We start from the raw sequence: 56,945 nt of genomic DNA, 5'->3' as shown, positions 1-56,945 counted from the left end.
GCGACGCTTCGTGCCGGGGACCTATGCGCAGGACTGCGTCTCGGTCGGCGCCTGCAACGGCACGGACGGTCTGGAGGCAACGGTCGACGAGGCCTATGCGGCAGGCGCCCAGGCGGCAAGGGACGCCGGCGGCAAGGATTCCAGCGGCAAGATGGGCAAGGGCGCCAAGCCGAAGGTCGATGCCAGTGAAAGCTGGTCACGCGGCATGCTTGGCGCTGCGCCCGGCGCCGGGCCGGGCACCACGGTCAAGGCCTTCGTCGATTTTCAGAACGATGTCACCGCCAAGGACATTCGCCAGGCGGTGCATGAAGGCATGCACTCGATCGAGCACGTCAAGCGCTTCACCACCAACGGCATGGCGACCGACCAGGGTAAGACGTCGAACATGCACGGCCTGGCGATCGCCGCCGAGACGCTTGGCAAGCCAATACCACAGGTCGGTCTCACCACGTTCCGCGCGCCCTATACGCCGGTCACCTTCGGCTCGATCGTCGGCCATGCGCGTGGCGCGCTGTTCGACCCGACGCGCCGCACGGCGACGCATGGCTGGGCGGCCGCCCAAGGTGCCGTGTTCGAGGATGTCGGCCAGTGGAAGCGCGCCTGGTATTTCCCCAAGGCCGGCGAGGACATGCACGCCGCTGTCAACCGCGAATGCGTGACGGTGCGCAAAGCGGCCGGCCTGTTCGACGCCTCGACGCTCGGCAAGATCGAGGTGGTCGGGCCGGATGCGGCGAAGTTCATGGAACTGCTCTACACCAACCCGTGGGAGAAGCTGGAGCCCGGCCGCTGCCGCTACGGCATCATGCTGCGCGAGGACGGCTTCATCTATGATGACGGCGTCGTCGGCAGGCTGGCGCCGGACCGCTTCCATGTGACGACGACCACCGGCGGCGCGCCGCGTGTCATGCATCACATGGAGGATTATCTCCAGACCGAGTTCCCGCATCTCAATGTCTGGCTGACCTCTATCACCGAGCAATGGGCGGTGATCGCCGTGCAGGGGCCGAGCGCGCGGAAAATCATCGAACCTTTGGTCGAAGGCATCGACATGTCGGACGAGGCACTGCCGCATATGTCGGTGCGCGAAGGCAAGATCTGCGGCGTGCCGACGCGGCTGTTCCGCATGTCTTTCACCGGCGAGCGCGGCTTCGAGGTCAACGTGCCGGCCGACTATGGCGAAGCGGTGTGGGAAGCGCTGTGGGCCGAAGGCCAGAAGCATGGCGCGACCGCTTACGGCACCGAAACAATGCACGTGCTGCGCGCCGAAAAGGGCTACATCATCGTTGGCCAGGATACGGACGGCACGGTGACGCCGAACGATGCCGGTCTCGACTGGGCGGTCGGCAAGAAGAAGACCGATTTCGTCGGCATCCGCGGCATGATGCGCGCGGATCTCGTCGCCAAGGGCCGCAAGCAACTGGTCGGCCTGAAGACCAAGGATCCGAAGGTCGTATTGGAAGAAGGCGCGCAGATCGTCGAGGATCCGAAACAGGCGATCCCGATGAAGATGATCGGCCACGTCACCTCCAGCTACTGGTCGGAGAACTGCGGGCGCTCGATCGCGCTGGCGCTGGTCGCCGGCGGCCGTGATCGCATGGGCCAGACGCTCTATGTGCCGATGCCGAACGGCACGATCGAGGTGGAGGTCACCGGCATGGTGTTCGTCGACGAAAAGGGGGAGCGCCTCAATGGCTAAGGCTGCCGCCAAGACAAAAGCCGCCGACGCTTCAGCTGCCGTCGAACGGCGTCCGGCACTTGCCGGCCGCGCGGTGTCGGCGCCGGGCGTCAAGGTCGAGATCCTACCGCCGGCCGAACGCATCTCGCTGCGCGCGCCCGAAGCTTCCGTCGCCGCGCTCTCCAAGGCGCTCGGCGTGACGCTGCCGTCGAAGCCGAAGACCTCGGCGGCGAAAGGCGGGCGCACCGCCTTATGGCTCGGACCGGACGAATGGCTGGTGATCGACGATGCCGGCAACGATCCGCTGGCCGACTGCGCCAAGGTTTCGGCGCTGCACTCCGCGGTCGGCATCTCGCATCGCAATGTGGCGATCTCGGTTGCAGGGCCGGCGGCCGCGGTGACGGTCAATTCCGGTTGCCCACAGGACCTGTCGCTCGAGGCCTTCCCGGTCGGGGCAGCATCGCGCACCATTCTCGGCAAGTCCGAGATCGTGCTGCTGCGTACCGCTGAAGACACGTTCCGGGTGGAATGCTGGCGTTCCTTCTCGGACTATGTATTTACTTTGCTGTCGGAAGCGGCGAGCGACGCGGCGAACTGATCCTGCCCCAACCGGTCCGAACGGGCCGGCCTCGGGGAACCTTCACCGGTCCGGGCCGTTTCTGCGGCTTGCGAGGAGAGTGCCGATGCCGTCCAAATCCGCGCCGAAGACGCCCAAGAAGACAGAGGCGGTCCGTTCGCTGGAGCGGGATCGCGAGATCGAGGAAGAAGAGCTCGAGGAAGGCCTCGAGGACACCTTCCCGGCCAGCGATCCGGTGTCGATTACCAGCACCACCATCCCCGGCGGGCCGGCAAAGCCTGGCAGGGCCAAGACCTTGCCTGGAATGAAGTCGCGCAAGAAGTAGAGCCGCCGCCGCAGTCAAATTGGGCTTCAGGCGAAACGAACAACGGGCGGCCAAGCGCCGCCGGTTTTCGTTCGCGATTTGGCCTGATTAGAGGCCGGGTACGAACCAAGGGTTCACGTCGATACCGAGCCGCGGGCCCTTGGTCGTCTGGATGTTGGCGGCATCGGGCTTTTCCACCGAGCCGGTCGCGGCGCAGTCGAGCGCCTGATTGGTGTGAGTCTGGGTGCAGGCCGCAGGGGCGTGCTTGGCCGGCTGGCTCCCGCCAGCGAAAGCGGCGCCCGAGAAAGCCAGCAAGGCAGCGAGCGCGAGGATTGTCTTTTTCATCTTTCCGTCTCCAATCGTACATGTACGACACAACGTACAGATACGGTTAATGGAAGCTGAATTCAAGAGGGAATTTGTACGCGTACGACAAATTAGCTTGAACCGAGTAACTGGCGTCGCAAATCAAGCGACCGGCGTTGTGTCAAGCCGGCGAAGCCGGTCAGCAGTTGACCGGTGTTTCGGTGAGCGGGGGTATGTCCTGCGCCGACAACGAGGCCAGCATGAAGTCGCACATCCGCTTCACATAGGCCTGGGGGTCGCCGAACGGATAGAAGGGAAAGGTGATCAGCAGCGAGATCGTGCCGTGGCCAACGGTCCACAGCATGGTGGCTATGGCGCGCGGGTCGCCTTTGAGCTCGCCGGCTGCGACGCAGGCCTCGACCCTTTTGATCAGCACCTTCATCGCTGGGTTGCTCTCTTCCATGTCCTCGTAGCTGCGGCCCTCCGGAAGCCGGGTCTTCTCTGTCATGAAGACGGTGCGGTATTCATTGGGATTGCCGAGCCCGAAGGCGGCATACTCGGTCATAACAGCCCTCAGCGCCTCAACGGGATCGTCAGCCGGATGTCCCTCGATGCGGCGGGCAAGCGTTTCGAACGCGTCCTCGGCGAGCGCGAACAGGATATCCTGCTTGTCGGCAAAATAGGAATAGACCGACATCGGCGCGTAGCCGACCCGCTTGGCAAGCTTGCGGATGGTAAGCCCTTCGTAACCCTCTTCCTGGACGAGCTTGTGAGCTGCGTCGACCAGTTCGGAACGAAGCTCGGCTTTCTGTTTCTCGCGGCGTTTCTGAACGCTCAGCGGCAATTTCCGCCTGCCTTTATGGTTGGTTGCCTGACAAAATTATATACGCTGTACGGAAACGGACAAGGGAGCGGCCTGGTTCCCCAAGATACGCCCTAACGCTTTGTTCCTACTTAATTCCGAACAGGAAAGCCGCTACCCACTTTTTCCCGAACTGGATCGCGCTAATGCCGCCGTCCAGCGCCAGCGCATGGCCGCTCGCTCTCAGTGGCGAAGGCTTTGGCCGCGCCGCTACCGAGGCCGCCTGCCGCACCGGTGATCAGCACCGCCGCTCCATCGAAACGGCCCGTGGCTTGGCTCCCTCAACTTTTCTTGTCAATCAGTTCCACCGCCAGCGCGGCGAGCAGCTTCACCGCCTCGCCATAGGTCCTGGCCTTTTCCGGGTTGGAGGCATTGCCGTCCAGCGCGCGGCGGTAGACACCCTGGCAGATCGCCGCCAGGCGGAAGAAGGAGAAGGCGAGGAAGAAGGTCCAGTTGCCGATGCCGTCGATGCCGCGCCGGCGGCAATAGGCGGCGACATAGGCCTCCTCGGACGGCAGGCCGATCGAGGCGCGGTCGATGCCGTCTAGGCCGCGAAAGCCCGACCCATGCGGCAGCCGCCATTGCATGCATTGATAGGCGAGGTCGGCAAAGGGATGGCCAAGCGTCGACAGTTCCGGCATATGCGTCTCTAGCCAGGTCATCAGCCGATCCATAGCGGCTATGCTTTCGGTTTCGGAGGCGCGGTACTGACTTGTCCAGCGCGCGAACTGGCGCTGGAAATAGCTGCCGGGCTTGCCGAAATCGCCTAAGCCCACAGCCTCGACATCGACTTGGTGCAGGGCGGCGAGGGTCGCATTCATGGCGTCGTAGATCGCGGCACGCTCGTCATTGCCGGATGTATCCGGCAGCGACGGATCCCAGAAGATGCGCCCGTCGAGGAACTCCATGACGTAGAACATGCGGCCGATCGGCGTCATCTCACCTGAAAGATGGAGCATGCGCGGCACCGGCACGGAGGTCGTGCTCAGCGCCTGCATGATCCGGAATTCGCGGTCGACCTGATGTGCCGATTTCAGCAACTGCCCCGGCGGCTTGGCGCGCAGCACGTAGCGGCCGCTGGCGGCGGTCAGCAGATAGGTCGGGTTCGACTGTCCGGACTTGAATTTTTCGGCCGCGCAAAGCTTGGAAAAACCAGGCACATGCGCTTCGAGATAAGGCGCAAGCGCTGCTTGGTCGAGCGCGTTGGCGTCGCCGCTCATGCGGTCTCGGGCTGGCGCTCGATCAGCGTCAGGGTCAGCCAGCGCGCGGTGAGCGCCGGCTTCTTCGATCCTTCGATCTCGATGGTGACGTCGTGCGCCGTCTGTACCCATCCCGAAGGCCGCACCTTGACGTCGGCCAGCACGAAATGGGTGCGGATGCGCGAGCCGGTCTTCACCGGCGCCAGGAAGCGCAGCGTGTCGAAGCCGTGATTGACGCCCATCTTGGTGTTTTCGATCGGCGGCATGGTCTCGAAGGTCATGGCCGACAGCAGCGACAGCGACAGGAAGCCGTGCGCGATGGTGCCGCCGAACGGCGTCTCGCGCGCGGCCCGTTCCGGATCGCAATGGATGAACTGGTGATCGTCGGTGGCGTCGGCGAACTGATCGATCATGCGCTGCGTCACCGTGCGCCAGGGCGACACGCCGACTTCCTTGCCGACGCTGGCCAGAAGCGTATCGAGACTGATCGGTTCCACGCTGATGTCCTCCGCACCCCGCCCGGATCGCGATTGCTTGAACCGGGCGTCCTACTCCTTGAACAATGTCATCCCGTGCTGCACCGACTGGCCGCCGTCGATCGGCAGGATGGCGCCGGTGACATAGCTTCCGGCACGGCTGCACAAATAGAGCGTTGCGCCGGCAATGTCATCCGCCACGCCGATGCGGCCGAGCGGAACATGGCTGCCGACACGTTTCGCCTGCTCCTCCGTGGCGGTGGCAAAGGCCGTCATCCGGCTCTGGAAGGGACCGGGCGCAAAGGCGTTGACGGTGATGCGGCGGGCGGCGAATTCGATCGCCAGCGTGCGCGTCAGGTGATGCACCGCAGCCTTGGAGGCGGTGTAGGAATAGGCATCGTCGGCCAGCGGCTGCGTGCCCATCACCGAGCCCAGATTGATCACGCGGGCCGGGTCATCGTCGCTTGCTGCGGCATCGAGCAGCGGCAAAAGCTCGCGCGTCAGATGGAAGACGGCGGTGACGTTGACGCCGAACACCTTGGTCCAGGCGTGGTAGGGAAACTCTGCGAGCGGCGCGCCCCAGGAAATGCCGGCATTGTTGACCAGGATGTGCAGCCGGTCCGTTCGGACCTTCACCTCGGCAACCAGCGCGGCGATGCCCGCTTCGCTGGACACGTCGCCGGCAAACCCCTCGGCCCGACCGGAGCTGCCCTGCGCGTTGATCTCGTCGGCGACCCGCACACAGTCCTCGCCCTTGCGCGAGGCGATCATCACAGTGGCGCCGGCCTGCACCAGTCCGGTCGCCACCATGCGGCCGATGCCTGTTGCGGCACCGGTCACAAGCGCGGTCTTGCCGGCGACCGAGAACAGCTTGTCGAGATAGCTCATCCAAATTCCTCCCGCGCGCCTCGTCCCGGCCGGAACCGAAGGACTCGCGTTGACAAGGCTAGCCGAAGTACGGTCATCCTTGCCACGGATAAAGGAGCGAAAGGGTCGGAACCGATGGCGGACATGAACCTCGGCATGACCGAGCGGCTGAAGCCGATCCATCAGCGCGTGGCCGCGATGGTGCGCGACGAGATCGCGCCGCTCGGCGAGGAGTTTCTCGCCGAGGTCGGCAGAAACGGTGACCGCTGGACTTACACGGCCAGGCAGACCGAAATCCTCGAAGGGCTGAAGAAGACGGCGCGGGAGCGCGGGCTGTGGAACTTCTGGCTGACCGATTCCAAGCGCGGCTACGGCCTGTCGACGGTCGAATATGCCTATCTGGCGGAGGAGATGGGCAAGGCGCATCTCGGCGCCGAGGCCTTCAACTGCTCGGCGCCCGATACCGGCAATATGGAAGTGCTGGAGCGCTACGGCTCAAAAGAGCACAAGCGGCAGTGGCTGGAGCCGCTGCTCGAAGGGAAGATCCGCTCGGCCTATCTGATGACCGAGCCGGACGTCGCCTCATCCGATGCCACCAATATTTCGATGCGCTGCGAGCGGCAGGGCGACGACTATGTGCTTAACGGCGAGAAATGGTGGGCGTCCGGGGCCGGCGACCCGCGCTGCGCCATCTATATCGTCATGGTGAGGACCGGCTCGGACGAGGAGCCGCAGCATCGCCGGCATTCGATGATCCTGGTGCCGGCGGAGAGCGAGTGGATCACCAAGCTCCGTCCAATGCAGGTCTATGGCGACGACGACGCGCCGCATGGCCATATGCATCTAAGGTTCGAGGATGTGCGGGTGCCGGCGGCGAACCTGATCCTCGGCGAGGGCAGGGGCTTCGAGATCGCGCAAGGACGGCTTGGGCCAGGCCGCATCCATCATTGCATGCGCGCGATCGGCCAGGCCGAGATGGCGCTGGAGATGCTGTGCCAGCGTTCGGTGCGGCGCGAGGCGTTCGGCCAATCGCTGGCAAAGCTCGGCGCCAATTTCGACATCGTCGCCGAATGCCGCATGGAGATCGAGATGGCGAGGCTCTTGTGCCTGAAGGCGGCTTGGATGATCGACCAGGGCGATGCACGCGCTGCGGCCCCTTGGATCAGCCAGATCAAGGTGGTAGCGCCGCGCGTCGCGCTCAAGGTCACCGACGAGGCGGTGCAGATGTTCGGCGCGCAAGGCATCAGCCAAGATACGCCGCTCGCCCGCTCGTGGACGCATCTGAGAACTCTGCGGTTGGCCGACGGGCCCGACGCCGTGCACCGGCGGCAGGTGGCGCGCGCCGAGCTCAGGAAATACACGCAGGAGAAGATCTGACCGCCATGACGCTTCCATCGGAAATGCGAGGCTTGCTGCTTGTCGGCGACGGCTACAGCAAAACGCCTTCGGCCAGCGTGCTGGAGGCGATGGAGCCTTATTTGAAGCCCGGCAGCATCGCCGTGCCGGCGCCTGGTCCGACACAAGCGCTGATCAAGGTCAGTCTCGCCTCAATCAACCCGTCCGATATCGCCTTCATCACAGGGCAATACGGCCAGCCCCGTGTGCAGGGCCGGCCGGCCGGATTTGAGGGCGTCGGAATCGTGGCCTCGACTGGCGACGATCCATACGCAAAAAGCCTTGCGGGCAAGCGCGTCGCCTTCGCCACCGGGGTGTCGAACTGGGGTGCTTGGGCAGAATACGCGGTCGCCGAGGCGGCTTCCTGCATTCCACTGCTCGACACGGTGCGCGACGAGGACGCCGCGGCGATGATCGTCAATCCGCTGACCGCCTTAGCCATGTTCGACATCGTCAGAGAGGAGGGTGAGAAGGCCTTCATCATGACTGCCGGCGCCAGCCAGCTCTGCAAGCTGATCATCGGGCTGGCGAAAGAAGAGGGTTTTCGGCCGATCGTCACCGTGCGCCGCGACGAGCAGATCCCGCTGCTGAAAGAGCTGGGCGCCGCCCATGCGCTCAACGAGAAGGCGGCGGATTTCGAGGCCGCGCTGCGCGAGGTGATGAAGGCGGAGCAGCCCCGCATCTTCCTGGACGCAGTGACCGGACCGCTCGCCTCGGCCATTTTCAACGTCATGCCGAAGCGCTCGCGCTGGATCGTCTATGGAAGGCTCGACGCCGAGGCGACAGTCATCCGCGAGCCCGGCCAACTGATCTTCCAGCACAAGCGCATCGAAGGCTTCTGGCTGGCCGAATGGATGCGGCAGTTCCGCGACCGGCTCGGCCCGGCGGTGCTGGAGGCGCAGAAGAGGTTTTCCGACGGGCGCTGGTCGACGGATGTGACGGCGGTGGTCCCGCTGGACGAGGCCATTGCCAGGCTGCCGGACGAGCTGGCCAAGCCGAACGGCAAGGTGTTTGTTAAGCCCTGATCAAAATAACTCGAGGTCGCGTCTATGAGGCTACGGTGGTTTGTCGGATTCGTCCTGGTGTCAATGGCAGGTACATTTAGTGCCGAGGCCGCCGACAAGTTCCCGCCCATTTGGCGCAAGTCGATGACCAATGATCCGGGTACGAACTATTTTCTCAATAAATATTCGGCCTCTTTGAATGATCCAGCATCGACCGCAATTAGAAATATCATGCTGGCGCGCGTCGTCGGCTCTGAATGCCAGTCATCGCGGCTCAGCAAGGCCAAGGTCAGGGCCTATCGCGATAGCATGCTCGGCTCGCTTTCGTCGGATGCATTGAAAGCGGCTGCATTCGCAGCCGGCAGCGAATTGCGCAACTTCGACTATGAAACGCTCGCGCATCTTTGTGCCGGCATCGATTATCAGTTTGGGCCGAAAGGAGTGCTCATAGCGGGTGCCGTTTCGTCAGGCAAAGGCGAGCCAAGATATTCCTACGATCAGCGCAATCCATACATTCGGCTGCCCGAATTCACCGGCAAGTAGCTGAGCTGCCTGGCTCGTGCTCGTCCACTATTCCGCCGGCTCGACATTGGCATAGGCGGCTTGCTCGAGTTCGCGCTTCACACGGGCTTCCTCATGCGCCTTGGGCGTGACGAAGCGGCCAAGCAAGAGATAGGCGACAGGGGTCAGGAAAAGCGTGGAGACGGTCGCCAGGCCAAGGCCGCCGACGATCACCCAACCGAGCGCCACGCGCGCCTCGGCGCCTGCGCCTGAAGCCAGCACCAGCGGCACGCCGCCGAGCACGGTGCAGATCATCGTCATCATCACCGGGCGAAGGCGAATGGTGGCGGCCTCTTCGATCGCCTCGCGCACGCCAAGCCCGCGGTCGCGCAGCTGGTTGGCGAACTCGACGATCAGGATGCCGTTCTTGGCCATGACCCCGACCAGGAGGACCAGGCCGATCTGGCTGTAAGCATTGAGGCTGGTGCCCGACAAGAGCAGCGCGAAGATGGCGCAGGCGAGCCCGAGCGGCACTGTCGCCATGATGATGACGGCGCTGACGAAGCTCTCGAACTGGGCTGCCAGCACCAGAAGGATGATGACCAGCGCGAAACCGAAAATGGTCGCCATGGCGCTGTTGCTCTCGCCAAGCGTCGCCGCTTCGGCCAGCGGCACGATCCGCGCGTCCGACGGCAGCAGCGGTGTTGCGATCTCCTCGGCGCGGGTCAGCACATCGCCGAGCGCGAAGCTGCCGCCGAGATTGGCGGTGATCGCCACCGACGGCTGCTGCTGCTCGCGAGTGAGGGACGGCGGCACGGCGCGCTCGGTCAGCGTGGCGATGGTCGACATCGGCACGAAGCGGCCGTCCGACGTTTTGAGGAAGATATTTTCCAGATCCGTCGGATCGTTGATCGGATTGGTGGTCGAGACCAGCTTCACGCCATAGCTGCGGTCGGCGATGTAGACGTCGACGACATCGTTGCCATCGAGCATTGCCTGCAGCGTGTCCGCAAGCCCGGTGATGTCGATGCCGAGGTCGGAGGCGCGCTCGCGGTCGATGGCAACAGCAAGCTGCGGCTGCGTAAGGTCGACGGAAAGTCGCGGTGCTTGGAAGCGCGGATCCTGCCGCATCTCCTCGACGATCTGCACCGCCGCCGCGCTTAGCGCCTTGCGGTCGTTGCCGACCAGGGCGAATTGCAGGCCGCTGCCGGCGCCACGGATGCGAAGGCTGTTGGGCTGAACCGGGAAAACGCGGACGCTTGGCACCTGCTTCGTTAGGCGGCTGATCTCGGCCATGATCTCCTGCTGGCTGCGCGTCCGCTCGGCCCACGGCGCCAGCGTCATCACCATGAAGCCGCTATTGTAGGCGCCGTTGTTGCCGGCATTCGCGAAGGTGCTGCGGATCTCGCCGGAATCGCGCAAAGGCTGGATCAGCCGCTCGATCTTGCGCATCTGCTCGGTCGTGTAGTCGAGGCTGACTCCTTGCGGCGCGTTGATGCGCAGCAAAACGACGGCGCGGTCTTCGGTCGGCGTCACCTCCTGACGTATCGTGCCGAACAAAGTGAAGGCGGTGCCAGCGAAGAGCATAGCGACGAGCACTACGATCCAGGGGGCGCCGAGGCAGGCATGCAGGCAGCGCTTGTAGAGCCGATGCAATGCGCCGCCGATGCGAGCGCCCACGCCGCTGCCACCTTCGTGGTGAGGAGAGGCGCTGGTCAGCATGCGCGAGGCGAGCATCGGGCAGAGCGTCAGCGCCACGACGCAGGAGAGCAGTACCGACATCGCCAGCACGAAGCCGAACTCGCGAAAGAGCCCGCCGGTCTGTCCCGGCAGGAAGGAGATCGGCACGAAGACGGCGACCAGGGTCAGCGTCGTGGCAACGACGGCGAAAAAGACTTCCTGGGTGCCGAGCACGGCGGCCGCGCGCGGCCCCATGCCCTCGTTGCGGCGGCGCACGATATTTTCGAGCACCACGATGGCGTCGTCGACGACGAGGCCCGTCGCCAGAACCAGCGCCAGCAGCGTCAGGATGTTGATGGAAAAGCCGGCGAGGTAGATCGCGGCGATGGTGCCGATCATGGCGACCGGCATCGACAGGCCCGGGATCAGCGTCGCGCGCCAGTCGAGCAGGAAGGCGTAGATGACGATCAGCACGATCGAGACGGAAAGCGCGAGCGCGATCTCAACCTCATGCACCGCGCCGTTGACGAAGACGGCATCGTCGCTGGTGACCTTGATCGACATGCCTTGCGGAAGATTTGCCTGGAGTTTCTCGACGGCGGCCCTGACGCCGGTCGATATATCGAGCGTGTTCGACTCCGCCTGGCGGATGATGCCGAGGCCGATGCCGGTTTTGCCGTCGGAGCGCAATGAGGTCTGGCCGATGTCGGGGCCGAGCGTCACGGTGGCGACGTCGCGGATGCGCGTCGCGCCGCCGATGACGATGCTCTCGAATTCCTCCGGCGTGGTCACGTCGGCCGTCGTGCGCACGACGAGGTCCTGGTTTGTGGTGGTGATCGAGCCGGCCGGGGAATCGAAGGCGACGGAGGCGAGCGCCTTGCGCAAATCCGCCACGGTGAAGCCATGGCTTGCCAGCTTGTTCTGGTCGACGTCGATGCGGAAGATCTTGTCGCGGTCGCCGGATACCTGAACGTCGGCGACCCCTGGAACGGCGGCGAGCTCGTCCTCGATGCGGTCCTGGACCAGCACCGTCATGTCCTGCACCGACATGGTGTCGGACGTGACCGCCAGCCGCATCACCGGGTCGGAATTGGCGTCGGCCTTGACGATGCGCGGCGCATCGGCGGTCTCGGGCAGTTGGTTGGTGATGCGGCTGACGGAATCGCGGACATCGGAGGCGGCGACATTGAGATCGACGCCGTCGTTGAACTCGATGGTGACGCGGCTCTGGCCGAAAGATGAAGTCGACGAGATCGACTTGACACCCGAGACGCGCGCGACGGCGCCCTCGATCGGGTCGGTCAACTCGCGGTCGACGGTTTCGGCGGCCGCGCCCTCGAAGGTGGTGTTGACGGTGATGACCGGGCGGTCGACATCCGGCAGTTCGCGGATTTCGACGCCCCAGAAGGCTGCGAGGCCGGCGACCGCGATCAGCGTATTGAGCACGAAGGCCATGACCGGCCTGCGGATGAAGAGCGCGGTCAGGCCCGATCCCGCGGTCTGGTCGCCGGCGGCGCTCATGAGCCTTCGGCCGCGGTGGCGCGGTCCTCGCCGGCGATCCGGACGTCGCCGCCTTCGCTGACAGTCTCCGTGCCTTCGGTCACCACCATATCGCCGCTCTCGACGGGAGCATCGATCAGCACCGTCTCGGTGTTGCGCTGGATGATGCGCACCGGCACGCGCTTTGCCTTGCCGTTTTCGACGGTCCAGATATAGGCGCCGTCGGTGCCCCACTGGATGGCCAGTGGGCTGACGGCCGGATAGGTGTCGCCGGGGAATTTCATGGCAATCTGGAACGACATGCCGGCGCGCAGCGAATCCGCCGGGTTGGCGATCGTCGCCTTGACGAGCAGCGTGCGGCTGTTCTCGTCGATATGGTTGTCGATGGCCGAAACCGTGCCGGAATAGACCTGGTTGGGGTTGGCCAGCGGCGTGGCCGACAATCGCTGTCCGACCTTTACGGCGGCGGCAAAACGCTCCGGCACCCAGAAATCGACCAATATGCTCGAGCGGTCGTCAAGCGTGGCGATCGCCGACTGGCTGGTGACATAGTTGCCGGCGGCGATCGGCAGGATACCGACAGTGCCTTCGATAGGCGCGACGACCGAGCGGCGCTCGAGCGCGAGCTCGGCATCGCGCAGCGCCAGCTTGGCATTGGCGAGCGCCACCTCGGCATCCGCGACGGCAACTTGCGTGGCGGCATTGGAGGCTCGCAGCGACTTGACCCGATCGAGCTTCGCCTGGGCGTCGTCGAGCGCGACCTTGGCACGGTCGCGCGCAATCACTTCCGTCTCCGAATCGAGCCTGGCGATGACGTCGCCTTTTTCGATATGGGTGCCGGACTGCACCGGCAGTTCGGTGAGGCGGCCGGAAGAGTATGGATTGACGGTGACTGTCGCATTGGCGCGGCCGGTCCCGATCGCCTGAAGCCTGTCGTTGATGGTGGCGGTGCCGGCAGGGGAGGCGACAATGGTCACGATCTGGCCGCCGCGGTTGCGACCGGACCGGGCCGAACCGGTCTCGATGCTTCCCGTGGCGGGGGGCGTCGCCGCAATCGCCCAGTCCATACCCCAGCGTGCCAGTACCTCAGGCGCGCCGGGATAGAAGCGCGCCCAGGCGGCCGCAGCGGCAACCACGATCACCAGCGCAAGAACAATCTGTTTCCAGCTCGACATTGACACTCCAGCGGCAGAATCGTCCGCCGGTTCCAAGTGGAAGCAGGCTGAGCGACGATACGGCGTGAGAGCGATACCGGCCACGCCACATCATAATATCAGCGTTTTATGGCAATTATCACGCAAACGTGCACATTAAATCTCGGTAACGTGAAGCGGGATCATCGCTTCGGTCGCATCTTTTGCCGCAATTTGGGGGGCGCCGGCCGCCATTCGGTTAAAGCAAAACCGAACGGAAGCCGTTGCACGCTACCTGGAACTGCCTAGCGCAGGCTCTCCAGGTCGCGGATGCGCTTGGCGCCGGCGGCTTCGAGTTGCCTTGTGACCGCGCCGATCAGCGTTTCGGCGACGACAAAGAGGGCGGCGGACGAATCCCAGGCCGAAGGCACGGCGGTACGCCCGGCGATCACATGGCGGGCGAAGCGGGCGATCGGCGAGAGCCACTGATCGGTGAAGAGCACGATTTGGACGCCGCGCTGGTGCGCCTTCTCGGCAAAGCGGAGCAGACTTTCCTGGTAGCGCCTGATGTCGAAGATAACCAGCACGTCGCGCTTGCCCATGTCGATCAACCGGTCGCGCCAGATGCTCTCCTGGCCCGCGAGGTGGTAGACGTCTGGCTGGATGATGGCGAGATGGGCTGCCATGTAGCGCGCCAGCGGATCGGTGAAGCGGCCGCCGATCAGAAAGGTCTTGCCGCGGCGCTCGGCAAGCCGTGCGGCAATGTCGGCCAACTGCTTGTCGGTAAGGTGCCGGAACGTCTCGCGCATGTTGTCGAGCGTCGCCTCCAGCATCGGCGAAACGGCGCCGCCATTGGCGGGCGACGCCGAGTTGAGCGTGCGAGAGGCCGGCGACTGCAATTGCGCGGCCAGTTCATCCTGCAGCGCCGATTGGAATTCGGGATAGTTCTGGAAGCCTAACCTGGCGACGAAACGCAGAATCGTCGGTGAGGAGACTCCCGCCGCGGTCGAGAACTCGGCCACCGTCTTCAGCCCGGTCAGCGGATAGTTGGCAATCAGCGTCTGCGCGGCGCGGCGCTCGCCTGCCGGCATGGTGCCGATGCGGTCCGAAATCAGTTCGGCAATACTGGAGATCATCGTTTTCCCCACCCTTTGACCCGGTCGCCGCCGTTTTCGGAATTCCGCGTTTGACAAAGCCGCGTAAACTGTATGAAATCATTCACAGGGGCGCAATGAGGCAAATTACGTAACATAAGATACAGCGCTCCCGAGGGGACGGCAGTATGGAGAAAGCACGGCGCGCCAGCCTTGCACCGTCGGAGACCGTGAGGGTGACCAACCCCGGCGGCTCGAGCCCCTTCGTCCTCACCTGCGATCACGCCTCGAACTTCCTGCCCGCCGAATTCGGAACGCTCGGGCTGCCCGCCGAGGATCTCTCCCGGCATATCGCCTGGGATCCGGGCGCGCTGCCGGTCGCCAGCCGGATGGCCGACGCGCTCGACGCCACGCTGGTCGAAACCCGCATCTCGCGCCTGGTGATCGACTGCAACCGCCCGCTCGACGCGCCGGACCTCGTGCCGCCGGTCAGCGAGGCGACGGCCATTCCGGGCAATTCCAATCTCTCCGGCAAGCAGCGCGCGGAGCGGATCGATCTCGCGTGGCGTCCGTTCCACGACACGATCGCTGAGATCATCGAGCAGCGGCTGGCGCTCGGGCAGGAAACGCGCCTGGTGTCGGTGCACTCCTTCACGCCGGTGTATAAGGGCAGGAGCCGTCCCTGGCATATCGGCATCATCCATGACGACGACCGCCGGCTGGCGGCGCCGCTGATATCGGCGCTCAAGCGGCTCTCCGGCGTCACCGTTGGCGTCAATGAACCCTATTCGCCGGCCGACCGCGTCTATTTCACGCTGGAACGGCACGCGCGCTCGCGCGGCCTTGCCTGCGCGATGATCGAAATCCGCAACGACGAGATCTCCGGCGAGACCGGGCAGCGGAAATGGGCGGATCTGCTCACAGGCATATTCTCGAATCTGGAGCCCGAGGAGGCCAGGGGCTCCCGACAACGCGCAATGGGAAAGTCAGTACAGTCGGCCAGCTAAGAAACCACAGGGGACTTCCAACATGGCAGCAAATGACTACACCGAAGTCGACAAGGCTGAGGACATACAAGTCCTCCACAGCATGGGCTATGCCCAGGAACTGGAGCGGCGCCTCAGCCGCTTCTCGAATTTCGCGGTTTCCTTCTCCATTATCTGCATCCTGTCCGGCGGCATCAACTCGCTGGCGCAGGCGACCTCCGGCGCCGGCGGCATCGGCATCGGCATCGGCTGGCTGGTGGGCTGCTTCGTGTCGCTCACCTTCGCGGTCGCCATGTCGCAGATCAGCTCGGCCTATCCGACGGCCGGCGGCCTCTATCACTGGGGCTCGATCCTCGGCAATCGCGGCACCGGCTGGGTTACCGCCTGGCTCAACCTGCTTGGCCTGATCACCGTGCTCGGCGCCATCAATGTCGGCACCTGGACTTTCTTCGTCGGCGCTTTCGGGCCGGCGCTGGGCATTGAAAACAACCTGACCACCCAGACGATCTTCCTGGTCATCATCACCGGCGCGCAGGCGCTAATCAACCATCTGGGCATCAAGCTGACGGCAAAGCTCACCGACTTTTCGGGCTATCTGATCTTCTTCGGCTCGATCCTGATCGCGGTGGTCTGCCTGCTCTCGGCCGAGACCTGGGACTTCAGCCGCCTCTTCACCTTCCACAACTACTCAGGCGATGCCGGAGGCGGCGTGTGGCCGCAGGTTTCGAACGCCTGGGTCTTCGCGCTTGGCCTCCTGCTGCCGATCTATACGATCACCGGCTATGACGCCTCGGCGCACACGTCGGAGGAAACCATCAAGGCGGCTTCTTCCGTGCCGCGCGCGATGGTCATGTCGGTCATCTGGTCGGCGCTGTTCGGCTACCTGTTCCTGGCTGCCTTCGTGCTGATGATCCCGAACATGGACGAGGCCGCCAAGCAGGGCTGGAACGTGTTCTTCTGGGCCTTCGACCAGCGCGTCGGAACCGGACTGAAGGAGTTCGTCTATCTCGTCGTGTTCCTGGCACAGCTGCTGTGCGGCCTTGCCACCGTCACTTCGGCCTCGCGCATGATCTTCGCCTTCTCGCGAGACGGCGGCCTGCCGGGCTCGGCAGCGCTTTCCAAGGTCAGCCCGACCTATCGCACGCCCGTGGCGGCGATCTGGACAGCCTCGATCCTGTCGGTGCTGTTCGTGTGGGGCTCGTCGGTGGTCTCGGTCGCCGGCACCTCGGCCTACACGATTGTGGTGTCCTGCACCGTCATCTTCTTGTTCCTCTCCTTCACCGTGCCGATCGTGCTCGGCATGATGGCCTGGGGGACGCCGAAGTGGGACAAGATGGGGCCGTGGAACATGGGCCGCGGCATCTTCATGCTGTTCGGTCTGCTCTCGATCGTGTCGATGATCCTGATCTTCGTCATCGGCATCCAGCCGCCGAACGACTGGGCGCTCTACATCACCGTCGGCTTCTTCATCCTGACGGCGGTCGTCTGGTTCGCCTTCGAGCGCAACCGCTTCCAGGGGCCGCCGCTCGGCGACATTATCGCGGCGCGCCAGGCGGCGATCAAGGCGGCAGAGCAGGCGGTCGGCGAGACCGGCCACTGATATCGAACATCATCACCCTGGCCGGCGTCACGCCGGCCAGGGCTTCGTTTCTCCCTTTCAATCGACAAGTGTTGGAGTGCCAAAGGAATGGCCGGGAATTTCTCGTTCGATCAGTTGAAGAAAGCGGTCTCGAACGGCGAGGTCGACACGGTGCTGGCCTGCATCGTCGACATGCAGGGCCGGCTCGCGGGGAAGCGCTTCCTGGCCCAGTATTTCGTCGATTCCGCGCATGGCGAGACGCATGGCTGCAACTATCTGCTGGCCTGCGACATCGATATGGAGCCGGTGCCAGGCTACAAGGCGGCGAGCTGGTCGAAGGGTTATGGCGACTTTGTCATGAAACCCGACCTGTCGACGTTGCGGCGCGTCCCATGGCTGGAGAAGACGGCGCTGGTCATCTGCGACGTGCTCGATCATCACGACCATGGGGACCTCGCGCATTCGCCGCGCGCGATCCTGAAGAAGCAGGTCAAGCGCCTGAGCGAGCGCGGCTATATCGGCTACTTCGCCTCCGAGCTCGAATTCTACCTGTTCAGCGAAACCTATGAATCGGCGCGCAGGAAGCACTGGCAAGGGCTCGACAGCGCTTCGCCCTATATCGGCGACTACCAGATCGGCATCACCACCAAGGAAGAAGGCGTCATGCGCCGGCTCCGCAACGAGATGGAGGCAGCCGGTATCCCGATCGAAAATTCCAAGGGCGAGTGGGGTCCGGGCCAGGAAGAGATCAATGTGCGCTATGCCGAAGCACTCGAGATGGCGGATCGCCACGTCATCCTGAAGAACGGCGCCAAGGAGATCGCCGATTCCGAAGGCAAGGCCATCTCCTTCATGGCCAAGTACAACTACGGGCTCGCCGGCAATTCCAGCCACATCCATAATTCGCTGTGGAGCGCCGACGGCGGGACGCCGCTGTTCTTCGACAAAAACGCCGAATGGACGCTGTCGAGCCTCGGCCAGCAATGGGCGGCCGGCCAGCTCAAATACGCCAAGGAGTTCACCTGGTTCCTGGCGCCGTACATCAACTCCTACAAGCGCTTCCAGGCCGGCACCTTCGCGCCGACCAAGATCATGTGGAGCGAGGACAACCGCACGGCGGGATTCCGGCTGTGCGGCGAGGGTACCAAAGGCATCCGCATGGAATGCCGCATCGGCGGCGCCGATCTCAACCCCTATCTCGCCTTCGCCGCGCTGATCGCGGCCGGTCTCGCCGGCATCGACGAGAAGCTGGAGCTGCAGAAGCCGTTTGTCGGCGACGCCTATCAGGCGTCGCAACTGCCGGAAATCCCGAAGACGCTGCGCGATGCCGCCGAGACGCTGGAAGGCTCCACGATGCTGAAGCAGGCCTTCGGCGAGGAGGTAATCGAGCACTATGTCCACACCGCCCGCTGGGAGCAGTTCGAATACGACCGCCGGATCACGGATTGGGAACTGCACCGGGGGTTTGAACGCTACTAAAGCTGTAGTCGAACGTTGACTGAACCTAACTAAAGCTGTAGTGTTGGCTGGTTGAGTTCGGGAGCGTGAGAATGGGAAAGTATTCGCCTTTGCGTTCGTATCTTATGGCTCAAACCGGCGAGCGGGTTCCGATGTCGTTCAGCGACATCGAGAAGCTGCTTGGCGAAAAGCTACCGGCGTCCAAGCAGTATCCGGCTTGGTGGAGCAATAACCCCAGCAACAATCCAATGACAAAGGAGTGGCTGGCCGCGGGGTTCCAGACTGAGTCCGTCAATATAGCGGGCGAAAAACTGGTCTTTCGGCGCGTTCAGCCAGGTTCCGGCACTTCAAAGGGGTTCGGCGAATCGGCTCAGGCCGAGATCGGCGGGACACCGACACGGCACCCGATCTTCGGCTGCATGAAGGGAACGCTTACTATCCTCCCAGAGGTCGATCTGACGGAGCCTGTCGAGCAGGATTGGGGCAAGGTCTATGAAGACTGAGAACCTTCTGTTGGACACTTGCGCGGTCATCTGGATCTCGCAGGACGAACCGATAGCCGATGCGGCGACAACGGCTATCAGCAAGGCTCCTCAGTCCGGCACGCTGAACGTATCGGTCATGTCGGCATGGGAGATGGGCATGCTGGTGTCGAAGGGCAGGTTGCCGTCCACGAAGACGCCCGACCGTTGGTTCGACGAGTTCGTTGAGGCGGCGGCCGTCACAGTGGAAGGGGTGACGCCACGTATTCTCATCGCGGCCTCCTACCTCCCAGGTGTCGTTCACAACGATCCAATGGATCGAATTCTGATAGCGACCGCGCGCGAGCGCGATTTGACTATCGTAACCCGTGACAGGGCCATTTTGGCCTATGCCGCGCAGGGTCATGTCAGAGCCATCGCCTGCTGAAAGAGTCAATTTGGAGACGTCTTCTTGGATACCGTAAAACTTAAATCACCCATCGACGGCTCGATCTACGCCGAGCGGCCGGTCGCGACGGATCAGGCGATCAATGCGGCGGTAGAGAGAGCCAGGGCGGCGCAGGAGAAATGGGCCGAGACACCGGTCGCCGAGCGCGGCAAGTACATGCTGGCGATGCTGGAAGCGCTGGTAGGCATCAGCGACGAGATCGTGCCCGAGATCGCCTGGCAGATGGGGCGGCCGGTGCGCTATGGCGGCGAGTTCGGCGGCGTCAAGGAACGCACCAGCTACATGGTCGAGATCGCGGAAGCCGCGCTGAAGCCGATCATGGCCTCCAATCCGAAGGACGGCTTTCGCCGCTATGTCAAGAAGGTGCCGCTCGGCGTCGTGCTGGTGATCGCGCCGTGGAACTATCCTTATCTCACCGCGGTCAACACGATCGTACCGGCGCTGATGGCCGGAAGCGCGGTCATCCTCAAGCATGCGGCGCAGACGCTGCTGGTCGGCGAGCGCTTCCAGCAGGCGTTCGACAAGGTGGGCCTGCCGAAAGGCCTGTTCCAGAACCTGGTCATGAACCACGACCAGACCGAAAGGCTGCTCGGCTCGGGCAAGATCGATCATGTCAACTTCACCGGCTCGGTCGCCGGGGGCCGCGCCATCGAGAAGGCCGCGGCCGGCACCTTCATGACGCTCGGCCTCGAGCTCGGCGGCAAGGATCCGGCATACGTTTTGCCCGACGCCAAAATGGACCATGCGGTCGCCAATCTGGTCGACGGCGCCTTCTACAATTCCGGCCAATGCTGCTGCGGCATCGAGCGCGTCTATGTGCACGAAAAGGTCTACGACGAGTTCGTCGAAGGTTTTGTCGCCGAGACCAGGAACTGTGTCGTCGGCAATCCTCTGGAGCAGGCGACGACCATGGGTCCGATGGCGCAGGCACGCTTCGCCGACCTGATCCGCGAGCAAAAGGCAGAGGCGCTGCGCAAGGGCGCCAAGGCGCATATCGACATGAAGGTGGAGAACGACAGGCCGGGCTCGCCCTATCTGGCGCCGGAAGTGCTGACCGGTGTCGACCACCAGATGAGCGTCATGCGCGAGGAAAGCTTCGGGCCGATCGTCGGCATCATGAAGGTGCGCGACGACGAGGAAGCCATCGCGCTGATGAACGACAGCCCCTATGGGCTGACGGCCTCGATCTGGACGCGCGACACCGAGCGCGCCGTGGCGATCGGCGACCGTGTCCAGACAGGCACCGTGTTCATGAACCGCTGCGACTATCTCGATCCGGCGCTGGTCTGGACCGGCGTCAAGGACACCGGCAAGGGCGCGGCGCTGTCCGCCATCGGCTACGACAACCTGACCCGGCCGAAATCCTATCACCTGCGCGAAGCGATCTGAATTCGAAAGACAATCCATGTCCAAGCTCACCTCCAAATGGAACTACCCCACCACCGTCCGCTTCGGCGCGGGGCGCATCAAGGAACTGCCGGACGCGCTGGCCGCGGCAGGCATCAAGCGCCCGCTTTTCGTCACCGACCCGGGCCTGGCGAAGCTGCCCGTCGTCGCTTCGACACTGAAGATCCTCGACGATGCCAATGTGCCTTATGGCGTCTTTTCCGAGGTGAAGCCGAACCCGGTCGAGTCCAACCTGACCGCCGGCATCGCCGTGTTCAAGAAAGGCAAGCATGACGGGGTCATCGCTTTCGGCGGCGGCTCGGCGCTCGACCTCGGCAAGCTGATCGCCTTCCAGGCCGGGCAAACGCGTCCGGTATGGGATTTCGAGGACATCGGCGACTGGTGGACGCGCGCCAACTCGGATGCGATCGCGCCGATCATCGCGGTGCCGACCACGGCGGGCACCGGTTCCGAGGTCGGCCGCGCCGGCGTCATCACCAATGAAGAGACCCACACCAAGAAAGTCATTTTCCACCCCAAGCTTCTGCCGGCGATCGTGATTGCGGATCCGGAGCTGTCGGTCGGCATGCCGCCCTTCATCACGGCCGGCACCGGCATGGACGCGCTCGCCCACTGCCTCGAAGCCTATTGCGCGCCGGGCTATCATCCGATGGCCGACGGCATCGCCGTGGAAGGCATCCGGCTGGTGTTCGAAAACCTGCCCGAGGCCTTCGCCAACGGCAAGGATCTGGTCGCCCGCGCGAATATGATGAGCGCGGCCGCGATGGGCGCGGCCGCCTTCCAGAAAGGGCTGGGCGCCATCCACTCTCTGTCGCATCCGATCGGCGCGCTCTACGACACCCATCACGGCATGACCAATGCGGTGTTCATGCCCTATGTTCTCGCCTTCAACCGCGATGCGATCGAGGATCGCATCGCGCGGCTCGCCGCCTATTGCGGCATCAAGGGCGGCTTCGATGGCTTCGCAAAAGCCGTCATCAAATTGCGCAAGGAGCTCAAGGTGCCGCATGCGCTGCCCGGCCTGATCAAGGGCCTCGACATGGACAAGAACCGCAAGACACTGATCGCCGACATGGCGGTGGTCGATCCGACCGCCGGCGGCAATCCGGTCAAGCTCACCAAGAAAGGGGCGCTTGCTCTGCTCGAAAATGCCATCGCAGGGTCTGTGTAAACCAATTTGCAGCGGAAAGTTGATCTGGAAACGAGGGGAAAGGAAAGGGCAACGGGCGGAATGCAAGGAGGAGAATAATTAGCCGGAAAAAGAATCGCGAAGCGATTGCTACAGCCGGTTAAAGAGAGTTTACTTTTTCGTGTTGCGGGGTGCCGCTTTCACAAAGCTTTCATCTGGCTGTCACACGAAAACGATACCGCATCGCAGGCGTCCAATGGCGTCAGTTCAACGGAGAGAACACATGTTCAAATTCACGGGGAAAGTGCTTTCCCTTTCGGCCGCGGCGCTGTTTGCGTCGACGGTGATTTCGTCCGCCGACGCGATGGACGATCTCGTCAAGGCGGCGAAAGCCGAGGGCCAGCTCACCACCATCGCGCTGCCGCACGACTGGTGCGGCTACGGCGACGTCATCGCCGGCTTCAAGGCGAAGTATCCGGAGATCACCGTCAACGAGCTCAACCCGGATGCAGGCTCCGGCGATGAGATCGAGGCGATCAAAGCGAACAAGGACAACAAGGGCCCGCAGGCACCTGACGTCATCGACGTTGGCCTGTCCTTCGGTCCGTCCGCCAAGAAGGACGGCCTGATCCAGCCTTATAAAGTCTCGACCTGGGATTCCATTCCGGACAGCGCCAAGGACGCTGACGGCTACTGGACAGGCGACTATTATGGCGTGCTCTCGTTCCAGGTGAACAAGGATCTGGTCAAGGAATCGCCGACCGACTGGGCCGACCTGCTGAAGCCTGAATTCGCCAACTCGGTTGCCCTTGCCGGCGATCCGCGCGCTTCGAACCAGGCTATCCAGGCCGTCTACGCCGCCGGCCTTGCCAGCGGCGCTGCCGCTGGCGAAGCCGCAGGCACTGCCGGGCTCGAATTTTTCAAGAAGCTCAATGCCGCCGGCAACTTCGTGCCGGTCATCGGCAAAACCGCGACGCTCGCCCAGGGCCAGACGCCGATCCTCGTGACCTGGGACTACAACGCGCTCTCCGGTCGCGACACGCTGAAGGGCAATCCCCCCGTTGACGTCATTGTGCCGAAGACCGGCGTCGTCGCCGGCGTTTACGTGCAGGCGATCAGCGCTTACGCGCCGCATCCGAATGCGGCCAAGCTTTGGCTAGAATATCTCTACTCCGACGAAGGCCAGATCGGCTGGCTGAAGGGCTATTGCCACCCGATCCGTTTCAACGATCTCGCCAAGAACGGCAAGGTTCCGGCGGATATGCTGGCGAAGATGCCTCCGGCCGAGTCCTATGCAGCCGCGGTGTTTCCGACGCTCGATGAACAGGGCATGGCAAAAGAAGCCATCACCAAGAACTGGGACGCCGTCGTCGGCGCCAATGTGAAGTAAGCATCAATATGGTCCGGGCGGCCCGATGGCCGCCCGGACTCCCTTCCCAAAACGGTAGCCGGCGCATGACCGATCTCTCGGTTTCCAATCAGGCAATTGCGGGCAAGGCCGCGCCCCCCGGCGAAGCGCGCGCAATGCGGCTGCCGACGCATTGGCTTGGCATAACGCCGTTCTTCGTCTTCGCCGTCATGTTCCTGATCCTGCCCACGCTCTACTTGATGCTGGGCGCCTTCCAGAACGAGGCGGGCGAGTTCACGTTCGCCAACATCGTCGCGCTTTTTTCGGCCAACATCGTTGCCGCCTACTGGATTTCGATAAAGGTCAGCCTGGCGTCATCGCTGATCGGCGCCTTCGCCGGTCTTGCCATCGCCATCGCCATCGTGCGCGGGGGCCTGCCCAACTGGATACGGTCGGGGACGCTGACGTTTTCCGGTGTCGCGTCCAATTTCGCCGGAGTGCCACTGGCTTTCGCCTTCATCGCGACGCTAGGCCGGCTGGGCCTAGTCACCGTGCTGCTCAACACGCTGGTCGGGTTCAACATCTATGCGCATGGCTTCAACCTGCTGTCGTTCTGGGGTCTGACGATCACCTATGTCTATTTCCAGATTCCGCTGATGGTGGTCATCATCGTGCCGGCGATCGACGGGCTAAAAAGGGAATGGGGCGAAGCCGCCGCCACGCTCGGCGCCACCCAGGCGCAATACTGGCGCTTGGTCGTCATCCCGGTGCTGTGGCCGAGCTTCCTCGGCACCGTCATCCTGCTCTTCGCCAATGCCTTCGGGGCGATCGCCACCGCCTATGCGCTGACCGGCTCGTCGCTCAACATCGTGCCGATCCTGCTCTACGCCCAGATCCGCGGCGACGTGCTGCACAATGCCCATCTCGGTTACGCGATCGCCTTCGGCATGATCGTCATCACCGGGCTTGCCAACATCTTCTACATCTGGTTCCGGACGCGCTCGGAGAGGTGGCTGAAATGAAATCCGGCAGGTTCTGGGCCTGGGTCGTCTTTGTCCTCGGCGCGGCGTATTTCTTCATCCCGCTGATCGCGACGATCGAGTTCTCGCTGCGCATGCGCCGCGGCGTCTATTCCCTGGACGCCTACAAGGTCGTGCTCGGCGACAGCCAGTTCCAGGCGACCTTCATGTTTTCGGTGGTCGTCGCCATCTTCACCATTCTCCTCGGCGTGCTGATCGTCGTGCCTACGGCCTACTGGATCCGCCTTCGCATGCCGCAGATCAGGCCGATCGTCGAGTTCATCACGCTGCTGCCGCTGGTGATCCCGGCCATCGTCATCGTCTTCGGCTATATCAGGATGTATGGGTCGAATTCGCCGCTGCCGTTCCTGGCAACCAATCCAGGCGCGAATGCTCTGCTGGTCATCGGCTATGCAACGCTTGCACTGCCATACATGTACCGCGCCGTCGACACCGGGCTTCGCACCATCGACGTGCGCACGTTGACGGAAGCGGCGCAGATCCTGGGCGCCGGCTGGGGCACGATCATCAGCCGCGTGATCCTGCCCAATGTGCTGATCGCGGTGCTTTCGGGCGCATTCCTGACCTTCGCCATCGTGATCGGCGAATTCACCATGGCCAGCCTGCTCAACCGGCCGGCATTCGGCCCGTATTTGCAGAATCTTGTGGCCAACCGCGCCTATGAGCCGGCGGCGCTGTCGATCATCGCGTTCGTCATAACGTGGGGCTGCATGTCGCTGATCCAGATATTGTCCCGTTTCGCGCCGAAATCGGCGAACCGCCCCAATTGAGCGAAGTACCGACCGAAAGAAAAAGCCATGGCCGAGCCGTTCCTCTCCATCCAGCATGTGCGAAAGTCCTTCGGCGCCACAACCGTGGTCGAGGATTTCAACCTCGATGTCGCGCCGGGCGAATTCGTCTCCTTCCTCGGTCCGTCCGGCTGCGGCAAGACGACGGTGTTGCGCATGGTGGCCGGCTTCGAGGAGCCCTCGGCCGGCAAGATCGTGGTTAGCGGCAAGGACATCACCAGGCTGAAGCCCAACCAGCGCAATATCGGCATGGTGTTCCAGGCCTATGCGCTGTTTCCCAACCTCACTGTGGCGCAGAATATCGGGTTCGGACTGAAGGTGGCGGGCATGCCCAGGGCGGCCATCGATTCCCGTGTCGCGGAGATGCTCGACATCATCAGGCTGCCGCAGATGGCCGACCGCTATCCCTACCAGCTCTCCGGCGGCCAGCAGCAGCGCATCGCGCTGGCGCGCGCCATTGCGCCGAAGCCGAAGCTTTTGCTGCTCGACGAGCCGCTGTCGGCGCTGGACGCCAAAGTGCGCATTTCGCTGCGAGAGGAAATCCGCTCGATCCAGAAGAAGCTCGGCATAACCACCATCTTCGTGACGCACGACCAGGAAGAGGCGCTGTCGATCTCCGACCGCATCGCGGTCATGTATGGCGGCAAGGCCGAGCAGGTCGGCACGCCGTTCGAGATCTACAACCGGCCGGCGACCAAATTCGTTGCCAATTTCGTCGGCACGCTCAACGTCCTGGAAGGCAAGGTCACCGATGCCGCGTCCGGCAAGGTGCAGGTCAACACGCAGGAAGTCTCGCTGAAGGGCAAGCTCAACGGGTCGAAGTCCGGCGACACGCTGTCGCTGGCGCTGCGGCCCGAAGCGATTTCGCTCGGACGCCAGCCCGGCCACGACACCAGCCTTTCGGGCGAGATCGCCGAAGTGCATTTCCTCGGCTCGGTCATCCGGGTGCGCGTCGGCATCGGCGGCAACACGGTATCGCTCGACACCTTCAACAACTCGGCGACGCCGCCGCCTGTCGTCGGCGAGAAGGCGGACATCTCTTTCTCGTCGGGCGACATGCTGGTGCTGCACTAGGGTGAACAGTGAATAGTGAATAAGTGAATGGTAGTCGGCGAAGAGAGCACGTTACGTGCTCGAATTCTCTCTGATGATGCCCGTTCACCATTCACCATTCACCATTCGTTTTTTGCAGTGCCAAAGGCCTGGTTCCATCGCTACGATGAGTCATGGCGCTTTTCGAGCTCACCCTCATTCTGCTTCTGATCGCCGTCGGGCTGACAGCGTTGTCGCGATGGCTGGGGATACCTTATCCCTCCCTGCTGGCCTTGGCCGGAGTGGGGATCGCCTTTCTGCCAGGTGCGCCGACCATCGAGATCGACCCGGAACTGGCGCTTGCCCTGTTCATCGCGCCGGTGCTTCTCGATGCCGCCTATGATACGTCGCTGCGCGACCTGAAGCGCTACCGGCTGTCGCTGGTGCTGCTGGCGTTGGGCGCGGTTGTCTTCACCACCGTGGTCGTCGCCTTCGTCGGCTGGAAGATGGCCGGTCTGCCGATCGCGGCGGCGATCGCGCTCGGCGCCATCGTCGCGCCGCCGGACGCCGTGGCGGCGAGCGCCGTGCTCGGCCAGTTCAAGGTGCCGCACCGCCTCAACGCCATCCTGCAAGGGGAGAGCCTGCTCAACGACGCCACGGCGCTTCTGATCTATCGCATCGCCGTTTCGGCCGCGGTCGGCTCGGTCATGCTGAGCGATGCGGTGCCGGTGATCCTTCTGTCGACGGTCGGCAGCGTCGCCGCCGGCTATCTGTTCGGCCGCCTCTCGCTGCTGACGCTGACGCGCATCGAGGATGCGGCAAGCAGCACCGTGGTGCAGTTTGCCGGAACCTTTGCCGTCTGGATCATTGCCGACAGGATCGGCCTTTCCGCCATCATCACCATCGTCGTCTATGCCATCACCATCGCGCGCACCGCGCCGCGCCAGATGTCGGCCAGACGCCGCGTCAGCACCTACTCGGTCTGGGAGTCGGCAGTGTTCGTGCTCAACGTGCTGGCTTTCGTGCTGATGGGCCTGCAGGCCAGGTCGATCGTCGGCAGGCTCTCCGGCGATGGGCAGGGCGATGAATTTGTCTTCGCCGCAACGGTGCTGGCCGTTGTCATCGTGGCACGCCTCGTCTGGGTGTTTGGCTACGTCGCAATCATACGGCGGTTCGCCCGCTTCGACAGCAAAGAGCAAAGGCGGGATGCGCCGACATTCGGGGGCGCCTTGCTTGTCGGCTGGTGCGGCATGCGTGGGCTGGTGAGCCTGGTGGTGGCCATTGCACTGCCGGCCAATTTCCCTGGCCGGGACCCGATCGTGCTTGCCGCCTTCGCGGTCGTGCTCGGCACGCTGGTGCTGCAAGGCATGAGCTTGAAGCCGCTGCTGCGCTGGCTCAATTTCGAAGAGGATACGACGATAGATCGCGAAGTGGCGCAGGCACGCGTTGCCATCATGGAAGCCGCGCTCGACGTCCTGAGCCGCAAGACGTCTGCCGCTGCGGACGTCGTGCGCGAGCAGTACGAGGCCCAACGAAAGATCGCCGAGAATCCTGAGGATGCGCAGGCGGCCACCGAATACGACCGACTGCGCCTCTATGCCATCAAGCGGCAGCGCGATAGGCTCGAAGAATTGCGCCGCGACGGTACGATCGGCGACGAAGCCTATCACCGTCTGGAAGAAGAAATCGACTGGTCCGAGCTGGCAGCATCGCCGGCGGGGCGGTTCCAGTCGCTCACGACCTAGACGATGCCAGGGTCGGCGGTCATGACTGGACCATTCCGCACGTCGATGGCGTCCATTGCAACGCCGTGGCCGAGGCGCTAGTGCCGTGGCCGGATATTCAGCCGGTTAATCGATGAAGCTGGTCAGCTACAACATCCAGTACGGCTATGGCAGCGACGGCCGCTACGATCTGGCGCGTGCCGCGCGCCTGGTCGAAGGCGCCGACATTGTCGCCCTGCAGGAAGTGGAGCGGCACTGGCAGCGCAGCAACGGCGACGACCAGCCGGAAATCCTATCCAAGCTGCTGCCCGACTATCACTGGGTGTACGGTCCGGCCTTCGACATGGACGCCAGCGAAAAGCGTGATGGGCGCATCGTCAACCGCCGCAGGCAGTTCGGCACGATGCTTCTGTCGAAGCTGCCGATCGTCTGGTCGCGGCTGCATGCGCTGCCGCTGCGCCGCACGCTCAAGCCCCTCAACACGCGCACCGCCGCGCTGGAGTGCATGATCCGGACGCCGGCGGGATCCGTGCGGGTCTTCTCGCTGCATCTTGCCCATATCGCGGCCGAAGAGCGGCTGGAGCAGATCGACTATCTGCTCGCCGAACAGCGCCGCGCGCCGTCCGATGGCGGTCCCTGGAGCGGCGCCGATGACGAGCCGCAGCGCAACTGGGCGAATGGCGAGCCGGAGCCGGAAAACCCGCTGGCGGCGATCTGGCTCGGCGATTTCAACATGGAGCCGGGAAGTGCGGAATACCGGCGCATCGTCGGCAGCACGCCCTATCATCGCGGCGCCGTCTATATCGACGGGTTCGTCGATGCCGCAGCCGTCGCCGCCAAGCCGGTGACGGACTTCCACACGCATGAAAAGAACATCGAGGGCAAGCTGGCGAAACGCCGGCTCGATCATTGCTTCGTTGGCGGCATGCTGGCCGGGCGGGTGCGTTCCGTGAGCGCCGATATCGGCGAAGTGGCCTCCGACCATTTCCCGCTCAGGGTCGATATCGATCTGGAAACGCCAGGCATCGCCGCTGGGCTTGCAGGCGGGTGAGGCGGGCATGACGCTTTTCGTCTTCCTCGCGGTGCTGTCGGCGGCCGCCATGCACGCGATCTGGAACGCGCTGGTCAAGGTGCACCTCGACCGCTTCCTGTCGATCACCTTGATGACGCTCGGCATGGGGGCTGCGGCGCTGCTGGCGCTGCCTTTCGTTGAAGTGCCGAAAGCCGAGGTCTGGCCATTCATCCTCGCCTCGGTCTTCTTCCATATGGGCTACCGGACGTTTCTGATCGGCGCTTACAAGGCCGGCGATTTCGCTCAGACCTATCCGCTGGCGCGCGGTACCGCGCCGCTGCTCTCCGCGCTCGGCGGCATCGTTCTGCTCGGAGAGATACCGGCGCCACTCTCCATCTTCGGCATCGTGCTTCTGTCGGCAGGCACGCTGGTCATGTCGTTTCGCGGCGGCGTGCATCTTGAACGGTTCAATCTGCGCGCCGTCAGCTTCGCGCTCGGCACATCGATCTTCATTGCCAGCTACACGCTGTCGGACGGCAGCGGCGCGCGGCTGGCGGCAACCGCGCAAAGCTATGCGGCCTGGCTGTTCGTCTGCGATGCGCTCTGGGCGCTGGTGCTGTGCATCGCCTTTCGCGGGCCACAGTCGCTGCCCCTGCTGGCGCGGGACTGGAAGGCAGGCCTCTTCACCGGCGTGCTGAGCGGCGCCGCCTACTGGATCGTGATGTGGGCGATGACCAAGGCGCCGATCGCCTCGGTGGCGTCGCTGCGCGAGACCTCGATCCTGTTCGCCATGCTGATCTCGGTGCTGGCGCTGGGCGAGAAGATGACGGCATGGCGCGCCGCCGCGGCGCTGGGCATCGTCGCGGGCGTGGTGGCGCTCAGACTGGGCTGACTTCCCGGTCGATCACGGTCATGACCTCGCCACGCTTCTCGGGGCTGAAGCGGATCACGACGATGATGCAGACGGCGACCACGCCGGCAAACAATGCCAGCGCATAGCCATAGCTGCCTCCCGGCGCTTCGGCGATGCCGGCCTGATACGGGCCGCCATAGGAGGCCGCCAGATTGCCGGCCTGGTAGATGAAGCCAGGCAAGGTCGCCCGCACGGAGCCCGGCGATAGCTCGTTGAGATGCACCGGAATGACGCCCCAGGCGCCTTGCACCGCCACCTGCATGATGAAGGCGCCGAGCGCCAGCATGAAGGGCGTCGTCGTATAGGCCCAGAGCGGAATAGCCGGCAGGGCAATGACGCAGGCGAGCGTGATGGCGTTTATGCGCCCGATCTTCTCCGACAGCGCGCCGAACGCCAGACCGCCGACAATGGCGCCGATATTGGCGACGATGGTGATCCAGCTCACCGTGTGCGGATCGAAGCCGTGCTGCTTCTTCAGGAAGGTCGGGTAGAGGTCCTGCGTGCCATGGCTGAAGAAGTTGAAGAACATCATCAGCACCACGGCATAGAGCGCGATGCCCCAGTGCTTCTGCAGCGTTACGAGGAGGCCTGGCCGCGCCTGCGCCCGGCCTGAGACGAAGGCGGGCGATTCCGGCACGTGCGAGCGGATGAAGAGCACGATCAGCGCCGGCACGAAGCTCAGCAGGAACATGGCGCGCCAGCCGAAGGTGAAATCGCCGATCTTCTGGCCGTAGAGCAGCCCATAGACAACTGCCGCCAGCAGATATCCCGCCGGATAGCCGCATTGCAGGATGCCCGAAACCATGCCGCGGGCGCTGGGCGGAATGGATTCCATGGCGAGCGAGCTGCCAAGGCCCCATTCGCCGCCCATCGCGATGCCGAACAGCGCCCGAAGCGCCAGGAATATGCCGAGATTCGGCGAGAAAGCGGCCAGCGCCCCGATCACCGAGTAGCTGACGATGTTGAGCATCAGCAGCGGTTTGCGCCCATATTTGTCGGCCAGCATGCCGAACAAGAACGCGCCGATGAATCGCGTGGCCAAGGTCAGGAACAGCGCCTTGGAGACCGCCGGGACATCGGTGTGGAATTCAGCGGCGATATCGGTGAGCAGGAATGTCAGAAGGAAGAAATCAAAAGCGTCGAGCGTCCAGCCCAAGAAAGATGCGACGACGGTTTTCTTCTGCTCCGAGGTGAGACTCAAATCGCTGCTCCTTTGCATCCGCGAAAGGAACGATATGTTCCATGCGGTGCAAAAGAGAACGGGTCATTTGCCGGTTTCCGATCAACCGACGGTCACATTTCCGTAAACTCCAAGTCGAGGACCATCAGCCCGTCGGTGCCCCCTTCGAGCGCGGCGACCAGGCGAGCGCCGGCGCGCTGATGCGCCTCGTGCGCCAGATAGGCGTCGCGGGCGGCAGCATCGCGGAAATCGATGGTAAAGCCATGGCCGAAACCGCGCGCGAACGGCTCCGGGCTGACATTGGCGCTGAAATGAACCTTGCCCATGCCGTCGATGGCCGGGCGCAGCGCTTCGAGATCGGCGTGAATCGCGGCGCGCTCGGCGGCGGAGGTGCCGTCGCCGAAGCGGACAAAGACGCAGTGGCGGATCATTGTTCTCCCCTCAAGCCGCCTTATTGCCCTTGAACACGGCCGGCGGCAGCGGCTCGCGTCCGAGGATCAGATCGGCGCCCTTCTCGCCGACCATGATGGTCGGCGCATTGGTGTTGGAGGAGGGGACACGCGGCATCACCGACGCGTCGCAGACCCGCAGGCCGTCGATGCCGCGCAGCCTGAGATCGGGCGTCACCACAGCCATCGCATCATGTCCCATGCGGCAGGTGCCGACGGGATGGTGATCGGTCTTGGACGCGCGGCAGGCATAGTCGAAGAGGTCGGCGTCGCTTTGCAGCGCAGGGCCGGGCAGCACCTCGCGCAGCACAAAAGGCTGCAGCGCCTTCTGCCGCATGATCTCCCGCGCCAGCCGCAGTCCCTTGATCGACATGTCGCGATCGTAGGAATCGGACCAGTAGTTCGGGTCGATCAGCGGATGATCGACGGGGTCGGCGCTCTTCAATCGCACCGTACCGCGCGAGCGCGGGCGCAGGAAGGCGGAGTTCAGCGTCACGCCGGGATTGTTCAGCTTCTCGACCCCGGCCTCGATGCCGGAGCCGAGACCGAGATGGAACTGGATGTCGGGCGAGGCGGCGGTCGGATCGGCGTACCAGAAGCCGCCGGTCTCGAACAGGCTGGAGGCGACGGGGCCCTTCTTCAAAAGCACGTATTGCAGGCCGGCCCACATCGTGCGGTGCAGCTTGGCATAGTTGTCATAGGTGTGGTCGCCGGTGCATTCGGCGATCACGAACAGGTCGAGATGGTCCTGCATGTTGGAGCCGACGCCGGGCAGGTCATGGACCGGCGTGACGCCGACCGACTTCAGATGATCGGCCGGGCCAATGCCGGATTGCATCAAGAGCTTTGGCGAGCCGATGGCGCCGGAGGAGATGATCACCTCGCGTTCCGCGCGCAGGATCGTCTTCTCTCCGCTCGGCCTGTCGACGATCTCGACGCCGATGGCGCGGCCTTTCTCGACGACGACGCGGGTGACGAGTACATCGGTCCTGACCGTCAGGTTCTTGCGGGCGCGGATAGGCTTCAGATAGGCGACCGAGGCGGAGGAGCGCCGCGCGTCCTTCTGGGTGAGCTGGTAATAGCCGACGCCTTCCTGGCTGGCGCCGTTGAAATCCGGATTGAAGGGGATTCCCATCTCCTGGCCGGCGCGGAAATAGGCCTCGCAGATCGGCAGCGGCGAGATCGGGTTGGAAACGCCGAGCGGCCCCTGGTCGCCGTGATAATCGTTGGCGAAGCGCTGGTTGTTCTCGGCGCGCTTGAAATAGGGCAGCACATCGCGATAGCCCCAGCCGGCCAAGCCCTCTTCCTTCTCCCAGGCGTCATAGTCGCGGGCGTTGCCGCGCGTGTAGATCTGGGCGTTGATCGACGAGCCGCCGCCGACAACCTTGGCTTGGGTGTACCAGAAGACGCGGTCCTTCATGTGCTTCTGCGGCACCGTCGACCAGCCCCAGGAAGCGATGCCCTTGGTCATCTTGGCGAAGCCTGCCGGCATGTGGATCAGCGGGTGCCAATCCTTGCCGCCCGCTTCGAGCAGCAGGACTGAATTGGTCGGCTCCTCGCTCAGTCGGTTGGCCAGCACGCAACCGGCCGGTCCGGCGCCAACGATGATGTAGTCAGCCATGGTTCCACTCACTCACAGACGAGGCACGGAGAGCGCGCCGTCGACATCGATGACCGATCCGGTTGCAAAGCCGAATTTTCCGCTGGCAAGTGCGGCCACCACAGCGCCGATATCGGCGCCCTCGCCCCAGCGTTTGGCCGGCACCAACCCGCCGTCTATCAACGCGTCATATTTGGCGGATACGCCTGCCGTCATGTCGGTGCGAATGATGCCCGGCCGCACCTCGAACACGCCGATGTTTTCCGCGGCGAGCCGCAGCGCCAGGTTCTTCACCCACATCGAAAGCCCTGCCTTTGAGATGCAGTAGTCGGCGCGCTCCGGCGAGGCCATTGTCGCGCTGACCGAGGTGATGGTGACGATCGACCTCGCAAAGCTGGCGGGTGTCGCCAGCATCGCCTTGGCGACGGCCTGGCTGAGGAACACCGTGCCGCGCAGATTGATATTTAGCGCGTGGTCGAAATTATCAGGCTTCAATTCCAGAAGGTCGCCGCGCACGACGGCGCCTATGCCGGCGTTGTTGACGAGGCAATCGATGCTGCCGAAGGCGTCCACCGCCGTCGCGACCAGTTTTGGATGGCCGGCGAGATCAGCGATGTCACAGCTGGCATAGGCAAACTTCGCGCCGCGCGCGGCGATGCTTTCGGCAAGTCCATCGGCCGGCTTGTCCGCAAGGTCGGCAACAAGAATATCGAAGCCGGCATCGGCCAGCGCCTCGGTGCAGGCAAGGCCGATGCCGCGCGCGCCGCCGGTGACGATGGCTGCCCGGCGGGTCATGCCGCGAACTCCGTCTTGCGGATATGGTCTGCCACGCGCAGCGCCTGGGCGGCGATCGACAGCGCCGGATTGACCGCCGCCGAGGTCGGCAGGAAGCCGGCGTCCACGACGAACAGGTTCTTATGGTCGTAAGCACGACAGAACGTATCGAGTGGCGCCGTCGCCGGGTCGTTGCCCATGCGCACCGTGCCGCACTGGTGCGAGGGCGTGCGCTTGTCGAAGGGGCGCGACAGCACGATCGGGTAACCGCAGGCGCGGAAGTTTTCGCGCATCACCTTGGTCAGGCCTTCCAGCGACTGCATGTTGGAGCGCCGCCACTGCATGACGATCTCCTTGCCGTCGACCAGGATGCGGCTTTCAGGATCGGGCAGGTCCTCGCACATCAGGTACCAGTCGACGGCGTGGCCGGCCATGAAATCGAGCGCGAATCTCGGCGCCAGCTTCACATTGGCCCGCAGCATGTTGCCGTCGATCTTGCCGAGCAGTTGCACGTTGCCGAGTGGTTTACCGCCCTTGCCGTCCGACAGATAATAGTCGTTGAGCATCAGCGTCTTCTGGTAGACGGCGTCGTTGCGGCGGCGCGGGTCGATCGCCAGCATCGCGCTCGAATTGTGGTTCATGAAATTGCGGCCGACCTGGTCGGAACTGTTGGCGAGGCCTTTGCCGTTTGTCGAGGGCGAGCGCAGCAGGATGACGGCGGAGTTGATCGCGCCGGCCGAAAGGATGACCAGCTTCGGCGAGAGCGTCCTTTGCGAGCCGTTCTGCGTGTAATGAATGGCGGCAATCGATTTGCCGTCCGGCGAGGCCTCGAGCCAGTCGACATGGGCGCCGGTTTCGAGCTTGATGTTATTGTCATTGAGCGCAGCCGCCAGAGGCCCGGTCTGGGCGTCGACCTTGCCTTGGCCGGTGTTCGGAAAAGCATCCCAGCCGGTCTTGCCCTCCTTCAGCCAGGCTTCGATGTCGACGCCGAGCGGCAGCGAGGCAGGATGCAGGCCGAGGCCTTTGAGTTCGGCGCGCGCACGCGCGATCGAAGGTTCGTCGGGCACCGGCTTGAAGGCATAGGGAACCGAATGGAACGGCTCGGTCGGATCCTCGCCGAGCGCGCCGCGCACCCGGAAAAGCTGCTCGGCCTTCGAATACCAGGGTTCGAACTCGTCATAGGAAAACGGCCAGGCCGGCGAGACACCGCCGAAATGCTCCAGCTCGGAGAAATCCTCCTTGCGGTAGCGGATCAGCACCGCGCCGAAAAATTTCGAGTTGCCGCCGACATAATAGTAATTGCCGGGGTTGAACGCGGCGCCGCCGGCCTCGCGCCACATCTCCTTCGGCCGGTAATGCCCGTCGACGAAGATCGAGCGCGTCGAGCGCGCATGCGGCGTCGCGGGCAGCGGTTCACCGCGTTCCAGGATCAGGATCGAGGCGCCGCTGCCGGCCAAGCCGGAGGCGATCGTGGCGCCGCCGATGCCGGAGCCGATGATGACGATATCCGGATTTGTCATGGTCTAAAGCGCGTCGTGTTTGAACTGACCGGGACCACGCGCTTTAGATCTTTGTCTTGACGCATGTCGCTGCCCCAAAACCGGATCCACTTTTGGGCGACATGCATCAGAGAATGCGCTTCTCGGTCGCCGGGTCGAAGAACACCGCCTTGCTGAGATTGAATGCCAGCGGCGTGCTGGTGCCGGGCTGGATCCTGGCGTCGGCGCGCAGCCGCGCCACCACGCCCTTGCCGCCGAGATTGGTGACGGCGAACGTGTCCGATCCCGCCGGCTCGACCACTTCGATGTGGCAGTCGGCGGTGGCGATTTCGGATCCGTTGCGCTCGGCGCCTTCTGGATCGGTCAGCGCTTCCGGGCGGACGCCGAAGATGACCGGCTTGTCCTTGAAGGCCGCAAGGCCGGTCGGCGCGCCGGGCAGCGACAGCGTGATCGGTTGGCGGGCCTCACGATCGAGAACGACCGAGAGCCCGCTGCCATTGGCGCCAATCTTGGCCGGGATCAGGTTCATCGCCGGCGAGCCCATGAAATCGGCGACGAAGATATTGGTGGGATTGTTGTAGACTTCGGCCGGCGTGCCGAACTGCTGTACCTCGCCGTCGCGCATCACGGCGATCTTGGTCGCCAGCGTCATCGCCTCGATCTGGTCGTGGGTGACATAGACGATCGTGGTGCCGGTCGTGGCGTGCAGGCGCTTGATCTCGATGCGCATGTCGACGCGCAGCTTGGCGTCGAGATTGGAAAGCGGCTCGTCGAACAGGAAGAGTTTCGGGTCGCGCACCAGCGCCCGGCCCATGGCGACGCGCTGGCGCTGGCCGCCGGAAAGCTGGCTGGGCTTGCGGTTGAGCAGGTGACCGATCTGCAGGATCTTTGCCACCTTGTCGATCGCCGCCTGGCGCTCCGCCGCCGGCACGCCGCGCATCTCCATGCCGAAGGCGATGTTTCCGGCAACCGTCATGTTCGGATAGAGCGCGTAGCTCTGGAAGACCATGGCGATGTCGCGCTTCGAGGGATGCAGATCGTTGATCGCGCGGCCGTCGACGCGGATCTGGCCCTCGGTGATGGTTTCCAGCCCGGCAATGGTGTTGAGCAGGGTGGACTTGCCGCAGCCGGACGGGCCGACCAGCACCAGGAAGCCGCCCTTTTCGAGCTCGACATCGATGCCCTTCAGGATCTCGACATTCCCGAAGCGCTTCTTCAGCCCATCAATTTCCAGAAAAGCCATGGTCGTTCCTTCAGAAAATAGGGTCAGCCCTTGACCGCGCCGGCCATCAGCCCGCGCACGAAATAGCGGCCGGCGACGACATAGACGATCAGGGTGGGGAGCGCGGCGATCATCGCCGCGGCCATGTTGACGTTGTACTCGACGACGCCGGTCGAGGTGTTGACGACATTGTTGAGCGCCACCGTCATCGGCATCACGTCGCCGGTGCCGGCGTAAGCGGAAGCGAACAGGAAGTCGTTCCAGATGTTGGTGAACTGGTAGATGACGGTGACGACGAAGATCGGCATCGAGTTCGGCAGCATGATGCGGCGGAAGATCTGGAAGAAGGAGGCGCCGTCGACCTGCGCCGCCTTCACCAGTTCGGTCGGGAAGGCCTCGTAATAGTTGCGGAAGAACAGGGTGGTGAAGCCGAGGCCGTAGACCACATGGACGAAGACCAGGTTGACCGTCGAGTTGCCGAGGCCGAAGTTGAACCCCGTCGCGTTCTGCAGGCTGGCGCCGAAGCGGCCGATGCTGCCGAGGATGGTCGCCATCGGCAAGAGTACCGACTGGAACGGAATGAAGCAGGCGAACAGCATCATCGCGAAGACCAGCGTATGGCCGCGGAAGCGCCATTTGGTCAGCACATAGCCGTTGAGCGCGCCGAGCAGCGTCGAGATCAGCACCGCCGGCACCACCATCTTGATGGAGTTCCAGAAGTAGCCCTTGATCCCGGCGCAGGTGAGACCGACGCAGGTTTCGCCCCAGGCCTTGAACCATGGCGCGATGGTCGGCGACTGCGGCAGCGCCAGCATGTTGCCGTTCTGGATCTCGTCCATGGTCTTGAACGAGGTGACCAGCATGACGAAGAGCGGCATCAGGTAGAACAGCGCGAACAGCGCAAGCAGTCCGTAGATGACGATGCGGTTGATTGTCCTGGCGCTGACGCCGCTCGATGCCTGGCTGGCCGGTGAGGTGACGGCGCTCATCGCGGCTTCTCCCTGAGCTCGGAATAGAGATAAGGCACGATGATCGCGGTCAGCGTCATCAGCATGATCACCGCGCTCGCCGAGCCCACCGCCATCTCGTTGCGCTTGAAGGTGAACTCATACATGAAGTTGGAGGGCAGCCAGGCCGAACCGCCCGGTCCGCCGCTGGTCAGCGCCACGACAAGGTCATAGGACTTGATGGCCAGATGCGCGAGCACGATGAAGGCCGACAGGAACACCGGCCTGAGCAGCGGAATGACGATGCGGCGGTAGAGCTGGAACGTGGTTGCGCCGTCGATCTGCGCGGCTTTCATGATCTCACCGTCGATGCCGCGAAGCCCGGCCAGGAACATCGCCATGATGAAGCCGGAAGCCTGCCAGACGCCGGCGATCACCACCGTGTAGATGACGAAATCCTTGTTCTTGATCCAGTCGAAATGGAAGCTCGTCCAGCCCCATTGGTGTAGCGTCTGCTCGAGACCGAGGCCGGGGTCGAGGAACCATTTCCAGGCGACGCCGGTGACGATGAAGGAGAGCGCCATCGGATAGAGATAGATCGGCCGCAGCATGCCTTCGCCGCGGATCTTCTGGTCGAGCAGGATGGCCAGGAACAGGCCGAGCGCCAGGCAGATCAGGATGTAGAGGAAGCCGAAAATGCCCATGTTGGTGATCGAGGTGTACCAGCTCGACGGCGGGTCGCTCTCGAAGGTCCAGCGCCACAGCCGCTGATAGGCGCGGGCGCCGGTGATGTCGTAGGATGGGAAGGTCTTGGAGTTGGTGAACGACAGATAGATCGTCCACAGGATGAAGCCATAGACGAAGACGATCGTCGCCGCGAAGCTCGGCGCCAGGACGATCTTCGGCAAAAGGTCCTGCAATCGCGAGCGGACGGAGGCGCCGGGACGGGCGTCATGTTCCGGCGTCAGCTTGATTTGGGTTTCGGCGACTGTGCTCATCGGCTTATCCAGTACCGGTTACTGGGGACCAGCCAGCGTGCGGCGCACACAAGGCAGCAATCCCGTATATCGTCTCGACAGGAGACCTCCCCCGCCGGAGCGGGGGAGACTCGAGTGGTTTTGTTTATGCAATTCCGAACGGAAAACCGCTATGCATTTTTCCTGGAATTGCTCCAGCAAAACGCCTTACTTGGCGTCGTCGATCGCCTTGACCAATTCGGTCACGGCTTCGTCCGAGGTCTTGATCTGGCCATGGACGAACTTCGAGATGACGTCCTTGTAGGCGTTGGCGACAGCCGGGGGCGCGCCATAGCCCTGGGCCAACGAGCCGAACAGCTTGCCGCCTTCGTTAGCCGCCTTAAGGTCGGCGATGCCCTTCTTGCCGCAAGCATCGAAGTCGGTGTCCGGCACGTCGGTACGGGCGGGGACCGAGCCCTTCACGACATTGAAAGCCGACTGGAAGCTCTTCGACAGGGTGGCGGTGGCCAGAGCGACCTGCGCGGCCTTGCGGTCGTCCGGAACGTTAAACATGCCGAACATGTCGGAGTTGTAGATCACCGAGCCGTCGGTGCCCGGGAAGCGGTAGCAGAGGAAGTCCGTGCCCGGGGTCTTGTTGGCGGCGTGGAACTCGCCCTTGGCCCAGTCGCCCATGACCTGAACCAGCGCATCGCCCTTGATGACCATGGCGGTGGCGAGGTTCCAGTCGCGGCCCGAGAAGTTCGGGTCGACATAGGTGACGAGCTTGGCGAGGTTGTCGAACGACTTCTTCATCGTGTCGGACTTGAGCGACTCCTCATCGAGGTCGTTCATCGCCTTCTTGTAGAATTCCGGTCCGCCGGTCGACAGCACGACGGAGTCGAACATGGTCGCTTCCTGCCAGTTCTGGCCGCCAAGCGCGAGCGGGATGACGCCAGCGGCCTTGGCCTTGTCGAGCAGGGCGATGAAGTCGTCGAAGGTCTTCGGCTCGGTGCCGCCGATCTTGTCCATCACGGCCTTGTTGATCCACAGCCAGTTGACCGAGTGGACGTTGACCGGAGCCGCGACCCACTTGCCGTCATAAACGGAGAACTTCTGCAGGGCGGCCGGAACGCTCTTGTCCCAGCCTTCCTTCTTGGCGGTCTCGGTGAGGTCGCCCATGACGCCGGCAGCGGCATAGTCGAGCACGGTGTAGCCCAGCATCTGCGAGGCGGTCGGATAGTTGCCGGCCGCGACCATTGCCTTCAGCGCGGTCATGGCGGCGTCGCCGCCGCCGCCGGCCACCGGCACGTCCTTCCAGGCATAGCCTTCCTTGGCCAGATCCTGCTTCAGCACGTTCAGAGCAGCCGCTTCGCCGCCCGACGTCCACCAATGCAGCATCTGCACTTCCTTGACGTCCGCGGCATGCGCCGAGAACGCAAAGCTCGTCGCAAGAGCCGTTCCGATAAGCAGTTTGCGCAACATGTACTACCTCCCTTGTTGCATTCACATAACCGGCGGGGTGACCGCCGGGGTCTCCCAACTCAGCCGAGCCACCATCCGGTGCGCTGGCCGCGATGAAACTGGATTGTCTTTTCCTCGGTATAGTCCTCGACGGCGCGTTTGCCGAGTTCGCGTCCGAGACCGGATTGCTTGTAGCCGCCGAAGGGCAGTTCGGGATAACCCTCCATGAACGTATTCACCCAAACCGTCCCCGAACGCACACCGCGCGCCACCGACATGCATGTGTCGATGCTGGCGCTCCACACTCCCGCAGACAGACCATAGGGCGTGTTGTTGGCGATGTGCAATGCCCTTTCAATCGTTTCAAAAGTGAGCACGGACAGCACCGGCCCGAAGACTTCCTCGCGCGCGATTTCCATGTCCTCGGTAACGTTGCGGACAATGGTCGGATCGAGATACTGGCCGGCGTTGGAGGCGAGCTGTTCGCCGCCGCTGAATACGCTGCCGCCGCCGGTTTTGGCCGCCGTCACATAGCCGGCTACCTTTGCCATGTGGTCGGCCGAGATCATCGCGCCGACCTTGGTGCGGTCGTCAAGCGGATCGCCGACTTTCACCCTCTCGGCCAGCGCCTTGACTGCGCCGAGAAAGTCGTCCGCGATCGCCTCATGCACGATCAGCCGACTGCCGGCATTGCAGCATTCGCCGGCGTTGAAGAAGCCGCCGAAGACTGCGGCATCCGCCGCTGCTTCGAGATCGGCGCCGGGGAAGACGATCTGGCCGTTCTTGCCGCCGAGCTCCATCGACACCTTCTTCAGCGAACTGGACGCCGCCGCCATGGTCATCTTGCCGACGCGGGTCGAGCCGGTGAAGGACACCATCTCAACCAGCGGATGCCTGACCATCGGCGCGCCGACATCACTACCCAGGCCAGCGAGGATGTTGACGACACCCGCCGGCAGGCCGGCCTCCAGCAGGATATCGCCGAGCACGAAGGTCGAGGCCGAGGTCATCTCGCTCGGCTTGACCACGGCAGTGCAGCCGGCGGCGAGCGCGAAGGGCAGTTTCTGGCTGACGATCAGGAAGGGAAAATTCCACGGCGTGATGATCGAGACGACGCCGATCGGCTCGCGCACGACCACGCCCAGCATGTCATCGCCGAGATTGGCGTAGCTCTCGCCATGGAGCGTGCGGGCAAGCGAAGCGGCATAGCGCCAGATGTCGACGGCGCCGCCGATCTCGCCGCGCGCCTGTGCGATCGGCTTGCCGGATTCCAACGCGTCGAGCCTGGCAATCTCTTCCAGCCGGCCCTCGATCAGATCGGCCGCTTTGAGCAGCACCGCGGCGCGTTCCGAAGCCTTCATGCGCGGCCATGCGCCGGCCTCGAAGGCCTTGTGCGCGGCCTGCACCGCAGCGTCGACTTCCGCAGCACCCGCCTGCGCATAGCGTGAAACCGCAAAACCGTGGCCGGGGCTGTTGCGTTCAATCGTGCGGCCATCCCGGGCATCGACATGTTTGCCGTCGATCAGAAGCTTGTAGCTCTTCGGCGCCTGAGACGCTTCGACCGGCATGGAAATGTTAAGCGGTGCGTTCATCGTGTCTTCTCTAGGATCTCGAAAAGTCCGGCTTGTGCCTGGCCTTGAAGGCGCCGACACCGGCCTTGAGATCGCCGGTGAGCGCAATGAAGCCGCTGGCCAGCGCTTCCGTGGCGGCGGCGTCTTCCTCGCCTTCGGCAATGCCGATCATCAGCTTGGCGGCCTCGGTTGCGAGCGGACCACGCTCGGCGATCTTTTCTCCCCAGGCTTTTGCTTCATCCAAGGCCTTGCCGGTTTCGACGACGCGGTCGACGACGCCGAGGGCAAGCGCCTCGTTAGCCAGCAGGACTTCGCCCCCTATTGCCATGCGCCGCACCGTTTGCGCGCCGAAGCGGCGCACGGCGCGCTGCGTACCAGACCAGCCGGGCACGACGCCGATCGAGGTCTCGGGAAAGCCGAGCTTGATCTGGGTTTCGGCGACGCGAAAATCGCAGGCGGCGGCCAATTCCAAGCCGCCGCCCAGCGCATGGCCGGACAGCACGGCGATGGTCGGTTGCCGAAGCCGCGCCAGGCGGTCGAAGACACGATGGCCGTAGCGCACCCATTGAACCTGGAAATCGGCGGCGCTTAATTGTGCCCAGGCCTCGACATCGCCGCCGGCGCAGAAGCCTTTGCCTTCGCCGCGGATGAGCACGACACGGACACCCTCGGTCAACTCGGCCTTATCGAGTGCGGCTTCGAGCGCGCGCAGCATCGGAATGTCGAGCGCGTTGAACTTTTCCGGCCGCCTGAGCGTCACGGTACCGATCACGCCATCCTGCTCGAAGGTGACGAGGCGTTCAGCCATGCGCGCCTCCAAGCGAAGCGCCGCCATTGAGCGACAGGCCGATCGGCCGGTCCTGATAGAGCGACGCCGGCGTGATCTTGAGGTCGTTTGCGACGGCGAGCGGAGTGTCGGCCTGCGCCAGCACATCGCGTTCGAGATCGATGCCGGGCGCCAGCTCGGTCACCATCAGCCCGTCCTGGGTCAGCTTCATCACACAGCGTTCGGTGACATAGGTGATGTCCTGGCCTTGCGCGACCGCGCGCTTGCCGGAGAAGGAGATATGCTCGACCTCCTCGACGATCTTTTTCACCTTGCCTTCCTGGTCGATGCGGAGGGTGCCGTTCGCCAGCGAAAGCTTGGCGCCAGCATTGAAGAAGCCGGAGAAGACGATCTTCTTCGCCCGCGCGGTGATATCGACGAAGCCGCCGGCGCCAGCCGTCACATGCGGTCTCGCCGAAAGCTTCGACACGTTGACCGAGCCGTGGCGGTCGATCTGCAGGAAGGACAGGAGCGAGGCGTCAAAGCCGCCGGCCTGGAAATAGATGAACTGGTGCGGCGAGGGCATGATCGCCTCGGCATTCGAGGCGCAGCCGAACTTGAAGTCGAGCAGCGGCACGCCGCCGACCGCGCCCTGCTCGATCACCCACGTGACCTTGCCGTGCTGGCCTTCCTCGAGAAGAATGCGCGGCACGTTGGCGGAGATGCCGAAGCCGATATTGACGGCCATGCCGTCGCGCAACTCCATGGCGACGCGGCGCGCGATCACCTTCTGGATGTTCATCTCCGGGGTGCGGAAGGTGGAGAGCGGCCGGAAGATCTCGCCCGAGATCGCCGGGTCGTAAGCCGTCTGCGTGGTCTGCAACTGATCGGGGGCGACTACGATATGGTCGACCAAGACGCCGGGCACGCGCACATCGTGCGGCTTGAGGGTGCCGTTCTCGACGATGCGCTTCACCTGCGCAATGACGATGCCGCCATTGTTGCGGGCAGCCAATGCCTGTTCGAGACCGCCGAGATAGGCGCCCTCATGCTCGTAGGTGAGATTGCCGCGCTCGTCGGCGGAGGTGGCGCGGATGATCGAGACGTTGGGGATGACGGCGCGGAAATAGAGCCACTCCTCGCCGTCGAACTGCTGCACCGAGACGATCGGCTCGCTGGCGGCGGCGTTCATGGCGCAACCCTGGTGGCGCGGGTCGGCGAAGGTGTCGAGGCCGACCTTGGTCAGCACGCCGGGACGCTTGGCGGCCGCCTCGCGATGCATGTCGAAGAGGATGCCGGAGGGCACGTTGTAAGCCGCGACCGAGTCGTCGCCGATCATCTGCCAGATCCGCGGCGGCTCGGCGGAGGAGGGACCGGACGGATACGAGCCGCAGAGCGTGCGCTTGAGCAGGCCAGGCTTGGCGAGATGGTCGATGCCCTTGATGCCGTACATGTCGCCGGCGGCGATCGGGTGCAGCGTGGTGATCGCTCTCGGATGCCCTTCCGCATCGAAGCGCTCGCCGATGGCGGCGAGCACGGCGTCGGGGCAGCCGAGGCCGCTCGAGGACGACACCGAGACAACCATGCCGTCCTTGATCAGGCTGGCGGCATGCGCTGCCGTGACGAGCTTGCTCACGCGAGGCTCCCGCGTTGCGGATCGATGATCACGGCCTTGCCGGTCTTCGATGATTGCAGTGCTGCTTCGGCGGATGCCAGCGACCAAATGCCGTCCTCGCCGGTGGCCGAAGGCTGGCCTTCGCCGCGGATCGCGGCATGGAACTGGCGCAGCGAGCGGGTGTAGAGGTCCTCGCGATCGAAGCTCAGCTCTTCCTCGCCATTTGCAGTGCGCAGTAGCACCGAGCCGACTGGCTTCTGCGTCATCACATCGGTGGCGATCAGCGAGCCCTCCGACCCATGCACTTCGAAACCGATGCCGGCGAACTTGGTCGTGAAGCCTTCATGCGATTGCGCAATGACGCCGGACTTGAAGCGCCAGATGCACATCGCGCCGTCCTCCAGCCCGCCGCCGGCCATGCCGGCCGACTGTGTGAAGGCCGAGATCTCGACCGGATCGTCGCCGAGCACGAAGCGCAGCGTGTCTGCATCGTGCACCGTGATGTCGAGCACCACGCCGCCCCCGGCTTCGGGCCTGGTGATGCGCCAGCCCTGCAGGCTTTCAGGCAGATAGACGGAATGGAAGACACGCGCGGCGATCGGTTTGCCGATACGGCCGGTTGCGATTGCCTCGCGCATCGCCCGGTGCGCGCCGGCATTGCGCAGATGATGGTTGGTGCCGAACACGATGCCGGCTTTCCTGGCCGCCGCCACCATCTTGCGCGCATCGGCGCTGGTCAGCGCCAGCGGCTTTTCGCAGAGCACATGCTTGCCGGCCTTGATGGCGGCCAGCCCCTGTTCGAGATGCAGCTCATTGGTGGTCGAGATGTAGACGGCATCAATGTCCGAGCCAAGCAGCGCATCGAGCGTCGAGACGGCTTTAGGAATGCCGTTTTCCTTGGCGTAGCCTTGAGCCCGCTCTGCGCTGGAGCTCATCACGGCGGCAACCGCGCCGTCGGCCTGCGCGCGAATGGCGTTGACCATGAACTGCCTGGCGATCGTGCTCGCGCCGATCAGGCCCCATCTCACGCTCATGCCGCGTCTCCCATTCCAGTGCCGTGCGCGCTGCGGCTCGGGCCGCAGCTTTCCCTGACGACGAGGCTGACCGCGCCGATATGGTCCTCGGCGCGCGTCGTGCGCGACTGGATCATCTTCAGCATGACGTGCGCGGCGCGCTCGCCAAGGCCTGGGGTGTCGACGGCGACGCTGGTCAGCGCCGGCATGTAGTGCTCGGCTTCGGCCACGTCGTCGAAACCGACCACGGCGAAGTCGGCCCCGGCCTCCAGGCCGCGCTTGCGCAGCGCGAGCATGACGCCGAAAGCGACGGCGTCGTTGAAGCAAAGCGCGGCTGTCGGCGGCTCGGCTGCCGCAAGCGCGGTCTCCAGGCAGGCCATGCCGCCTCTGCGGCTGGTCTCGCCTTCGACAATCGTTCGGTTGGCGGTCGGGATCCCAAGCGCCTCGCAGGCCTCGATGAAGCCGCCGAGCCTGTCGTGATAGACAACGAGGTCGGACGAACCGCCGAAGAAAGCCAGCCGGCGGTGGCCCTTGCCGATCAGATGCTGAGTGGCGAGATAGGCGCCGCGATGGTTGTCGGGCGCGATTGCCGGGATGCGGCTCTCGGGCAGGCGGCGCATGGCGAAGACGACCGGCACGCCGGCAGCCTCGATGCGGCGGAAGGCGCCGGGCGTGGTGCCGCGCGCCGGCGAGACGATCAGACCGGCGACGCCTTGTTCCAGCAGCGACTTCAGCACTTCTTCCTGGCGGACCGGATTTTCCGCGGTGTTGGCGATGAAGGGCACGATGCCGGCGGCCTGAAAGACGCGCTCCATGCTGACAGCCAGCTCGGCGAAGAAGGGATTGGTGAGATCGTTGATCACCATGCCGATGACGTTGGAATGCGCCTTGCGCAGGTTGGCGGCGCCGCGGTTGTAGACATAACCGACATCCTCGATCGCCTTGCGGACCTTGAGCGCCGTCTCAGGCCGGATCAGCCCGCTGCCTTGCAGCACGAGCGATACCGTCGATTTGGACACGCCGGCCTCACGGGCGATATCCAGGATCGTCGCCTTGGCCCGGCTGGCCATATCCGTGCTTCCCCCGTGTCCGGTGTTAGAATTTATTGGAACGTTCTAAACATTGCGTCAAACCGGAGTCAACTGGGAATCATGTTGATTTCGAAAAATTGATCGGTCTCCAGAGAACGCATGGGCTTAGGACCGCGATGCTGCGTTGGATCGCTTCAGCCGCAGGGATCATAAAGGTTCTTGATTTATTGGAACGTTCCTCTATAGGCTGCCGCAAAGGGAGAGTTCGATGGACATCATCCTGCCTGCGAAGAATGGCGATCGTGTCGGCTACCGGCTGGTCGGCCAACCGGCGCAGCCCATCATCGGCGCGGATTTCCCGCGCGTCGCCTATGCCGCTGCCCATGTCGTCGCCAACCCCTTCGCCATGACCGATCCCTGGTCGCGGCCGGCGGTCGACTGGGACAAGACCATGGCGTTCCGTCATCACCTGTGGCGGCTCGGCTTCCGCATCGCCGAGGCGATGGACACCTCGCAGCGCGGCATGGGTTTCGACTGGGCGAGCGCGAAAGAACTGATCCGGCGCTCGATCGCCGAGGCGCGCACGGTGAAAGGCGCCGATCTCGCTTCCGGCGCCGGCACCGACCATCTGGCGCCGGCCGCGGCAAAGTCGCTGGACGATGTGATCCGAGCCTATGAGGAGCAGTTCGCCTTTATCGAAGGCGGGGGCGGCAAGGCGATCATGATGGCAAGCCGCGCGCTGGCGGCCGTGGCCAAAGGCCCGGACGACTATGCCCGCGTCTACGACCGCATCCTCGGCCAAGCCTCCGGCAAGGTGATCCTGCACTGGCTGGGCGACATGTTCGATCCGGCGCTCAAGGGCTATTGGGGCAGCAATGATTTCGATACCGCCCTGGACACCGTGGTCGCCATCATCGAGCGGCACGCCGACAAGGTCGAAGGCATAAAGATATCGCTGCTCGACGCCCATAAGGAGGTGCTGCTGCGCGACCGCCTGCCTGAAGGCGTGGTGATGTTCACGGGTGACGATTTCAACTATCCGGAGTTGATCGCGGGCGACGGCAAGAGGCACTCGCATGCGCTGCTCGGCATCTTCGATGCCATCGCGACGGTGGCCAACCCGCGTTGGCCAGGCTCGCCGAGGGCGACCGGGCCGGCTATGACGCGCTGATGGCGCCGACCGTGCCGCTGTCGCGCAAGATCTTCGAAGCCCCGACGGAATTTTACAAGGCAGGCATCGTCTTCATGGCCTGGCTGAATGGCCACCAGGATCATTTCACCATGGTCGGCGGCATGCAGTCGGCGCGCGGCATCTGCCACTACGCCGATGTCTTCCGTCTCGCCGATCAGGCGGGATTGCTGGCCGATCCAGATCTCGCCGTCGCCAGGATGAAAGCGCTTTGCGCCGTCTCGGGCGTCTGAGAGGGTCGCCTCTCGCTTCCCTGCCGCTGGCGAAAATTGTAACCCTGATATCGGGCTTGGACCGGCAGCAGTCGAACTTCAACTGGAGGAGGTTGGCACCGCGGTCGTGGACCATCATTAGGCCGGCCGATCGGCAGTAGCGGCATGTTCCCGCAGGCCGAGGTCTAGACCCCAGTGGCTTTGCGAGAAATCCGCTTCAACCGGTGCGGATCGATCTGCGGTTCTGTGTCGATGAGCTTCTGCCTCGAACGATTGATCACATCTCGCGTTTGGGCGAGGAGTTTCCTGTCGCTCTCGGCTTGAAGAGGGCGCGGACGCGGATTGTCGGGAAATCGGTCTCGCATGGCGCGTCTCCGGTCTTGGTTCAGACGGGAGCGCGGTCGCTGTCTCTCAGCCGCCGGCGTCCTTTGCTAGTTGCCGACGATGAAGGTGAACTCGCGAGCGTCAGATCAGTTGCACTGCGGGCGTCAGAGATCTTCTGGGCGTTGCCGGAATATCCAGGTTCGCTCTCGGGCCGATTGCAGTTCGCTGCGGATCCGTCGCGCTTGTTGCCGTTCGGCGTCCACTTCGGCTCGAAGCCGATACCGCTCGGCGCGCAATTTGATGGAATCTATATAGACCGTCGAGAAACGGTCGTCGTCTTCGGCCATTGCAGCCAGTCCCCATTTGGCGTGCAACGGAACGCGTCCGCTTTGGTTCCGGGGTCGCGGTTGGAAATCTTCGACCCGGAGTTTCTGTGCCAATCGGCACAATGGCTTAACTAAGTTATTGAAAGGATGGTGGGCGTGACAAGGATTGAACTTGTGACCCCTGCAATGTCAATGCAGTGCTCTCCCGCTGACGTCGCATTCGCTCCGATCGAAAGACTGAATAAATTCAGCTGCTTACAGCAGTCTACGATCTTTCCTAGCTACACGCAATACTCAACAAAAAGGGTGCTCTCGGGCTTCGGTTGTGACCAGAGTGTGACCGAAAAGACATCGCTCCATGAGGCTGGCCTTGGCTAAAGGAGCTTATCCTGTTTCAATGGTGGCTTATCATCGACAAATTTGGATTGACCACCTTCGGAGGCACTGTGGCCTAGGCCTCTATGAAGTTGTCCTCCGAACAGTAGCCCGCGTTTTACCGCTACAAAATCGGCAAATACTCCCAACACAGACTTCGCTTCAGTCGATAGTTCAAGAAGAGTCGATGGATCAATGCTGTGCGCTCGCTCGTCAAGTTCCCTTGCAACGGTGAATAGAGATGCAGAATTGTGCTCTCTTGAAAAAAATTCAGCTATTATATCAGACCTAACTTGCTCAAATAACCGCTCAAAAGCATCTCTTGCCTGGGTCGCAACTACCCGCCCATTTTCCATCGCCCCAGACAATACGTTCAAGACCGAATCAATACTCGATTGAACACGCCCATCGCCAGCGTCGCCGTACGTGACACCATTCGCGATTGACCTGAACCTAGCAGCGGTATCTTCGTAAACCGAACGTTCTAGTGCACTGTCTAATGCGATGCATGCCAACGCAGCCGCGATATAGGCGCCCCGTAGTGCCTGCTCTCGGTTCAGAGCTCTCGTTTCTACTCGCTCTCCAAAAAAGCGAAACGTGGAGATCGCCTTGTTAAATGCTGGATATCCAGAAAGGCTAATTAGTGCTGACTTAGCGTCAGCTATCCGGCGAAGCCAATCTCCGTCTTGCTTGTGATTGGGATTGCTCTGGATATTAGCAGCGAACTGCTCGGCTGATTGGCGGGTTTCGGTGCTCACATTTTTTTGAAGACGCTCAAGGAATTGCCTCGTCAAGAGGGCAACTTTTTGTTGTTGGGCAAACCTCACTATTTTTGGGTTAGTGTCGGTTGTGGCCACGACTGCTCGGTCGCACCCTAGTGCCAGTTGAACCCCTCTTGTCCACAAAATGCGCTCAAATGCCTTTGGTGAGCGCTTGTCTTTGACGTCTACGATGGTGCGGGTTCTCAAGCTGGCTGACTGCCGACCGTAAAGCCAAACGTCAATATCTGTAACTTCTTCATCATCGAAGCGAAACGAAACACCCCTTAACGCGAAGAAGCCTTGGCGGGCGAAATATGCCCTAACAAGTTCCTCTAGCGCTGCCCCCTTCGGTGCTCCCGCCATTCTTAGCCTCCGCTTCTCAGACGATCCAAAGCGTCGGTGACGAAACGCTTGTCGCCAACGGTGTTCTTTTGCCTAACGTCCGATCGCACGATGTGAGGTCCCTTAAAAGACGTCGCGGCTGAATCATCCATGAGAACAGCCTCCTGTGCAGCAGCTCCGCCGCGAACGATTGTTAAAGCGAGTTCACCAACATCTTTTTTGAGCAGGCTCATTGTATAACGTCCATAGCCGCGCTCATGCACCTGCACCACCTGTCTAGCCTCGAGTTCCTTATAATCTTCGCCAATAGCGCGAACGCCATTTTTCCCAATTTCGCGCCCCGCAATCAAAGCTCTAAGCAGGGCATCAGGCATTGTGATATTTCCCCTGACGTAGTTGCTTCTGGTTTGACCATACGTAAGCGAAGCAAGAAGAGCCTTTGCGTCATCGATCGGGTCATCCTCAAAAGGTCTCCCGAACTTCTGAAAATCGTTTGGTGACGCTATATAGCCAACTGCTTCCGTGCTGTTGCTAACTTCCATCCGGTCAAAGAAGCCGACACTTACTAGCCGCCTATACAAATCGTGGCCCAGTATCCGTTCGACTTCACCATCAAAGAGTGCGCCGTTTCGTCGAAGTTTTTCCTGAATCTCCATAAGGTTAGATCTTTCGGAAGCCGTAAGACATTCCAAAACCAACAACGTCTTTTTAGCGTACTGACCATCGCGAAATGTATTAGAATTGAATAGGATTGTACGACCGCGATCTGCCTCTTCGTCAATAATTGCAGTGGTTTTGCAGAGGTCGATCAGATTGGAGGTATCGTCGCCTGCTATATGGAAAACGTCACCAACGTACTCCATCGCATCTTTCCGGCTAAGCGGCTTTTCTGCTACTTTTTCTGAAAGCTCGATTACGGCTTCTTCATCGGTGGTGGGCGTAGCTTCGGCGAAAATGTCGGCGGTGACCTCTAAGACAGCAGTGCTTGTCGCGCCAAGGACACTTACGGATTCATTTCTGGCAACGTCAATTCGCCCAAGGTCTTGCAAAATTTTGAGTCCGACTTCACGCGCTGAACGGTCAATGCCATTCAACTGGCAAACCTTAGAAATCGTGTCTTTGTCTAGGGTAGGGTTTGGATTATCGGCGATATTGCGTCGGAGAAGATTGTAAAGCCTGCCGACCCGTCCTGCGTAGGAAATTGTCTCCAGCCGAGCCGCACCGGCTCCAGTGACGGAATCCAAATTTTTAGACTGGGCAAGAAGCCACGCACCTTTCGTTTTCTTTTCCATGCTGTTTTCGACGCGACTCGCCCCTTGAATTTGCCCAAGCCCTTTTAATCGACTTGGCGTGTTTAACTAGGGGGTATCAGGAAGCGTACTCGCCAATTTGTGGACTGTACCCACGGAAATGCCGTGTATTGACGCAATTTTTCGGATGGAAAGGCCGCGTTGGCGATCCTGGGCAATCGAATGGACATCCAGTCTCAGCGGCCTGCGGCCCAATGTTTTACCATTCGCCACAGCTCTGGTCAGGCCAGCCCTAACGCGTTCACGGATCATCGAGCGTTCGAATTTCATAAGGGCGCAAAGAAAAAGGCCTCGGAGATAACCCAAAGACCTTTGGCAAGAATTGATAGGCATGCTGCTGAGCAATGCCGCTTCTGGAGGTCGTCCTAACTGTCCTGTGTGTCCTCGTCCACAAGGGATGCATTCAGCTTTTTCGCAAGCTTTCCCTTGTCGGCGTGGGCATATCGCAGCAGCATTCGAATATCCCGATGACCGCTGATGGACGCCACTTCCGGCACCGTCAGACCTTTCTCGAAATACCGGGAAATCGCTTCGTGCCGCAGGTCGTGAAAATGCAGGTCGTCTATCTTCGCCCTTTTTGTCAGCTTGTCCCACGCGAGACGTATCGCAACAGGCGTGACAGGGAAGAGACGCGCATTCTGTGATTTGGCCTTGTCGCTCATCACGGCAACGGTTGTCTCAAGGATGGCCACGGCCAGCGATGAAAGCGGAATAGTCCTTGAATGGCCGTTCTTCGAGTCCCGAATGATTGCCGTGCAGCGCTCAATGTCCACGTCCCGGAACCGTAGGGCGATAATCTCTCCCCGTCTCATCGCAGTTTCCAGCGCCAGCCGAACGATTGGCATCAGGAAAGGGTTTCTGGTTTTCGGCCTGCCTGCAGGAGCTCTTCGAACTCGCCTTCCCTTAGCCGTCTGTCCCTCTTGTTATCCGTGACCTTCAAGGAAAGGTCGGTAAGTGGATTGCTGCGGAGAGGGAGATTCCAATCCAGCCTAGCGATCTCGAACATGTTGCTGAGCGGAGCGATTTGGCGCTTTAGGGATGTGGTGGTGATCGTTTTCAGCCGTTCGTCTCGATAGGTGGCAAAGTCGGCTGTTGTCAGTTCCGAGAGACGCTTTTTGCAAATCCTGTGCCGGACGAAGGCTTCAAGCACGATCCTCTCGATTTCGGCCCCTTTCTTGGCGGGCACGATTTCCTCAAGGTAGCGTTGGACAAGTTTGGCAAGGGTGATCCTCTCCAGTGCCTTTCTGTCGGGTCCAAGCTCTGCCCTGTCTGCCAGTCTCTCTTGATGCCTTGCCCATTTGGCGTCGGCAAGCAGTATGAATGTCTTGGTTAAGGGGGCAACGCCCTTCCTGCGAACCTGCACCTGGTACTTGTCGCGGTGCTTCCGAATTGTGGCCATGACGAACCCTTTGCTGTGACCAGTTTGTGACCAGCAGCCAAATCAAGGATCTTTCGATGGGATTGATTCTGAGAGCTAACCTACTGAAAAGCTATCAGAAATCGGATGGTGGGCGTGACAAGGATTGAACTTGTGACCCCTGCAATGTCAATGCAGTGCTCTCCCGCTGAGCTACACGCCCATCCGAAGCCGCGCATACACCATTTTTGGTCCGGCGCGTCAATAGCAGGAACAAGAAAAGAAAGCTCCGTTTCGCCGCAGCGGCGGAAGCGCCGATGCCTAAAGCGAGTCGCGTCGAAACGGGTTCGAGTGACGCGCTTAGATCTTTGTTTTTGTGGATGTCGTTTTCCCAGCCGCTGCGCCGTTTTGGACGACATGCGTCGGCCGGAAAAACCCTTTAGGCCGCCTGAAGCATCTTCTCGACCTCGTTGACGAGATCGCGCAGATGGAACGGCTTCGACAGCACCTTGGCGTCCTTGGGCGCCTTGGAATCCGGATTGAGCGCGACGGCAGCGAAGCCGGTGATGAACATGACCTTGAGATCCGGATCGATCTCAGTGGCGCGGCGGGCAAGCTCGATGCCGTCCATCTCCGGCATGACGATGTCGGTCAGAAGCAGCGAAAAAGGCTCTTCGCGCAGCCGCTCATAGGCGCTGGCGCCGTTGTCGAAATCGCTCACCTGGTAGCCGGCGCGTTCCAGCGCCTTGACGAGGAACCGGCGCATATCGTCGTCGTCTTCCGCCAGAAGAATGCGTGCCATCGTATCCCGTCCGAATCACCCGCCCCAAGCCTGCCGCCGGGCAAGCCCGTTAACCATCCTGTATATGAGGAGGAGACGGTAAACATCAAGTGAACGTTGGCCTTGTCGCGACCACTTCGACTGTGCATTTCGCGGGGCTGAAATGCTGGACATGCCGGACGCAAGATGGCAGTTTCGCATCATGATGCAGTGCTTCGTCCTGGTTCGTTCAAATTGAAGACGGCAGCCGAGGATTTTTCGGTCACACCACCCTTCGAAATCCGATCGGGCGCCGAGCAACGCGTAGCTTTCCTGTTCAATTCGCCGCATAGCGGCCGCCATTATCCCGAGCGCTTCCTGGCCATGGTGCGGCTCGACCGCAACGCCATACGCCGGTCGGAGGATTGCTATGTCGATGAGCTGTTCGGCGGCGCCGTCGCGCTCGGCGCGCCCATGCTGGCGGCAAATTTCCCGCGCGCCTATCTCGACGTCAATCGCGAACCGTGGGAACTCGATCCGCGCATGTTCGCGGAGCCGGTGCCGTCCTTCTGCAATATCCGTTCGGCCCGCGTCGCGGGCGGGCTGGGCACCGTGCCGAAGCTGGTGGGGGAAGGGCTCGACATCTATCCCGGGCGTCTGCCGCTCTCCGAGGCCGTGGGACGCATAGAGGCCGTCTACAAGCCCTATCACGAGACGCTGAAGCGGCTATTGACCAGGACCCACGCCAGGTTCGGCTATGCCGTGCTGATCGACTGCCATTCGATGCCGGCCAGCGTCCGGGTCGGCGACAATGGCGCGCGGCCGGACTTCATCATCGGCGACCGTTTCGGCATTTCCGCCAGCGCGGCTCTAACCGAGAGGGCGATCGGCCTGCTCACCGGAATGGGCTACGCTGTCGCGCATAACAAGCCTTATGCCGGCGGCTTCATAACCGAGCATTACGGGCGGCCGGCGCGTCGTCTCCACGCGCTGCAGATCGAGGTCAATCGCGGGCTCTACATGAACGAGCGGACATTCCAGAAATCGGCCGGCTTCGACGCTTTAGCCGACGACCTGACGCGGTTTTCGGCCGAACTGATTTCGATGCCCGGCCATCATTTCCTCGACCTGCCGCTCGCCGCCGAATGACGGCGGCGCTGGGAACCGCAGCTCAAAAAAAGACCGCATCGTTTTCACGACACGGTCGAAGTCTAGGGAGGAAACGCCCAAGGAGGGCATGGACAGGATAAGCTGTCCGAGAACAAAAGTATTGTGCGATGCACAAATGTCAATCGACTTCAGGCTTTTTTAATTCAATATGATGTGCAAATCCGGTTTCGGCGCCTGACGTGTGACTTTGAGGCAACAGGCGAGGGCGCCTGACCCGGTTTCACGCTCCGGTCCGACAAGAAGACAGCGGCTGCGAGATGGTTGCCGCAACGGGGAGAGTGGGTTGGATATCAGCATCGACTTCATGCGGCGCATCGCGCGTGCCGCCGCCGCCGAGACCTTGCCTCGCTTCCGCAGCCAGGCCGCAGTCGCCAATAAGCTGGCGGAGAGCTTCGATCCGGTGACGGAAGCCGATCGCGAGGCCGAGCGGGCGATCCGGGCGCTTATCTCGGCGGAGTATCCCGATCACGGCATCCTCGGCGAGGAGCATGGCAGCGAGAACATTTCGAGCCGGCATGTCTGGGTCATCGACCCGATCGACGGCACACGCGCCTTCATTTCCGGCCTGCCGGTCTGGGGAACGCTGGTCGGACTGACGATCGACGGCGATGCCGTAGCCGGCCTGATGTCGCAGCCCTTCACCGGCGAGTTGTTCTATGCCAATGCCTCCGGCTCGCATTACGAAGGCCCGGGTGGCCCGCGCAAGCTCGCGACGCGCAAGACGACGGAGCTTTCGCAGGCGACCCTGTTCACCACCACGCCGGCGCTGTTCAAGGGCGCGGCGCGCAACCGCTATGACGAGTTCGAGAAACAGGTGCAGCTCGCCCGCTATGGCACCGACTGCTACGCCTTCGCCATGGTGGCGGCGGGCAGCGTCGATATCGTCGCCGATCCGGGTTTGAAACCCTACGACATCGTGGCGCTGATCCCGATCATCGAGAAGGCGGGCGGCGTCGTCACCACCTTCGAAGGCGGGCCGGCAGAAAACGGCGGCGACATATTGGCGGCGGCGACGCCGGAGTTGCACGCCGCGGCAATGGCGGCGCTGCGCGGCTGATCCGCGGCGTCGTTCCGTGATCAGGCAGCGTCGCCGGTTCCCGGAACAAAAGCATCGAAGGCCGCCAGGAGCTGCTCGCGAAAGAGATCCCTCTCCTGCAGGATCTCATGATGCGCGCCGTCGATCATCAACAACGAGCCGACGCGCAGCCGTCTGGCATAGGATTCGACCGCCTTGGTCGAGACCACCTGGTCGGCGCCGGCGCCGACGATCAGCGTCGGTACCTGGATCCTTGCCATGAAATCGGGGTCGCTGACCGCCTCCGCGGCTGCGGCGGCGGCCTTCAGCCAGCGGATGGTCGGACCACCGAGTCCAAGGTGGGGCCAGGCCCTGTAAATGTCGGTATTGCGCCGGTAGCGCTCCGGGTCGGACGTCACCTTGTTCATTTCGAAGGGCGTCGGCAATTTCGGGCGCGGCCCCCAGGCGGCATAGAGGCGGCCGAGGCCCAGCGCGCAGAACACCGCGCAGACGCGCCTTATGGTGGCGATCGAAACCCGCAAGTCGGGCACGGCCAGGAAAGGCGCGATCAGCACCATGCGTCGCACCCGGTTGACCATCGACGGCGAGGCAAGCAGCGCGATCACCGCTCCCGTCGAATGGGCGAGGATGTAATAGGGGCCGCGGCAATCGGGCAGCACGATCTCCTCGAAGAACTGCTCGAGATCACGGGTGTAGTCGCGGAAGCTGCGGACATAGCCGCGCTGCCGGTCGCGCAGCAGGCGGCTGGAATCGCCCTGGCCGCGCCAGTCGAGGGTGGCGACGCCGAATCCGCGGTCGGCGAGATCGCGGATGGTCTCGAAATATTTCTCGATGCACTCGTTGCGGCCGGTCAGCAGCACCACCGTGCCCTGGAGCGGGCGGGCGACGGCGGCGAAAACGCCGTAGCGGATCTTCCTGCCGTCGCGGGTGGTGAAGAAGCCGCCGGCAGCGTTCTGCGGCGGCGGATTGCCCTCAGTCAGATAGAAAAGGTCCGTCATTCGGCGCTTCGTTGATTGCTTCTTGCCCGAGCGGGCCAGGCGTCGCCACGGTGATAGACGCCCATGCGCCAAAAGCAAAGGTCCGGGATACGCGCTTTCCTGAACGGGAAGGCCGGAAGCACCTGCGGCGCGCTTCCGGCCTCTGTCGATCCGGGAGGAAGGGACGTTACACCCGGTCGGCCTCGTCGCGGCGCACCGATCGAGGCGCCGCATATCCGTATCGTTGACTGCAGCCTAGCGAGCCCAGGCTGAACGGATGCCGAAGCCTCGGTTCATCTGGCGTTCATCGAGCGAAAAAATCGAAGGGAAAGTTGGTGCGCGAAGTTCTTGAAATGGGCTTTTCCGCTTCCCAAATGGAGGTTGCGGCCGCCGATGTCGGGGCCGCTGGCCTATCCGGAACGCCTTTCGAGGGTTTCGTACCGGGTCAAACGCAAACCATGTTGCTCAACAGGAGAACACATCATGCGTCACGTTGATTTTTCCCCGCTTTATCGTTCGACCGTCGGTTTCGACCGGCTGTTCACCATGCTCGACACGCTCGGCCAGCCCGAGAGCGCGCAGACCTATCCGCCCTATAACATCGAGCGCACCGGCGAGAACGCCTATCGCATCTCGATGGCGGTTGCCGGCTTCTCGGAAGACGAGATCTCGATCGAGGCGCACCGCAATGTGCTGACCGTCAAGGGTGAGCGCAAGGAAGAGAACGATGGCGAGGGTTCGGAGCTGCTCTATCGCGGCATCGCTTCGCGCGCCTTCGAGCGTCGCTTCCAGCTCGCCGACCA

52 protein-coding genes, 1 tRNA gene and 1 pseudogene (2 of these 54 cut by a window edge) are annotated in these 56,945 nt (G+C 62.8%); 24 read left to right on the top strand and 30 right to left on the bottom strand.

What is annotated here, in order from left to right:
• The 3 genes from CK218_RS02435 to CK218_RS02425 all read left to right on the top strand — a co-directional run.
• A protein-coding gene (locus tag CK218_RS02435) for a sarcosine oxidase subunit alpha (RefSeq protein ID WP_095826740.1) crosses the window boundary here: on the top strand, positions 1–1,696 show its 3' portion. Its footprint begins 1,313 nt before the window's first position; only the last 1,696 of its 3,009 coding nucleotides appear in the window; the start codon falls outside the window, past its left edge; it ends in the stop codon at positions 1,694–1,696.
• Positions 1,689–2,273, top strand: a complete 585-nt coding sequence (locus CK218_RS02430; protein ID WP_095781089.1) for a sarcosine oxidase subunit gamma — start codon at positions 1,689–1,691, stop codon at positions 2,271–2,273. Before CK218_RS02435 ends, CK218_RS02430 begins: the two co-directional genes overlap by 8 nt.
• An 85-nt stretch (positions 2,274–2,358) precedes the next feature.
• Positions 2,359–2,577, top strand: a complete 219-nt coding sequence (locus CK218_RS02425) for a hypothetical protein (protein WP_095778807.1) — start codon at positions 2,359–2,361, stop codon at positions 2,575–2,577.
• 87 nt (positions 2,578–2,664) lie between these two features.
• On the opposite strand, the gene CK218_RS02420 is transcribed toward CK218_RS02425, so the two are convergent.
• The 5 genes from CK218_RS02420 to CK218_RS02400 form a co-directional block, all read right to left on the bottom strand.
• The gene (locus tag CK218_RS02420) at positions 2,665–2,901 is read right to left on the bottom strand and encodes a DUF680 domain-containing protein (RefSeq protein ID WP_095781090.1); all 237 of its coding nucleotides are present in this window, start codon (positions 2,899–2,901) and stop codon (positions 2,665–2,667) included.
• 160 nt (positions 2,902–3,061) lie between these two features.
• On the bottom strand, positions 3,062–3,706 hold the full coding sequence (locus CK218_RS02415; protein ID WP_095826739.1) for a TetR/AcrR family transcriptional regulator: 645 nt from the start codon (positions 3,704–3,706) through the stop codon (positions 3,062–3,064).
• 299 nt (positions 3,707–4,005) lie between these two features.
• Positions 4,006–4,944 carry a phosphotransferase gene (locus CK218_RS02410; RefSeq protein ID WP_095826738.1) on the bottom strand — a complete coding sequence of 313 codons (939 nt, stop codon included), beginning with the start codon at positions 4,942–4,944 and terminating at the stop codon, positions 4,006–4,008.
• A complete protein-coding gene (locus CK218_RS02405; RefSeq protein WP_277816115.1) occupies positions 4,941–5,426 on the bottom strand; it encodes a MaoC family dehydratase in 486 nt (161 codons plus the stop codon). The genes CK218_RS02410 and CK218_RS02405 overlap by 4 nt, the downstream gene beginning before the upstream one ends.
• A 45-nt stretch (positions 5,427–5,471) precedes the next feature.
• Entirely contained in the window at positions 5,472–6,287 is an 816-nt protein-coding gene (locus CK218_RS02400; RefSeq protein WP_095826737.1) for an SDR family oxidoreductase, read from the bottom strand.
• Between the two features lie 114 nt (positions 6,288–6,401).
• Between CK218_RS02400 and CK218_RS02395 the strand changes: the two genes are divergently transcribed.
• The 3 genes from CK218_RS02395 to CK218_RS02385 all read left to right on the top strand — a co-directional run bounded on the left by CK218_RS02395 (position 6,402) and on the right by CK218_RS02385 (position 9,208).
• Positions 6,402–7,643: an acyl-CoA dehydrogenase family protein gene (locus CK218_RS02395; protein WP_095826736.1), complete on the top strand. Its 1,242-nt coding sequence runs from the start codon at positions 6,402–6,404 to the stop codon at positions 7,641–7,643.
• A gap of 5 nt (positions 7,644–7,648) precedes the next feature.
• On the top strand, positions 7,649–8,686 hold the full coding sequence (locus tag CK218_RS02390; protein ID WP_095826735.1) for a zinc-binding dehydrogenase: 1,038 nt from the start codon (positions 7,649–7,651) through the stop codon (positions 8,684–8,686).
• Between the two features lie 63 nt (positions 8,687–8,749).
• The gene (locus CK218_RS02385; RefSeq protein ID WP_067002590.1) at positions 8,750–9,208 is read left to right on the top strand and encodes a hypothetical protein; all 459 of its coding nucleotides are present in this window, start codon (positions 8,750–8,752) and stop codon (positions 9,206–9,208) included.
• 27 nt (positions 9,209–9,235) lie between these two features.
• Here CK218_RS02385 and CK218_RS02380 read toward each other — a convergent pair whose 3' ends face one another.
• The 3 genes from CK218_RS02380 to CK218_RS02370 all read right to left on the bottom strand — a co-directional run bounded on the left by CK218_RS02380 (position 9,236) and on the right by CK218_RS02370 (position 14,615).
• Positions 9,236–12,367, bottom strand: a complete 3,132-nt coding sequence (locus CK218_RS02380) for an efflux RND transporter permease subunit (RefSeq protein WP_095826734.1) — start codon at positions 12,365–12,367, stop codon at positions 9,236–9,238.
• Positions 12,364–13,521 (bottom strand): efflux RND transporter periplasmic adaptor subunit, encoded by a 1,158-nt coding sequence (locus CK218_RS02375; protein WP_067002585.1) that lies wholly within the window; start codon positions 13,519–13,521, stop codon positions 12,364–12,366. The genes CK218_RS02380 and CK218_RS02375 overlap by 4 nt, the downstream gene beginning before the upstream one ends.
• Before the next feature lie 263 nt (positions 13,522–13,784).
• The gene (locus tag CK218_RS02370; RefSeq protein WP_067002767.1) at positions 13,785–14,615 is read right to left on the bottom strand and encodes a MurR/RpiR family transcriptional regulator; all 831 of its coding nucleotides are present in this window, start codon (positions 14,613–14,615) and stop codon (positions 13,785–13,787) included.
• Between the two features lie 146 nt (positions 14,616–14,761).
• Here CK218_RS02370 and CK218_RS02365 point away from each other — a divergent pair, with 146 nt between their 5' ends.
• The 14 genes from CK218_RS02365 (at position 14,762) to CK218_RS02300 (ending at position 29,898) form a co-directional block, all read left to right on the top strand.
• Positions 14,762–15,580, top strand: coding sequence for an N-formylglutamate amidohydrolase (locus tag CK218_RS02365; protein WP_095826733.1), 819 nt, complete (start codon positions 14,762–14,764; stop codon positions 15,578–15,580).
• A 22-nt stretch (positions 15,581–15,602) separates the two neighbouring features.
• Positions 15,603–17,159, top strand: coding sequence for an amino acid permease (locus tag CK218_RS02360; protein ID WP_067002581.1), 1,557 nt, complete (start codon positions 15,603–15,605; stop codon positions 17,157–17,159).
• Positions 17,160–17,246: 87 nt separating this feature from the next.
• Positions 17,247–18,617, top strand: a complete 1,371-nt coding sequence (locus tag CK218_RS02355) for a glutamine synthetase family protein (protein WP_095826732.1) — start codon at positions 17,247–17,249, stop codon at positions 18,615–18,617.
• A gap of 71 nt (positions 18,618–18,688) precedes the next feature.
• The gene (locus tag CK218_RS02350) at positions 18,689–19,099 is read left to right on the top strand and encodes a hypothetical protein (RefSeq protein ID WP_095781101.1); all 411 of its coding nucleotides are present in this window, start codon (positions 18,689–18,691) and stop codon (positions 19,097–19,099) included.
• The gene (locus tag CK218_RS02345) at positions 19,089–19,505 is read left to right on the top strand and encodes a type II toxin-antitoxin system VapC family toxin (RefSeq protein WP_095826731.1); all 417 of its coding nucleotides are present in this window, start codon (positions 19,089–19,091) and stop codon (positions 19,503–19,505) included. The genes CK218_RS02350 and CK218_RS02345 overlap by 11 nt, the downstream gene beginning before the upstream one ends.
• Before the next feature lie 24 nt (positions 19,506–19,529).
• On the top strand, positions 19,530–20,915 hold the full coding sequence (locus CK218_RS02340) for an aldehyde dehydrogenase family protein (protein ID WP_095826730.1): 1,386 nt from the start codon (positions 19,530–19,532) through the stop codon (positions 20,913–20,915).
• A gap of 16 nt (positions 20,916–20,931) precedes the next feature.
• The gene (locus tag CK218_RS02335; RefSeq protein ID WP_095826729.1) at positions 20,932–22,104 is read left to right on the top strand and encodes an iron-containing alcohol dehydrogenase; all 1,173 of its coding nucleotides are present in this window, start codon (positions 20,932–20,934) and stop codon (positions 22,102–22,104) included.
• A 241-nt stretch (positions 22,105–22,345) separates the two neighbouring features.
• On the top strand, positions 22,346–23,452 hold the full coding sequence (locus CK218_RS02330; RefSeq protein WP_095778819.1) for an ABC transporter substrate-binding protein: 1,107 nt from the start codon (positions 22,346–22,348) through the stop codon (positions 23,450–23,452).
• Positions 23,453–23,586: 134 nt separating this feature from the next.
• Positions 23,587–24,432: an ABC transporter permease subunit gene (locus CK218_RS02325; protein WP_179294421.1), complete on the top strand. Its 846-nt coding sequence runs from the start codon at positions 23,587–23,589 to the stop codon at positions 24,430–24,432.
• On the top strand, positions 24,429–25,220 hold the full coding sequence (locus tag CK218_RS02320) for an ABC transporter permease (RefSeq protein ID WP_067002564.1): 792 nt from the start codon (positions 24,429–24,431) through the stop codon (positions 25,218–25,220). Before CK218_RS02325 ends, CK218_RS02320 begins: the two co-directional genes overlap by 4 nt.
• 27 nt (positions 25,221–25,247) lie before the next feature.
• Positions 25,248–26,312: an ABC transporter ATP-binding protein gene (locus tag CK218_RS02315; RefSeq protein WP_095778821.1), complete on the top strand. Its 1,065-nt coding sequence runs from the start codon at positions 25,248–25,250 to the stop codon at positions 26,310–26,312.
• Between the two features lie 152 nt (positions 26,313–26,464).
• Positions 26,465–28,015 (top strand): sodium:proton antiporter, encoded by a 1,551-nt coding sequence (locus CK218_RS02310; protein WP_067002561.1) that lies wholly within the window; start codon positions 26,465–26,467, stop codon positions 28,013–28,015.
• A 112-nt stretch (positions 28,016–28,127) separates the two neighbouring features.
• Complete coding sequence (locus CK218_RS02305; RefSeq protein WP_095826728.1) at positions 28,128–29,045, top strand: endonuclease/exonuclease/phosphatase family protein; 918 nt, start codon at positions 28,128–28,130, stop codon at positions 29,043–29,045.
• Between the two features lie 7 nt (positions 29,046–29,052).
• The gene (locus CK218_RS02300; RefSeq protein WP_067002559.1) at positions 29,053–29,898 is read left to right on the top strand and encodes an EamA family transporter; all 846 of its coding nucleotides are present in this window, start codon (positions 29,053–29,055) and stop codon (positions 29,896–29,898) included.
• Here the strand turns inward: CK218_RS02300 and CK218_RS02295 are convergent.
• From CK218_RS02295 to CK218_RS02230, 14 genes are all read right to left on the bottom strand, one after another.
• A complete protein-coding gene (locus tag CK218_RS02295; RefSeq protein WP_067002765.1) occupies positions 29,885–31,120 on the bottom strand; it encodes an MFS transporter in 1,236 nt (411 codons plus the stop codon). The genes CK218_RS02300 and CK218_RS02295 overlap by 14 nt on opposite strands.
• A gap of 92 nt (positions 31,121–31,212) precedes the next feature.
• A complete protein-coding gene (locus tag CK218_RS02290; RefSeq protein ID WP_067002558.1) occupies positions 31,213–31,530 on the bottom strand; it encodes a Dabb family protein in 318 nt (105 codons plus the stop codon).
• Positions 31,531–31,540: 10 nt separating this feature from the next.
• Positions 31,541–33,169: a GMC family oxidoreductase N-terminal domain-containing protein gene (locus CK218_RS02285; RefSeq protein WP_067002557.1), complete on the bottom strand. Its 1,629-nt coding sequence runs from the start codon at positions 33,167–33,169 to the stop codon at positions 31,541–31,543.
• 12 nt (positions 33,170–33,181) lie between these two features.
• Positions 33,182–33,943, bottom strand: coding sequence for a 3-ketoacyl-ACP reductase (locus tag CK218_RS02280; protein WP_067002555.1), 762 nt, complete (start codon positions 33,941–33,943; stop codon positions 33,182–33,184).
• Complete coding sequence (locus CK218_RS02275) at positions 33,940–35,442, bottom strand: GMC family oxidoreductase (protein WP_095781107.1); 1,503 nt, start codon at positions 35,440–35,442, stop codon at positions 33,940–33,942. The genes CK218_RS02280 and CK218_RS02275 overlap by 4 nt, the downstream gene beginning before the upstream one ends.
• Before the next feature lie 106 nt (positions 35,443–35,548).
• Positions 35,549–36,664, bottom strand: a complete 1,116-nt coding sequence (locus CK218_RS02270; protein WP_067325879.1) for an ABC transporter ATP-binding protein — start codon at positions 36,662–36,664, stop codon at positions 35,549–35,551.
• A 23-nt stretch (positions 36,665–36,687) separates the two neighbouring features.
• On the bottom strand, positions 36,688–37,632 hold the full coding sequence (locus CK218_RS02265) for a carbohydrate ABC transporter permease (RefSeq protein WP_095800490.1): 945 nt from the start codon (positions 37,630–37,632) through the stop codon (positions 36,688–36,690).
• Complete coding sequence (locus CK218_RS02260; RefSeq protein ID WP_067002547.1) at positions 37,629–38,588, bottom strand: sugar ABC transporter permease; 960 nt, start codon at positions 38,586–38,588, stop codon at positions 37,629–37,631. The genes CK218_RS02265 and CK218_RS02260 overlap by 4 nt, the downstream gene beginning before the upstream one ends.
• Positions 38,589–38,774: 186 nt before the next feature.
• Positions 38,775–40,028: an ABC transporter substrate-binding protein gene (locus CK218_RS02255; protein ID WP_067002546.1), complete on the bottom strand. Its 1,254-nt coding sequence runs from the start codon at positions 40,026–40,028 to the stop codon at positions 38,775–38,777.
• 59 nt (positions 40,029–40,087) lie between these two features.
• Positions 40,088–41,599 carry an aldehyde dehydrogenase family protein gene (locus CK218_RS02250; protein ID WP_095826727.1) on the bottom strand — a complete coding sequence of 504 codons (1,512 nt, stop codon included), beginning with the start codon at positions 41,597–41,599 and terminating at the stop codon, positions 40,088–40,090.
• A 10-nt stretch (positions 41,600–41,609) separates the two neighbouring features.
• Positions 41,610–42,386 carry an enoyl-CoA hydratase/isomerase family protein gene (locus CK218_RS02245; protein ID WP_067002763.1) on the bottom strand — a complete coding sequence of 259 codons (777 nt, stop codon included), beginning with the start codon at positions 42,384–42,386 and terminating at the stop codon, positions 41,610–41,612.
• Complete coding sequence (locus tag CK218_RS02240) at positions 42,379–43,980, bottom strand: acyl CoA:acetate/3-ketoacid CoA transferase (protein WP_095826726.1); 1,602 nt, start codon at positions 43,978–43,980, stop codon at positions 42,379–42,381. The genes CK218_RS02245 and CK218_RS02240 overlap by 8 nt, the downstream gene beginning before the upstream one ends.
• On the bottom strand, positions 43,977–44,993 hold the full coding sequence (locus CK218_RS02235) for a Gfo/Idh/MocA family oxidoreductase (RefSeq protein ID WP_095826725.1): 1,017 nt from the start codon (positions 44,991–44,993) through the stop codon (positions 43,977–43,979). The genes CK218_RS02240 and CK218_RS02235 overlap by 4 nt, the downstream gene beginning before the upstream one ends.
• Entirely contained in the window at positions 44,990–46,042 is a 1,053-nt protein-coding gene (locus CK218_RS02230) for a LacI family DNA-binding transcriptional regulator (protein ID WP_067002537.1), read from the bottom strand. The genes CK218_RS02235 and CK218_RS02230 overlap by 4 nt, the downstream gene beginning before the upstream one ends.
• Before the next feature lie 229 nt (positions 46,043–46,271).
• On the opposite strand from CK218_RS02230, the pseudogene CK218_RS02225 reads away from it, so the two are divergent.
• A pseudogene (locus CK218_RS02225) lies at positions 46,272–47,425 on the top strand (dihydrodipicolinate synthase family protein).
• A 467-nt stretch (positions 47,426–47,892) separates the two neighbouring features.
• Here CK218_RS02225 and CK218_RS29920 read toward each other — a convergent pair.
• The 7 genes from CK218_RS29920 to CK218_RS02190 form a co-directional block, all read right to left on the bottom strand.
• A complete protein-coding gene (locus CK218_RS29920; protein ID WP_143749593.1) occupies positions 47,893–48,075 on the bottom strand; it encodes a hypothetical protein in 183 nt (60 codons plus the stop codon).
• Positions 48,076–48,428: 353 nt separating this feature from the next.
• Positions 48,429–49,553 carry a hypothetical protein gene (locus tag CK218_RS29915; protein ID WP_143749592.1) on the bottom strand — a complete coding sequence of 375 codons (1,125 nt, stop codon included), beginning with the start codon at positions 49,551–49,553 and terminating at the stop codon, positions 48,429–48,431.
• A 2-nt stretch (positions 49,554–49,555) separates the two neighbouring features.
• Positions 49,556–50,824 carry a hypothetical protein gene (locus tag CK218_RS02210; RefSeq protein WP_095826723.1) on the bottom strand — a complete coding sequence of 423 codons (1,269 nt, stop codon included), beginning with the start codon at positions 50,822–50,824 and terminating at the stop codon, positions 49,556–49,558.
• Between the two features lie 383 nt (positions 50,825–51,207).
• Complete coding sequence (locus CK218_RS02205; RefSeq protein ID WP_179294415.1) at positions 51,208–51,654, bottom strand: site-specific integrase; 447 nt, start codon at positions 51,652–51,654, stop codon at positions 51,208–51,210.
• A gap of 32 nt (positions 51,655–51,686) precedes the next feature.
• Positions 51,687–52,241, bottom strand: a complete 555-nt coding sequence (locus tag CK218_RS02200; protein ID WP_095826721.1) for a hypothetical protein — start codon at positions 52,239–52,241, stop codon at positions 51,687–51,689.
• A 106-nt stretch (positions 52,242–52,347) separates the two neighbouring features.
• Positions 52,348–52,422, bottom strand: a tRNA-Val gene (locus tag CK218_RS02195).
• A gap of 216 nt (positions 52,423–52,638) precedes the next feature.
• Complete coding sequence (locus CK218_RS02190; RefSeq protein WP_006199474.1) at positions 52,639–53,001, bottom strand: response regulator; 363 nt, start codon at positions 52,999–53,001, stop codon at positions 52,639–52,641.
• Positions 53,002–53,166: 165 nt separating this feature from the next.
• On the opposite strand from CK218_RS02190, the gene CK218_RS02185 reads away from it, so the two are divergent.
• Together CK218_RS02185 and hisN are read left to right on the top strand one after the other, a co-directional pair.
• Positions 53,167–54,108 (top strand): N-formylglutamate amidohydrolase, encoded by a 942-nt coding sequence (locus tag CK218_RS02185; protein WP_095826720.1) that lies wholly within the window; start codon positions 53,167–53,169, stop codon positions 54,106–54,108.
• Between the two features lie 304 nt (positions 54,109–54,412).
• Positions 54,413–55,186, top strand: a complete 774-nt coding sequence (hisN, locus tag CK218_RS02180; RefSeq protein WP_095826719.1) for a histidinol-phosphatase — start codon at positions 54,413–54,415, stop codon at positions 55,184–55,186.
• A 20-nt stretch (positions 55,187–55,206) separates the two neighbouring features.
• Here the strand turns inward: hisN and CK218_RS02175 are convergent, their stop codons facing one another.
• Positions 55,207–56,163, bottom strand: coding sequence for an alpha/beta hydrolase (locus CK218_RS02175; RefSeq protein WP_095777119.1), 957 nt, complete (start codon positions 56,161–56,163; stop codon positions 55,207–55,209).
• A gap of 462 nt (positions 56,164–56,625) precedes the next feature.
• Here CK218_RS02175 and CK218_RS02170 point away from each other — a divergent pair, with 462 nt between their 5' ends.
• Positions 56,626–56,945 carry the 5' portion of an Hsp20 family protein gene (locus tag CK218_RS02170; RefSeq protein ID WP_095826718.1) on the top strand. The gene runs 148 nt beyond the window's last position, so only the first 320 of its 468 coding nucleotides appear in the window; its start codon is at positions 56,626–56,628; its stop codon lies off the right edge, out of view.

It is taken from the genome of Mesorhizobium sp. WSM3879, from assembly GCF_002294915.1.
GTDB lineage: Bacteria > Pseudomonadota > Alphaproteobacteria > Rhizobiales > Rhizobiaceae > Mesorhizobium.
This window is presented reverse-complemented; position numbering and strand designations above follow the sequence as displayed.

Excerpts from the sequence above, each read along its gene's own strand:
- CK218_RS02430 (WP_095781089.1), top strand. The coding sequence starts at position 1,689 with ATGGCTAAGGCTGCCGCCAAGACAAAAGCCGCCGACGCTTCAGCTGCC.
- CK218_RS02425 (WP_095778807.1), top strand. The coding sequence starts at position 2,359 with ATGCCGTCCAAATCCGCGCCGAAGACGCCCAAGAAGACAGAGGCGGTC.
- CK218_RS02420 (WP_095781090.1), bottom strand. The coding sequence starts at position 2,901 with ATGAAAAAGACAATCCTCGCGCTCGCTGCCTTGCTGGCTTTCTCGGGC.
- CK218_RS02410 (WP_095826738.1), bottom strand. The coding sequence starts at position 4,944 with ATGAGCGGCGACGCCAACGCGCTCGACCAAGCAGCGCTTGCGCCTTAT.
- CK218_RS02400 (WP_095826737.1), bottom strand. The coding sequence starts at position 6,287 with ATGAGCTATCTCGACAAGCTGTTCTCGGTCGCCGGCAAGACCGCGCTT.
- CK218_RS02395 (WP_095826736.1), top strand. The coding sequence starts at position 6,402 with ATGGCGGACATGAACCTCGGCATGACCGAGCGGCTGAAGCCGATCCAT.
- CK218_RS02390 (WP_095826735.1), top strand. The coding sequence starts at position 7,649 with ATGACGCTTCCATCGGAAATGCGAGGCTTGCTGCTTGTCGGCGACGGC.
- CK218_RS02385 (WP_067002590.1), top strand. The coding sequence starts at position 8,750 with ATGGCAGGTACATTTAGTGCCGAGGCCGCCGACAAGTTCCCGCCCATT.
- CK218_RS02380 (WP_095826734.1), bottom strand. The coding sequence starts at position 12,367 with ATGAGCGCCGCCGGCGACCAGACCGCGGGATCGGGCCTGACCGCGCTC.
- CK218_RS02375 (WP_067002585.1), bottom strand. The coding sequence starts at position 13,521 with ATGTCGAGCTGGAAACAGATTGTTCTTGCGCTGGTGATCGTGGTTGCC.
- CK218_RS02370 (WP_067002767.1), bottom strand. The coding sequence starts at position 14,615 with ATGATCTCCAGTATTGCCGAACTGATTTCGGACCGCATCGGCACCATG.
- CK218_RS02365 (WP_095826733.1), top strand. The coding sequence starts at position 14,762 with ATGGAGAAAGCACGGCGCGCCAGCCTTGCACCGTCGGAGACCGTGAGG.
- CK218_RS02360 (WP_067002581.1), top strand. The coding sequence starts at position 15,603 with ATGGCAGCAAATGACTACACCGAAGTCGACAAGGCTGAGGACATACAA.
- CK218_RS02355 (WP_095826732.1), top strand. The coding sequence starts at position 17,247 with ATGGCCGGGAATTTCTCGTTCGATCAGTTGAAGAAAGCGGTCTCGAAC.
- CK218_RS02350 (WP_095781101.1), top strand. The coding sequence starts at position 18,689 with ATGGGAAAGTATTCGCCTTTGCGTTCGTATCTTATGGCTCAAACCGGC.
- CK218_RS02345 (WP_095826731.1), top strand. The coding sequence starts at position 19,089 with ATGAAGACTGAGAACCTTCTGTTGGACACTTGCGCGGTCATCTGGATC.
- CK218_RS02335 (WP_095826729.1), top strand. The coding sequence starts at position 20,932 with ATGTCCAAGCTCACCTCCAAATGGAACTACCCCACCACCGTCCGCTTC.
- CK218_RS02330 (WP_095778819.1), top strand. The coding sequence starts at position 22,346 with ATGTTCAAATTCACGGGGAAAGTGCTTTCCCTTTCGGCCGCGGCGCTG.
- CK218_RS02325 (WP_179294421.1), top strand. The coding sequence starts at position 23,587 with ATGCGGCTGCCGACGCATTGGCTTGGCATAACGCCGTTCTTCGTCTTC.
- CK218_RS02320 (WP_067002564.1), top strand. The coding sequence starts at position 24,429 with ATGAAATCCGGCAGGTTCTGGGCCTGGGTCGTCTTTGTCCTCGGCGCG.
- CK218_RS02315 (WP_095778821.1), top strand. The coding sequence starts at position 25,248 with ATGGCCGAGCCGTTCCTCTCCATCCAGCATGTGCGAAAGTCCTTCGGC.
- CK218_RS02310 (WP_067002561.1), top strand. The coding sequence starts at position 26,465 with ATGGCGCTTTTCGAGCTCACCCTCATTCTGCTTCTGATCGCCGTCGGG.
- CK218_RS02305 (WP_095826728.1), top strand. The coding sequence starts at position 28,128 with ATGAAGCTGGTCAGCTACAACATCCAGTACGGCTATGGCAGCGACGGC.
- CK218_RS02300 (WP_067002559.1), top strand. The coding sequence starts at position 29,053 with ATGACGCTTTTCGTCTTCCTCGCGGTGCTGTCGGCGGCCGCCATGCAC.
- CK218_RS02290 (WP_067002558.1), bottom strand. The coding sequence starts at position 31,530 with ATGATCCGCCACTGCGTCTTTGTCCGCTTCGGCGACGGCACCTCCGCC.
- CK218_RS02285 (WP_067002557.1), bottom strand. The coding sequence starts at position 33,169 with ATGGCTGACTACATCATCGTTGGCGCCGGACCGGCCGGTTGCGTGCTG.
- CK218_RS02280 (WP_067002555.1), bottom strand. The coding sequence starts at position 33,943 with ATGACCCGCCGGGCAGCCATCGTCACCGGCGGCGCGCGCGGCATCGGC.
- CK218_RS02275 (WP_095781107.1), bottom strand. The coding sequence starts at position 35,442 with ATGACAAATCCGGATATCGTCATCATCGGCTCCGGCATCGGCGGCGCC.
- CK218_RS02270 (WP_067325879.1), bottom strand. The coding sequence starts at position 36,664 with ATGGCTTTTCTGGAAATTGATGGGCTGAAGAAGCGCTTCGGGAATGTC.
- CK218_RS02265 (WP_095800490.1), bottom strand. The coding sequence starts at position 37,632 with ATGAGCGCCGTCACCTCACCGGCCAGCCAGGCATCGAGCGGCGTCAGC.
- CK218_RS02260 (WP_067002547.1), bottom strand. The coding sequence starts at position 38,588 with ATGAGCACAGTCGCCGAAACCCAAATCAAGCTGACGCCGGAACATGAC.
- CK218_RS02255 (WP_067002546.1), bottom strand. The coding sequence starts at position 40,028 with ATGTTGCGCAAACTGCTTATCGGAACGGCTCTTGCGACGAGCTTTGCG.
- CK218_RS02250 (WP_095826727.1), bottom strand. The coding sequence starts at position 41,599 with ATGAACGCACCGCTTAACATTTCCATGCCGGTCGAAGCGTCTCAGGCG.
- CK218_RS02245 (WP_067002763.1), bottom strand. The coding sequence starts at position 42,386 with ATGGCTGAACGCCTCGTCACCTTCGAGCAGGATGGCGTGATCGGTACC.
- CK218_RS02235 (WP_095826725.1), bottom strand. The coding sequence starts at position 44,993 with ATGAGCGTGAGATGGGGCCTGATCGGCGCGAGCACGATCGCCAGGCAG.
- CK218_RS02230 (WP_067002537.1), bottom strand. The coding sequence starts at position 46,042 with ATGGCCAGCCGGGCCAAGGCGACGATCCTGGATATCGCCCGTGAGGCC.
- CK218_RS29920 (WP_143749593.1), bottom strand. The coding sequence starts at position 48,075 with ATGGCCGAAGACGACGACCGTTTCTCGACGGTCTATATAGATTCCATC.
- CK218_RS29915 (WP_143749592.1), bottom strand. The coding sequence starts at position 49,553 with ATGGCGGGAGCACCGAAGGGGGCAGCGCTAGAGGAACTTGTTAGGGCA.
- CK218_RS02210 (WP_095826723.1), bottom strand. The coding sequence starts at position 50,824 with ATGGAAAAGAAAACGAAAGGTGCGTGGCTTCTTGCCCAGTCTAAAAAT.
- CK218_RS02205 (WP_179294415.1), bottom strand. The coding sequence starts at position 51,654 with ATGAGACGGGGAGAGATTATCGCCCTACGGTTCCGGGACGTGGACATT.
- CK218_RS02200 (WP_095826721.1), bottom strand. The coding sequence starts at position 52,241 with ATGGCCACAATTCGGAAGCACCGCGACAAGTACCAGGTGCAGGTTCGC.
- CK218_RS02190 (WP_006199474.1), bottom strand. The coding sequence starts at position 53,001 with ATGGCACGCATTCTTCTGGCGGAAGACGACGACGATATGCGCCGGTTC.
- CK218_RS02185 (WP_095826720.1), top strand. The coding sequence starts at position 53,167 with ATGGCAGTTTCGCATCATGATGCAGTGCTTCGTCCTGGTTCGTTCAAA.
- CK218_RS02175 (WP_095777119.1), bottom strand. The coding sequence starts at position 56,163 with ATGACGGACCTTTTCTATCTGACTGAGGGCAATCCGCCGCCGCAGAAC.